The organism is Klebsiella terrigena (assembly GCF_006539725.1).
GTDB classification, from domain to species: domain Bacteria; phylum Pseudomonadota; class Gammaproteobacteria; order Enterobacterales; family Enterobacteriaceae; genus Klebsiella; species Klebsiella terrigena.
Genome location: NZ_BJNO01000004.1, coordinates 172438 through 228536, shown reverse-complemented (window position 1 = coordinate 228536; position 56099 = coordinate 172438). Strand labels below are relative to the sequence as shown.

Genomic DNA, 56099 nt, shown 5'->3' with positions numbered 1-56099 from the left:
GACCTTTGTGTTCCTGCAAAACTACAGCGCCCAGCAGCATAGCGTGACGCTCCCGCAGGGCTATCGCGACTGCCTCTCCGGCGCCGCGGCTGATGCGCCTCTGAGCCTGAGCGCCTGGGATTGCCGCATCCTCAGCCGCAAAGCGTAATTCCTCTCTGCTCATGCCTGCTCTCGCGAGCAGGCTTTTTTTTATCTGTTATCATCTGGAGCGTATTATGGTGAGTTTAAAATCCTTCCTGCACTATTTCTCCCAGCCCCGCCCGACGGTTCCGCTAAGCGATGTGGAAAAACAGCAGGTTCAGTCCCTCATTTCCGCCTTTGGCGGCGAGGAGAATATTGTTAACGTTGACGCCTGTATTACCCGCCTGCGGGTCACGGTAAATAATCTGGCGGTTGTTGACTCTCAGGCTTTACAGCAGCAGGGGGCGTTGGGCGTTATTATTCTTGGGCAGCAGGTGCATGCTATTTTTGGTAAGCAGTCGGATGCCCTGCGTCAATTATTAGACGGCCATTTTACCGCCCGTCGTTAAATAAAAAAGGGATAACTCAACGGTGAGTTATCCCTGATATACGCCGCATATTTCACGCCATAGGTGGGCAGCTGCTGTCGTTAAAAAACGCTTTCATGCCTGCCGCCGTCCTGCGACCAGAATTATTCAGGATATTAAAATAGCAATGGCAATACTCATTACCGGAGGGTAATTAACAACCTTACAGCTGGAGATAAAACGATATTACGCGATATTTATTACCACCAGGCTTCGACCTGGACACCAAAGTTCCACGTGTTGCTGGCAGTCTGATCTTCAAACGGCTTACCGTGCTCGGAATCATTCAGGTAGGAGGCAAAAATACGCAGCTCCGGGCGCGACATAAAGTCAGGACCGTCGGCGAGGCCTAGCGCAATGGTGTACTTCTCACCCGCCTGCTTGTAGTCGGTATTGTTCTTGTAGCTATCTTTCTGGTAGAACCCGCCCACCTCGCCGATCAGCCGTACGTACTCCGTAAATTGATACTGTCCGCGGGCGACGAGAGAAAGCATCCGCGTTTTATTGGTGTAGTCGGTGATGTCGTCGGCGGAACCCCAGGTCAGAACGTGGTTAATGGAGAACTTCTCGGTAATCGGGATCAGGCCGGTATTGATAACGCGATAGCCGCTGGCGTCGTTGACGTAGTTCCACATGTCGTACCAGCCGCCGCCCTGGGAGACCATATTTTGCGCCAGCCCTTTATTGGCGTACTGCAGCACCAGCTTGTTATAACCGCCCAGCATATCCTGGCTTATCTCACCGGTCAGCATGACGCCGTTTTCAGCATCGTAGAGTCCGCCGTAGCTGTCCTGCTTTTTGGTGGTGTTCGGCATGGCATAGTCGATACCGAATTCGGTCCACGAGCCGGACCACGGTTTCCAGCCGGCGTAGCGCAGATCGAGGTAGTTAATATTGACGTTGCTGTCGCCATCGACGCGGTAGTCGACGTCGTTAGCGTCGCCGCGGATCCATGCGAATGAGACCGCGCCCGGGCCCAGAGTGTAGTTTTCGAGCCCGGCACCGGAGCCGGAAATGTTCCAGTATTTGGTATCAATGATGTGCAGGTCGTGGCGCTGGTAATAGCGTTTACCGCCCCATATCACCGCATTCGGGTCGCCCGGGACCAGGCCTTTAATCTGCAGGTTGAGCTGGCGCAGGCCAAACTGCGCATCGTCGTTAAGCGTGGTTTCGTTATCGTTGGAGCCGTCTGACACCATGCTGACCATGCTATCAAGGTAGAAGCTGACGTCGTCCTTTTTATAGACTTCTGAGCCGAGCTCCAGCTCGCCGTAGGTATCGGATTCGTTGCCCAGGCGGCCAATCTTATTCTTTTGCCATTCGGCGAGGCTTCCATCACCGGAGACCCCAACCCCGGCGCGCATATAACCATGAAAATCGATACCCGGAACCGTAGCGGTGGCCGCGATTACGGTGGGTGAAATCAGCGCGGCGGTTAACGCAGCAGAAAGAGTGCGCAGCGTAGTGTTCATGTCTATCCTCTTATTGTTTTGTATTACGTTCACATTAACGATGTCATAAAATGCCTAAACGTAAGTTCAGGCAAATGAACGATCGCGATAGTGTGACTAACTGCAAATAAAACTGCGTATTTTGTTACGGTCGGTGAGTCCATTCACAATTTGATGTATTGTGAGCGTAATACTTTTTCTGACAGTTTTTCGCCGGGGAACGTCGCGGGGAGCGTTTTTTCAAAGAGCCCCTGTTACAATCCAGGGATAACAACATAAGGAACCGGACCATGAAGTCTAAAAGTGCAACCTTAGAAGATGTCGCTCGCCATGCGGGGGTCTCTTATCAGACGGTGTCCAGGGTACTGAATAAATCTGCCAATGTATCCGAAGCCACGCGTCACAAGGTGGAGAAATCTATTGAGCTGCTGCGCTACGTGCCAAATCGCCTGGCTCAGCAGCTGGTGGGTAAGCAAAGTCGGACCGTGGGTCTGGTGACCATTTCGCTCGCGCTGCACGCGCCTTCGCAGGTGGCGGCGGCGGTGAAACGCTACGCTAACGTTGAAGGGTATCAGGTGCTGATCTCAATGATTGATGAGAGCGTCAACCAAAGTATCCAGGATTCGCTCAACGAGCTGAAGTCTCAGCTGGTAGACAAGGTGATCATTAACGTCCCTCTGGATACCGAACAGGCGCAGAAAATCGCCGCTGACAATGATGACATCGTATGTTTGTTTTTAGACGTTGATCCCTACAGCTCGGTGTTTAACGTTTCGTTTAACCCGGCCGACGGCACCCGTGCGAGCGTGAAATATCTCTATGAGATGGGCCACCGTGAAATTGCGCTGCTGGCCGGCCCGGAAAGCTCCGTATCGGCCAGGCTGAGGCTGAAAAGCTGGCTTGAAACGCTGGAGGGCTATGGCCTGCAGCCGGTAACGGTGATCCGCGGCAACTGGGATGCGCAAAGCGGCTATGCCGGGGCTTTACAGATGCTGCGCGAGACGCCGAAATTTAGCGCGGTGCTGGTCGGCAACGACCAGATGGCGCTGGGGGTATTGAGCGCTTTCCATCAGCATCAGGTGCCGATCCCCGGTGAGAAGTCGGTCATTGGCTATGATGACACCTATGAAAGCTCCTTCTTCTATCCGGCGCTAACCACCGTTTCACTGGATCTCGATTTACAGGGGAAAGAGGCCGTGCGCCGCATCCTGGACAGCGGCGATAGCGAAAAGCTGAACACCTCCTCCATTCTTCCGGCGCGGCTGGTGGTACGTCACTCTACCGGGCCCAAAATGGAGCAGGGGAAGAACCTGCAGGCCATTGCCGAGCAGCTGCGCGCGCTTGCCCATCAGCTGAATCCCTGATAGCCAGCGGACGGGCGTCTCAGCCCGCCGCCTAAATCCCTTTGCTGTTCATGGTTGATCTTTGTTGTTTACCGGCGTAACCTTGTTGTTATGTTATAACGTATCGAATGAGGTCATCATGAAAGCGAATATTCATCCGCATTACCGCACCGTTGTGTTTCACGACACCAGCGCTAATGAATATTTTAAAGTGGGTTCGACGATAAAAACCGAGCGTGAGATCGATCTGGAAGGGGTGACCTATCCGTACGTGCCGGTTGACGTCTCCTCCAAATCGCACCCGTACTACACCGGTAAGCAGAAAACCTTCTCCAGTGAGGGGAGCACCGCCCGTTTCCGCCAGCGTTTCGGCGGCTTTATTGACGCGAAAAGGAGCTAGCCATGCAGGTGCTTAATTCGTTACGCAGCGCCAAACAGCGCCATCCGGACTGCCAGATAGTCAAACGCAAAGGGCGTCTGTACGTCATCTGCAAAAGTAACCCCCGCTTTAAGGCCGTGCAGGGGCGGAAAAAAAGGCGCTAGCCTGCCTGAGAGCGAAGGCTCTCCAGGGTACGGATCTGCTGGCCATCGGCGCTGAAGTTGTCGCTGGCCAGCCATCTCTGCATAGCGCTATCAATCTGCGGCCACTCCGCATCGATTATCGAAAACCAGTCGGTATCCCGGTTGTGGCCCTTTATCACCAGCGCCTGACGAAAGCGCCCCTCATAGTGAAAACCTAGTCGCCGCGCCGCCCGACGTGAAGGCTCGTTCAGACTGTTGCATTTCCATTCGTAGCGGCGATAGCCGAGGGTATCAAACGCGTAGCGCATCAGCAGCCAGTGCGCTTCGGTAGCCATTGCCGTTCGGCTAAGCAGCGGCGAAAAATGCACGTGCCCCACCTCGATAACGCCATTATTTGCATCAATTCTCATCAGCGCCAGCGAGCCGACGGGCAGTCGCGTCTGGCGGTCAATCACCGCAAAATGAAGCGGGTCGCTAAGCTCGGCTACGCTGGCTACCCATGCGCTAAACTCTTCGACGCTGCTATCAGGCTCACGCAGCAGCCAGGTCCAGCTGCGCGTATCCGGGGCCAGCTGATGGGCGGCGAAGAGCGCCTCAGCGTGCTTCCCGGCCAGCGGCTCCAGATAACAGAGGCGTCCTTGCAGGGTGTGCCGCTGCGGAGCGGGACGCGGCTGCCAGTCGGGCAGGGCATCGCCAATGGGTTGGCCGAAGTGGTTATGCTGACTCATTTTGCTTTCCTTATATGGACGTATGCGCTGAGACTAAGGCCTTGCTGGTTCCATAAAAAGTGCCATTGAACTATATTTTTATGGTGCCACGAGGAGCCGCAATGAATATCCCTGACGATGCCTTTTTCACTTTACTGGAACATGCCCTGCGCGACAGGGGCGATGAGACGCTGCAGCGGGCGCTGTACCACGCGCTGCGTGGCGCTATTTTGCAGGGCACTCTGGCAGGAGGCAGCCGTCTGCCTGGCTCACGCGCCATCGCCAGCTGGCTCAATCTGTCGCGCAACACGGTTAACGCGGCGCTGGAGCAGCTGGCGATGGAGGGCTACTTGCTGCGCAGCCGACAGGGGACGCACGTGGCGGCGCTGAGCTCTGCGCAGGAGAGCAAGGTTACGCTACCGGCGATTGCGCTGCCGGAACGGCTGCTGGCGCTCCCGGCGGGGGCCCGGCGCGACTCTCCTGCGCTGGCCTTTACTCCCGGTACGCCGGCGGTTAACTACTTTCCTCTCTCCATTTGGCGACGCCTGCTCGATCGCGTCCTGCGCGAAGAGGGCAGCACGCTGCTGGGCTACGGTGATGCGGCGGGGGAGCTGGCGCTGCGGGAGGCTATCGTGCGCCACCTGGCGCTATCGCGCGGTATTCGCTGCGATGCCCGGCAGATTGTTATTACCGAAGGCGCGCTCGAGGGAGTCAATCTGTGTACCCACCTGCTGAGCGTCGCTGGTGACACCGCCTGGGTAGAGGAGCCGGGCTATTTAGGCGCCAAAAGCGTGTTTCTGAAGGCCGGGCTGCGGGTGAAGGGGATGGCGGTCGACAGCGAAGGCATGCGTCCGGAGGTGGATGAGGGCGAAACGCCGAGGCTCATTTTCACTTCCCCTTCGCACCAGTATCCATGCGGAGCGGTGATGAGCGCCGGGCGACGTCTGGCGCTGCTGGAGTACGCGCGCCAGCATAATGCCTGGATCGTGGAAGATGACTACGATAGCGAGTTTCGCTACAGCGGTGAGCCGATCCCGGCGATGCTGGGAATGGTAAAAGACGCGCCGGTGGTCTATCTCGGTACGTTCAGCAAAACGCTGTTCCCGGCGCTGCGGATTGGTTTTGTGGTCATGCCGCCGGCGCTGGCCGCCGCGGCTCAGGGGGCGGTTAGCGCGCTGCTGCGGGGCGGCCATCGGGCTGAACAGCGGGCGCTGGCGCTCTTCATCGAAGAGGGCCACTATGCCCGTCATCTGGCCGCTATGCGCCGTTTGTATCGTAAGCGTCAGCTGCAGTTACGCGATGCCCTGGCCAGGGAGCTGACCCAGCCTTGTGACATTCTCGGCGGCGAGGGCGGGCTGCACCTGACGGTCGCCGTTGAGGGGATTGATGATGTGGCGGTGGTTGAGCAGGCCCGCCAGTTTCAGCAGGCCCCTGCGGCGTTAAGCCGCTTCTATCTGGACGCACGGCGCGCGCGAAGCGGGCTGGTGCTGGGATATGGCAATACGTCCGCTTCGCATTTTGCTCCGGCGCTGCGGACGTTAAATCGTCTTATCAGGCAGTGCCGCCGCGGGTCAGGCTGAAGACATCGTAGAACGACAGCTCGCCTTTGGTATCAATCATTTTTTGCAGCTGCGTTTTCTGCTCGCCCGCTACGCGCGGCGACTGCAGGATCCGTTCGATCAGCTGAGGCGGGACGAAGCGGGTATTGTACCATTCGCCGTTGTAGCAGACGCGAAAGTCCAGGACGTCGATATCTTCGTAGCGATAGCGCGGATAGACGTCAAAGAAAAAGAAGCCGTTCAGCAGGACAAACAGCACCACCAGTAGCCATACGGAATCTACCAGCGTCTCTGAGGTGAACATGACGACGAAGGTCGCAGCAAAGGCGGCGTACATCGCGACGAACAGCCACGGATGATTGCGAATAAAACTGATACTGAAGCGCGGACGGTTGTCGCGCTTCTCTTTCACATTGAGCTCATCAATGGTATTGGTCAGCAGTTGCTGTATTTCTGTCATTTTGTCCCCGAATTCTACTAAGGCCCAGCCTGAAGGCTATTTTATGTTGCGGGAATCAGATGGAAAAGTAACAGATCAGTTGCGGAAAAGCATAACAGTTACTCTTTTTCAGCTTCCAGCATCCTGATGATTTGCGCGGGATTACCGCCAACAACCGCATTCGGCGGAACGTCTTTGACGACCACGGCCCCGGAGGCGATGACGGCGTTATCGCCAATCGTCACGCCAGGGTTAATCACGGCGCGCCCGCCAATCCAGACGTTATTCCCGATGGTGACCGGTTTACCGTACTCTCTGCCGCTGTTGCGCTCGACCGCATCAAGAGGATGGGTGGCGGTATAGATATGTACGCCGGGTGCCAACATGCAGTTATCGCCGATCCTTATCGGGCAGACGTCGAGCATGACGCAGTCGAAATTAGCGTAGAAATTACTGCCGAGATAAATATTGTAACCATAGTCACAGCGGAAGGTGGGCTCAATCCAGGCATCACCCGCCTGACCAAATAACGCTGTCAGACAGTTTTTGCGGAGTTCACGTTCTTCCGGCGCCGAATGGTTGTAGCGATGCAGCTCCTGCCTGGCATGCAGGCGATCCGCGCGTAGCGTCGCATCTCCGGGCTGATACAGCTCTCCGGCGATCATCTTAAGCTTCTCTTCACTCATGGGGCTTTCCTCAAATAGCGGGTGGGCCACAGTATAAAAAAGAAACCGGTTTCAGATACGCCGTTTGGCTATTTATGCGAGTAATATCACAAATATACCCGAAGTGAGGGGAGGGGGCTGATTACCGCCTGGTCGTTACCTGAAATGAATTAGCGAATGAATTTCCATACCGACGTCGGGATTTTGTCGTAGAGCTTATTCATGGTCAATTCGGCAAGACGGTGATCGGCCGCTGAGTAAAATACAGCCAGTTCGTTGTCCGGAAGTTCGTATTTATTTTTTTCAATTACGCGTTCCAGCGTATCAATTGTCTGACAACGGCGTAAGCGCATCAAATAGTCTGTTTTGGTTAATGGTTCACCAGACATAAATTCACCTTTAGATTGTAATAATACTAACAAGAAAGACTTGCCGGATTTTCCCGGCTGGCGTTAACAAAACAACGGAATAACCGATTTCCCGATTTACGCCATTTCTGCAGGTCTACGCTGTTAATGCCGTAGCTGCTAAACAACATGAAAGTGTCATCAAGGTATTCATCGAGCTGAGCAATCAGTTTATTATCCTCAGCGTACTTAATTTTATAATTAAGCGCGAAGGTAGCAATGTGATCGATCAATTCATTAAGCTGAAGATTGACAGCCGACGTCGGGTCATTGACCCACCCGTGGTTGCTCTCTTCCAGGTTTGCAAGGCAATCATGATACAGGGTTTCGCAGAGAAATCGAAGCTGTGCGATATCATGTCTTTTTGGCGAGTATTCGTCCATAACACATCCCCTTTTGAGTGGTTTTAAACGACGACTAACAAGCACCGTTGTGGGATGAACACGACTAACAGACCTGGCACATACATTGTAATCCTGTTGATTTAACTATAATCCACTCTTAAACAGATTTCACCGTGCTATTACGAAAAATTACAATTATGACCCTTAATTTATCTTAACGCATCGGATTTTATTATACCGCAACATATCAAGGTGATGGCTATCGCAAAGCACACCTTATGGATCATTGGTTTAGCAGGTTATTTTGTCATGCGCCCGTCGGCAGCCACGGATAACGCTGGTATTAAGAATATTCTGAGTGAGACCGAAGGGTTAAACCGTGAAGAATAATCTGGTAAAAATAGGTTACGTCATATCTTTGCTGATTATATAGCAGAACATCCGCTAAACAATCACATTGTGTGCGCTTTCATCGATAAAAAAGGGCCGCAAATGCGGCCCTCAGTTTAGAGATTAATGATGCCCGGTCGGATGACTGTGCTCAATATCTTCCGTTTTCTTGCTGAAACGGCGACGAACGACCACGAAGAATACCGGCACGAAGAAGATTGCCAGAACCGTCGCGGTGACCATCCCGCCCATTACGCCGGTACCTACGGCGTTCTGCGCGCCGGAGCCTGCGCCGGAGCTGATAACCAGCGGCATAACCCCGAGGATAAAGGCCAGCGAGGTCATCAGGATTGGACGCAGACGCATACGTACCGCCTCCAGCGTCGCCTCAATCAGGCCCTTGCCTTCTTTATCCATCAGGTCTTTGGCGAACTCTACGATAAGTATCGCGTTCTTCGCCGACAGGCCGATGGTGGTCAGCAGACCCACCTGGAAGTAGACGTCGTTAGTCAGGCCGCGGAAGGTTGCGGCCAGCAGCGCGCCGATAACCCCGAGCGGTACAACCAGCATAACCGAGAACGGAATTGACCAGCTTTCATACAGCGCTGCCAGACACAGGAATACCACAATCAACGAGATGGCATACAGTGCAGGAGCCTGGTTACCGGACAGACGTTCCTGATAGGACATACCGGTCCAGTCGTAGCCAACGCCAGCCGGCAGCTTGCCCGCCAGTTCTTCCATCAGGTTCATGGCTTCACCGGTACTTCTACCCGGAGCCGCCTGACCGAGGATTTCCATCGACGGCAGACCGTTATAGCGTTCCAGACGCGGTGAACCGTACTCCCAGTGCGACGTTGAGAAGGCCGAGAACGGCACCATCTGCCCGTCGCTACCGCGAACGTACCAGTTGCCAATATCTTCTGGCAGCATGCGGTATTTCGCTTCGGACATCACGTACACTTTCTTCACGCGACCGCGGTCGATAAAGTCGTTGACGTAGCTACCGCCCCAGGCTGCGCCCAGCGTGGTATTGATGTCACTGATGGATACGCCCAGCGCCTGCGCTTTCTCCTGATCGATATCTACCTTGAACTGCGGAGTATCTTCCAGGCCGTTCGGACGCACGCCGACCAGCAGGTCAGGGTGTTTCGCCACTTCACCAAACAGCTGGTTACGCGCCTGGGTCAGTTTTTCGTGGCCTAAGCCACCCTGGTCGATCAGCTGGAAGTCAAAGCCGGTTGCGGTACCCAGCTCGACGATAGCCGGCAGGTTAAAGGCGAAGACCATCGCATCTTTAATCTGCGAGAAGCGCGCCATCGCACGACCGGTAATCGCTTCAACCTTGTTCTCGCTGCCCGGACGTTCGCTCCAGTCTTTCAGAGAAACGAACGCAATACCGGTGTTCTGACCACGACCCGCGAAGCCAAAGCCGTTAACCGCGAACACGGATTCAACGTTGGCTTTCTCTTTCGTGAGGTAGTAGTCCGTCATCTCATCCAGCACTTTCTGCGTACGCTCCTGGGTGGCACCAGCAGGCAGCTGCGCCATGCTCAGGAATACGCCCTGGTCTTCATCCGGCAGGAACGAGCTCGGCAGACGAACGAACAGGAATGCCATTCCGACAACGATGATCAGATACAGCACCAGATAACGACCGGTACTGCGCAGGATGTTGCCTACGCTATCGGTGTAGTGGTGGGTGCTCTTATCGAACATGCGGTTAAACCAGCCAAAGAAGCCTTTGTGCTCGCCGTGACCGCCTTTAGCGATAGGTTTCAGCATCGTGGCGCACAGCGCCGGAGTCAGAATCAATGCCACCAGTACCGACAGCGCCATCGCCGAAACGATAGTGATGGAGAACTGACGATAAATCGCCCCGGTTGAGCCGCCGAAGAAGGCCATCGGGATGAATACCGCCGACAGGACCATCGCGATACCGACCAGCGCGCCCTGGATCTGGCCCATGGATTTACGGGTTGCTTCCTTCGGCGGGAGCCCCTCCTCGGCCATGACGCGCTCGACGTTTTCTACCACCACGATGGCGTCATCCACCAACAGGCCTATCGCCAGCACCATACCAAACATGGTTAAGGTGTTTATCGAGAAGCCAAAGATGGCGAGGATGGCGAATGTCCCTAACAGGACCACCGGAACCGCGATGGTTGGAATCAGCGTGGCGCGGAAGTTCTGCAGGAACAGGTACATAACCAGGAAGACCAGGATAATTGCTTCAACCAGCGTTTTAACCACTTCATGAATGGAGATTTTCACGAACGGCGTGGTGTCATACGGGTAAACAATCTTCAGGCCTGACGGGAAGTACGGCTCCATTTTCGCCAGTTCAGCGCGAATGGCGTTTGCGGTATCCAGCGCGTTAGCGCCGGTCGCCAGTTTGATACCCAGACCGGAAGCTGGCTGGTTGTTAAACTTCGCGATGATGTCGTAGTTTTCGCCACCGAGCTCGACCTTCGCCACATCGCGCAGGCGAACCTGCGAACCGTCCTGGTTCACTTTCAGCAGGATGTTGCTAAATTCGTCCGCAGATTTCAGACGCGTTTGCGCAATGATCGAAGCGTTCAGCTGCTGGCCTTTCACCGGCGGCGTACCGCCTAACTGACCGGCTGCAACCTGGGCGTTCTGCGCTTTAATGGCGCTAATGACATCGACCGGCGTCAGCTGGAAGTTGTTCAGCTTGTTCGGATCCATCCAGATACGCATCGCGTACTGGGAACCAAACAGCTGAACGTCGCCCACGCCCGACGTACGGCTGATCGCATCCTTCATGTTGGCGCCAACGTAGTCGGAAATATCCTCCTGCGTCATGGTGCCGTTGGTGTTGATAACGCCGACAACCATCAGGAAGCTGCTGGAGGATTTCTCCACGCTCACGCCCTGTTGCTGTACTTCCTGCGGCAGCAGCGGCATAGCGAGCTGCAGTTTGTTCTGCACCTGCACCTGCGCGATATCCGCGTCGGTACCGGACTGGAAGGTCAGCGTGATCTGAACCGTACCGGTTGAGTCACTGTTGGAGGACATGTACATCAGGTTATCGATACCGTTCATGTTCTGTTCGATAACCTGCGTGACGGTATCCTGCACCGTTTTCGCATCAGCACCAGGGTAGGTTGCAGAAATTGTCACCGCCGGCGGCGCAATCGTTGGATATTGCGCGACAGGCAGCTTCAGGATCGCAAGTCCCCCAGCTAGCATGATTATTATGGCGATCACCCATGCGAATATGGGGCGATCGATAAAGAAATTAGGCATGTCTTAACGGCTCCTGTTTAAGTTAAGACCTGGTTTACTCTGACTGAGCGTTGCTTGCAGCTTGCTGCTTATCGTCAGAGGCTACTTCCTGCGCTTTCACCTGCACGCCTGGTTTTACTTTTTGCAGCCCGGTGACGATGACGCGATCGCCTGATTTCACCCCGGTAGTGACCAGCCATTTATCGCCAATCGCCTGCGTTGCAGTGACCTGACGAACCTCGACCTTATCGCCTTCGCCCACCACCATTACGCTGGCATCACCGCGCGGAGTGCGGGTTACACCCTGCTGTGGTACCAGCAGTGCGTCAGGGTTGGTGCCTTCTTGCAAACGCGCGCGGACGAACATACCTGGCAGCAGGGAGTTATCCGGGTTCGGGAAGATAGCGCGCAGAGTGATAGAACCGGTGGTCTGATCAACGGTCACATCAGAAAACTCCAGCGTGCCGCCCTGCGGATACTTCAGACCATCGCTGGTGACCAGCTCGACCTTAGCTTTACCGTTTTCCTGCTTCAGCTTACCGTTTGCCAGCTCCTGTTTCAGGCGCAGGAAATCGTTGCTCGACTGGGTCACGTCAACGTAGATCGGGTCCAGCTGCTGAACGGTGGCCAGCGCGGTGGTCTGGCCGTTCTGCACCAGCGCACCTTCCGTCACTGCCGATTTACCAATACGACCGCTGATAGGCGAAGTCACTTTGGTATACGCCAGGTTAATACGCGCGGTTTCCACGGCAGCTTTTGCCGCCACGACGGCAGCATTGCTCTGCTGAGCGTCAGCAACTGCGGTGTCGTAGTCTTGTTGACTGATATATTTGGTGCCTAACAGTTTCTGGTAACGCTTGACCGTCAGCTGGGCGATGTTTGCCGCCGCCTGTGCTTTGGCTAAGTCGCCTTTTGCGCTTTCGTAGCTGGCCTGATAGGTTGCCGGATCGATCTGATAAAGGGACACGCCTGCCTGGATATCGCTACCTTCAGTGAAGTTACGTTTCAGAATAATGCCACTCACCTGAGGGCGAACTTCAGCAACGCGGTATGCACTGGTGCGGCCAGGCAGCTCGGTGGTGATTTGTAGAGGTGCGGATTTGAGCGTCACAACGCCGACTTCCGGCATTTGCTGGGCCCCTTGTTGAGCCGGTTTGTCGTCACATCCTGTTAGCGCTAAGCTGCCTGAGAGCATCAGAACGACCGCCAGAGGCGTTAACCCTCTGTTTTTGTTCATATGTAAACCTCGAGTGTCCAATTTCAAATTGTTCAGTGGCTCAAACGACCACAAACCCACTACTGTGTTTCTATTATGGTCATGCTATGGTACATACATTCATAAATGTATGTAAACGTAACCTCTGTAAACTCATCGACCTATGGCACGAAAAACCAAACAACAGGCACTTGAAACCCGGCAACACATTCTGGACGTTGCTCTGCGTTTGTTTTCGCAGCAAGGCGTATCATCTACCTCGTTGGCAGCAATTGCAAAAGCTGCAGGAGTGACGAGGGGGGCTATCTACTGGCATTTCAAGAATAAATCAGATTTATTTAATGAAATATGGGTGCTTTCGGAGGCCAGCATTAGTGACCTCGAAGTTGAGTATCGGGCAAAATTCCCCAACGATCCACTGTCAGTTGTTCGTGAGATCTTAGTCTATGTTCTTGAAGCAACGGTGACAGAAGAGCGTCGGCGGCTGATGATGGAAATCATCTTCCATAAATGCGAGTTTGTGGGCGAGATGACGGCGGCCCAGGAGGCGCAGCGCAGCCTCTGTCTCGAGAGCTACGATCGCATCGAGCACACCCTTAACGAATGTATTGCGGCGAAGATGCTGCCGGCCAATTTATTAACCCGGCGGGCGGCGATTTTAATGCGCAGCTACCTTTCGGGCCTGATGGAAAACTGGCTATTTGCGCCGGACTCTTTCGATCTGCAAAAAGACGCGCGCGAATTTGTCGAGACGCTGCTCGAGATGTATCAGTTTTGCCCTTCACTGCGGGCTCCAGCCGAGGCCGCGCTCTAGCGCTTCGCTTAAGTTCCCGACCTGAACCGGCGCGAAAAAATGCCGCTATCCGCCGCTATTCGCGCGCGGGTAGAAGTGCTATTCTGCGCGCTGCGACGACCCCCGGTATTCTCCGGCTTCTGCAACCACTCATGTTAACACTATGCTGCATACTATTCGTTGGCGAAACGCCATTTCCGCTTTTGTAATTGTACTGATGTTTTTCGTTGGCAGCCTTGGCGCAACGCGGGCCTTTGCGGCCGATTTACCCGATCGCTCCGATGTGCAGAGCCAGCTCAATACGCTGAATAAGCAGAAAGAGCTCACTCCCCAGGACAAGCTGGTTCAGCAGGACCTGACGCAAACCCTCGAAACGCTCGATAAAATTGAGCGCATCAAGTCGGAGTCGGCCCAGCTGCGCCAGCAGGTCGATCAGGCCCCGGCGAAAATGCGCCAGGCGGTCGATGGCCTGAACGCGCTCGGCGATGTGCCTGACGATGAGGCCACGCGCAAAACGCTGGCCTCGCTGTCGCTCCGTCAGCTGGAAGCCCGCGTCACCCAGGCCCTCGACGAACTGCAAAATGCCCAGAACGATCTGGCGACGTACAACAGCCAGCTGGTTGCTTTGCAAACCCAGCCGGAGCGCGTGCAGAACGCGATGTACTCGGCGTCCCAGCAGTTGCAGCAGATCCGTAACCGGCTGAACGGCACCTCGGTGGGGGAAGAGGCCCTGCGTCCAACCCTGCAGGGGCTTCTGCTGACCCAGCAGGCGCTGCTGAACGCGCAGATCGACCAGCAGCGTAAAAGCCTGGAAGGGAATACCGTCCTGCAGGACACGCTGCAGAAGCAGCGGGACTACGTCAGCGCCAACAGCAACCGTCTGGAGCATCAGCTGCAGCTGCTGCAGGAAGCCGTTAACAGCAAGCGGCTGACGCTGACGGAAAAAACCGCGCAGGAAGCGGTGACGCCCGATGAAACCGCGCGCATTCAGGCCAATCCGCTGGTGAAGCAGGAGCTGGAGATTAACCACCAGCTCAGCCAGAGGCTGATATCGGCGACTGAAAACGGCAACCAGCTGGTGCAGCGCAATATTAAGGTCAAAAACTGGCTCGATCGCGCGCTGCAGTCGGAACGCGACATTAAAGAACAGATTTCGGTCCTCAAAGGCAGCCTGCTGCTGTCGCGTATCCTTTACCAGCAGCAGCAGACCCTGCCGTCTGCCGACGAGCTGGAGGATATGACCAACCGCATCGCCGACCTGCGCCTCGAACAATTTGAGGTTAACCAGCAGCGCGACGCCCTGTTCCAGAGCGACGCCTACGTCGCAAAACTGGAAGAAGGGCACAGCAGCGACGTGAATCAGGAAGTCCACGACGCCCTGCTGGACGTGGTAGATATGCGCCGCGAGCTGCTCGATCAGTTCAACAAACAGCTGGGTAATCAGCTGATGATGGCGATCAACCTGCAGATTAACCAGCAGCAGCTGATGAGCGTCTCCAGCACCCTGAAGGCCATCCTGACCCAGCAAATTTTCTGGGTTAACAGCAACAAGCCCATGGACTGGGAGTGGATCAAATCCTTCCCTGAAGCGCTGAAAGGGCAGTTTAAGGCGATGAAAATCACCGTAAACTGGGAAAAAGCCTGGCCCGCCGTCTTCGTGGCCTTCCTTGCCGGGCTGCCGCTGCTGCTGATTGCCGGCCTTATCCGCTGGCGCCTGCAGTGGCTGCGCAGCTACCAGGCAAAGCTGGCGTCGCAGGTCGGGCAGCTGCGTAACGATACCCAGCTGCATACGCCAAAAGCGATTTTGATCGATCTGATTAGGGCTCTGCCGGTGGTGCTGCTGATCCTCGCCGCGGGCCTGATTCTGCTGACGATGCAGCTCAATATCAGCGATCTGCTGTGGGCCTACAGCAAGAAGCTGGCGCTGTTCTGGCTGGTGTTTGGCCTGTGCTGGAAGGTTCTGGAAAAAGACGGCGTGGCGGTGAGCCACTTCAATATGCCGCCGCAGCTCACCAGCCACTGGCGTCGGCAGATTGTCCGCGTCAGCCTGGCGCTGCTGCCGCTGAACCTGTGGTCGGTTATCTCCGAACTCTCTCCGCTGCATCTGATGGATGATGTGTTGGGGCAGTTCGTTATCTTTATCAACCTGCTGCTGATTGCGGTGCTGGTGTGGCCGATGTGCCGCGAAAGCTGGCGCGACAAGGAGTCGCACAGCCTGCGCCTGGCGACCGTCACCGTGCTGTCGATCGTCCCCATTGCGCTGATGGCGCTGACTGCAACAGGCTACTTCTATACCACGCTGCGCCTTGCCGGCCGCTGGATTGAAACCGTCTATCTGGTGATGCTGTGGAATCTGCTGTATCAGACCGTGCTGCGCGGCCTGAGCGTGGCGGCCCGCCGCATCGCCTGGCGTCGCGCGCTGGCTCGCCGTCAGCACCTGGTCAAAGAGGGCGCCGAAGGCGCTGAGCCGCAGGAGGAGCCAACGATCGCGCTGGAGCAGGTCAACCAGCAAACGCTGCGCATCACCATGCTGGTGATGATCGCCCTGTTCGGCATTCTGTTCTGGGCTATTTGGTCGGATCTGATCACCGTCTTCGCCTATCTCGACAGCGTCACCCTGTGGCACTACAACGGCACCGAAGCCGGTGTCAACGTGGTAAAAAGCGTCACCATGGGCAGCCTGCTGTTTGCGATAGTGGCCTCGATGGTGGCCTGGGCGCTCATCCGCAACCTGCCGGGTCTGCTGGAAGTGCTGATCCTGTCGCGGCTCAACATGCGCCAGGGGACGTCGTATGCGATAACCTCGATTCTGAACTACGCCATTATCGCCATTGGCGCGATGACGGTGTTTGGCTCGCTGGGGGTATCGTGGGACAAACTGCAGTGGCTGGCGGCCGCGCTGTCGGTAGGTTTGGGCTTTGGCCTGCAGGAAATTTTCGGTAACTTCGTTTCCGGCCTGATTATCCTCTTTGAACGCCCGGTACGCATTGGCGATACGGTTACCATCGGGACCTTCTCCGGCACCGTCAGCAAGATCCGCATCCGCGCGACCACCATTACCGACTTTGACCGTAAAGAGGTGATCATTCCGAACAAAGCGTTCGTGACGGAGCGCCTGATCAACTGGTCGCTGTCTGACACCGTTACCCGCGTCGTCATCCGCCTCGGCGTGGCGTACGGCTCGGATCTGGATAAGGTGAAGGAAGTCCTGCTGCAGGCCGCGCATGAGCATCCGAAGGTGATGCCTGAACCAGCGCCGGCGGTCTTCTTCACGACCTTTGGTGCCAGCACGCTGGATCACGAACTGCGTCTCTACGTTCGCGAACTGCGCGATCGCAGCTACACCGTGGATGAGCTAAACCGCACCATCGATCGCCTGTGCCGTGAAAACGATATCAACATCGCCTTCAACCAGCTGGAAGTTCATCTGCGTAATGAAAAGGGTGATGAAGTGACGGAGCTGAAGCGTGAAGTTAAAGGGGACGATCCTTCCCCGGCGCTCGGCTAATTGACTCTCGGGGCGGCCGATGCGCCGCCCCGCAGCCCGCTACTGTTCCTTATTGTTCTGCGCCGATCCCGGCGCGTTCTTTAGCTTGCCTTCATAATCACGGCGAATGATTTCCAGCGCGCCGAGCACCGTGCGCGGGCTGACCTGGTTCTCTTCGAGCAGCATGATTAAATCGACGGCCAGTTTGACTTCATCCGGGGCATTTTCTAGCGACATTCTCATTCCTTCCGTTAGCGCGTCATGCGTGCCAGCACGCTCTCTATTTTTTCCAGCGCATCGCGGCAGCGGGCCAGGCGTCCGGCATAGGCCTCGACCTCTTTCGCCAGGCGCTGCTGCTCATCGAGCGTCGTCGCCTGCAGCCACTGCCGCTGGCGATCGTTGCGCATGGCCAGCAGGCGACGCTCATACTCCTGGTGCTTCAGCCGACGCCGCTGCCAGCGGCCCAGCCCCGATGCCGCGCTGTCCCAGCTGCGCAGCGACCAGGTTGCCGTCTCGCGGCTGATGGCGACAATTTGCGCGGTCAGACGCTCTGCCAGCCAGGCAACCTGCGGCAGCTGCTGGTGGGCGACAGCCTGCTGTAATTTGGCAAAATTATCCTGGGCTTCATCCAGATAGGCCTGCATCAGCGTGCTGCGGGTACGGAACAGCTGGCGATCGAAGCGGGCGCTCAGCGTTGCGTGGTTCGCCAGCGGCGCGACCTCTGCGGCCAGCCGGGCAAGCTGCTCTTCCAGCGAGTGTAAAAGCCGGGTTGTTTTCAAATAACTCCTCCCTACCCTGATAAGCAACTATGCTACAGTAGCCACATCTGCTTGATAACGATTCGCATTATGCCACGTATTATTTTAATCATCATTGGCTGGCTGGCGGTAGTTCTGGGAACGCTGGGCGTCTTCCTGCCTTTACTGCCGACGACGCCGTTTATTCTGCTGGCGGCCTGGTGCTTTGCCCGCTCATCGCCGCGTTTTCATCACTGGCTGCTGTATCGCTCGTGGTTTGGCGGCTACCTGCGCCACTGGCAGCAGCACCGTGCCATGCCGCCCGGCGCCAAGCCGCGGGCGATAGCGATGATTATACTGACCTTTGCCATTTCCCTGTGGCTGGTTAAGCTTACGTGGGTACGCATCATGCTGCTGGTGATTTTGGCCTGTCTGCTGATATTTATGTGGCGTATTCCGGTGGTTGATGCAAAGCAACAAAAGCACTGATGCGCCATAATGCCTGTTGCAATTGTCGCTGACAGTCAGTAAATTCGAGCGTTTTCGAGCGCGGGTACGCCTGGTCAAAGGTTAATCAAATGTTTCCCTGGCCCGTTTGGCGCGTCCGTGAGTAACACCGTTTTTATCAGGCATAAACTTATGACCGCAACTGCACAGCAGCTTGAATATCTGAAGAACAGCATCCAAAGCATTCAGGACTATCCGAAACCGGGTATCCTTTTCCGTGATGTCACCAGCTTGCTGGAAGACCCGCAGGCCTATGCCCTGAGCATCGAGCTGCTGACCGAGCGTTACAGAAATGCCGGCATCACCAAGGTGGTGGGTACCGAAGCGCGCGGTTTCCTGTTTGGCGCACCGGTTGCGCTGGCGCTGGGTGTTGGCTTCGTTCCGGTACGTAAACCGGGTAAGCTGCCGCGTGAAACTATCTCCGAGAGCTACGAGCTCGAGTACGGCACCGACAGCCTGGAAATCCACGTTGACGCCATCAAAGAAGGCGACAAGGTGCTGGTGGTTGACGATCTGCTGGCGACCGGCGGCACCATCGATGCGACCGTGAAGCTGATCCGCCGTCTGGGCGGTGAGGTGCAGGATGCTGCTTTCGTCATCAACCTGTTCGATCTGGGCGGCGAGCAGCGTCTGGATAAGCTGGGCATCAACAGCTACAGCCTGGTTCCGTTCCCGGGTCACTAAGCATTTCCCGATACATAGCCTCGCCGATCCGGCGGGGCTGTGATAGCATGGCCCCTTCGTGATTTCACCTTCCAGCGTTTCAGAGCCAGCCCATGAGTTATCAGGTCTTAGCCCGTAAATGGCGCCCACAAACCTTTGCTGACGTCGTCGGCCAGGAACATGTGCTGACCGCACTGGCGAACGGCTTGTCGTTAGGGCGCATCCATCACGCTTATCTCTTTTCCGGCACCCGCGGGGTAGGTAAAACCTCCATTGCGCGCCTGCTGGCAAAAGGGTTGAACTGTGAAACCGGCATTACCGCCACGCCGTGCGGCGTGTGCGACAACTGCCGTGAAATAGAGCAGGGGCGCTTCGTCGATTTGATAGAGATCGATGCCGCCTCGCGGACGAAAGTCGAAGATACCCGCGATCTGCTGGACAACGTTCAGTACGCGCCGGCCCGTGGTCGCTTCAAAGTCTACCTGATTGATGAAGTCCACATGCTGTCGCGCCACAGCTTCAACGCGTTGTTAAAGACGCTGGAGGAGCCGCCCGCGCACGTCAAATTCCTGCTGGCTACCACCGATCCGCAAAAGCTGCCGGTGACGATCCTGTCGCGCTGCCTTCAGTTCCATCTGAAGGCGCTGGACGTCGAGCAGATCCGCCATCAGCTTGAGCATATCCTCGGCGAAGAGCAGATTGCCTTTGAATCCCGCGCGCTGCAGCTGCTGTCGCGTGCGGCGGACGGCAGCCTGCGTGACGCCCTGAGCCTGACCGATCAGGCCATTGCCAGCGGCGATGGTCGCCTGACGACGGAGTCGGTCAGCGCGATGCTTGGCACCCTGGACGACGACCAGGCGCTCTCTTTAATTGAGGCGCTGGTAGCCGCCGACGGCGAGCGGGTCATGGCCGGCGTTAACGAGGCCGCGTCGCGCGGCGTTGAGTGGGAGGCGCTGCTGGTCGAAATGCAGAGCCTGCTGCACCGTATCGCGATGGTACAGCTGTCGCCCTCGGCGCTGGGCGCCGATATGGCCGCGATAGAGCAGCGCATGCGCGAGCTTGCGCGCACCGTCCCGCCTGCCGATGTACAGCTATACTATCAGACGCTGCTGATTGGCCGTAAAGAGCTGCCCTATGCCCCGGACCGGCGCATGGGCGTTGAGATGACCCTGCTGCGCGCGCTGGCTTTCCATCCGCATAAACCGCTGCCCGAGCCGGAGGTCCGGCCGGTGCAGACCATAGCCGCCGCACCGCCGCAGAATTTGCCGCAGAACACCAGTCAGGTACTGGCGGCGCGGAGCCATCTGCAGCGTAATCAGGGAGCACCCAGCCCAAAAAAGAGTGAACCGGCAGCCGCATCCCGCGCGCGGCCGGTGAATAACTCTGCGCTGGAGCGTCTGAGTTCGATTACCGAGCGCGTGCAGGCACGTCCTGCTGCAGCGGCGCTGGAGCAGGCCCCGGCGAAGAAAGAAGCCTATCGCTGGAAATCGACGACCGTCGTCGAAACGGTGAAGGAAGAAGTTGCCACGCCGAAGGCGCTGAAGAAAGCGCTGGAGCATGAGAAAACCCCGGAGCTGGCGGCAAAGCTCGCCGTTGAAGCGGTCGAACGCGATAGCTGGGCGGCGGAAGTTAACCAGCTTGCGGTACCGAAGCTGGTCGAGCAGGTGGCGCTCAACGCGTGGAAAGAGCAGGACGGTAACCGTATCTGCCTGCATCTACGGCCGAGCCAGCGGCATCTCAACTCCGCTGGCGCGCAGCAAAAGCTGGCGGAAGCGCTCGGCGTTTTATACGGCGCAGCGGTTGAACTGACCATCGTGGAAGACGATAATCCTGCGATGCGCACGCCGCTGGAGTGGCGGCAGGCAATTTATGAAGAGAAGCTCACGCAGGCGCGTGAAGCGATTATTGCGGATAACAACATCCAGACGCTGCGCCGGTTCTTCGATGCAGACCTGGATGAAGAGAGTATTCGCCCCATTTGATGACAAGTTCGACTTGCCATCATCATCCTTAACGATGACCTACTGAGAGAGAAGCCTATGTTTGGTGGAAAAGGCGGCCTGGGTAACCTGATGAAGCAGGCCCAGCAGATGCAGGACAAAATGCAGCAGATGCAGGAAGAGATTGCCCGGCTGGAAGTGACCGGTGAATCCGGCGCAGGACTGGTTAAAGTCACCATCAACGGCGCGCACAACTGCCGTCGCGTGGAGATCGATCCAAGCCTGCTGGAAGATGACAAAGATATGCTGGAAGACCTCGTGGCTGCGGCCTTCAACGATGCGGCGCGCCGCATTGAAGAGACCCAGAAAGAGAAGATGGCCTCCGTCTCTTCCGGTATGCAGCTGCCGCCTGGCTTTAAGATGCCGTTCTGATGCAAACCAGCCCGCTGTTAACTCAGCTTATGGAAGCACTGCGCTGCCTGCCGGGCGTTGGCCCAAAGTCGGCGCAGCGCATGGCGTTTACGCTACTTCAGCGCGATCGCAGCGGCGGGATGCGTCTGGCGCAGTCATTGACGCGCGCCATGTCGGAAATCGGCCACTGTGCCGATTGCCGCACCTTCACCGAGCAGGAGGTGTGCAATATTTGCAGCAATCCGCGCCGCCGGGAGAACGGGCAGATCTGCGTGGTGGAGAGTCCAGCGGACATCTATGCCATCGAGCAGACCGGGCAGTTTTCCGGCCGCTACTTCGTCCTGATGGGCCACCTGTCGCCGCTTGACGGGATTGGACCGGATGACATCGGGCTTGACCGCCTGGAGCAGCGGCTGCGTGACGAATCGATGCAGGAAGTGATCCTCGCCACCAACCCAACGGTAGAAGGCGAAGCGACCGCGAACTACATTGCCGAACTCTGCGCGCAGTACGGCGTCGAGGCCAGCCGCATCGCCCACGGCGTGCCGGTTGGCGGCGAGCTGGAGATGGTTGACGGCACCACGCTGTCACACTCCCTCGCCGGACGGCATAAGATCCGGCTTTAGTCCGACATTCAGGCTGCTGGCGCGCGTCGTCCGCAGCCTGAATTATTTCGCGCATTCGGCATTTTTCGCCGCCATTGCTTGAAAAATTTTCCTGCCGTCCCCATCTCACACTCAACGGTTTTTTTACCATTAAACATGGCATTGTTGAGGTTAAGCTAGATGAAAGGACAAGAAACTCGCGGTTTTCAGTCAGAGGTAAAACAGCTTCTGCACCTGATGATCCACTCTCTCTATTCCAATAAAGAAATCTTCCTGCGCGAGCTTATTTCCAACGCCTCCGATGCGGCCGACAAGCTGCGCTTTCGCGCGCTGTCGCAGCCGGATCTCTACGAGGGCGACGGTGAGCTGCGCGTGCGGGTCTCTTTTAACAAAGATGAGCGCACCCTGACCATCGCCGACAACGGCATCGGGATGAATCGCGACGAGGTTATCGATCATCTCGGGACGATTGCCAAATCCGGCACCAAATCGTTCCTCGAATCGATGGGCTCCGATCAGGCAAAAGACAGCCAGCTGATTGGCCAGTTTGGCGTCGGCTTCTACTCCGCGTTTATCGTGGCCGATAAGGTCACCGTACGTACGCGTGCCGCAGGCGACAGCGCCGAAAACGGCGTATTCTGGGAGTCCGCCGGCGAAGGCGACTACACCGTTGCCGATATCACCAAGGCCGATCGCGGAACTGAGATAACCCTGCATCTGCGCGAAGGCGAGGATGATTTCCTCAACGACTGGCGCGTGCGCTCGATCATCAGCAAATACTCCGACCATATCGCGCTGCCGGTAGAGATTGAAAAACAGGAAGAAGTTGACGGTGAAACCGTTATCTCCTGGGAGAAAATCAACAAGGCGCAGGCGCTGTGGACGCGCAATAAGTCGGAAATTAAAGACGACGAGTACCACGAGTTCTATAAGCACATTGCCCACGACTATAGCGACCCGCTGACCTGGAGCCACAACCGCGTTGAAGGGAAGCAGGAGTACACCAGCCTGCTGTATATCCCGTCCCAGGCGCCGTGGGATATGTGGAACCGCGATCATAAACATGGCCTGAAGCTGTACGTTCAGCGCGTCTTCATCATGGACGACGCCGAGCAGTTCATGCCTAACTACCTGCGCTTCGTCCGCGGCCTCGTTGATTCCAACGACCTGCCGCTGAACGTATCGCGCGAAATCCTGCAGGACAGCAGCGTCACCCGCAACCTGCGCAGCGCGCTGAGCAAGCGCGTGCTGCAGATGCTGGAAAAACTGGCGAAAGACGATGCCGAAAAATATCAGACCTTCTGGCAGCAGTTCGGCCTGGCGCTGAAAGAGGGCCCGGCGGAAGACAGCGCGAACCAGCAGACCATTGCTAAGCTGCTGCGCTTCGCCAGTACGCATACCGACTCCGCCGCGCAGACCGTGTCGCTGGAAGAGTACGTCTCCCGCATGAAAGAAGGGCAGGAGAAGATTTACTACATCACCGCCGACAGCTACGCCGCCGCGAAGAGCAGCCCGCACCTCGAGCTGCTGCGTAAGAAAGGCATCGAAGTGCTGCTGCTCTCTGACCGCATTGACGAGTGGATGATGAGCTATCTGACCGAGTTCGACGGCAAGGCGTTCCAGTCGGTAGCCAAAACCGACGAGTCGCTGGATAAGCTGGCGGATGAAGTTGATGAAAGCACCAAAGAGGCTGAAAAGGCGCTGGAGCCGTTCGTTGACCGCGTGAAAACGCTGCTGGGCGAGCGGGTGAAAGAGGTTCGTCTGACCCACCGTCTGACCGATACGCCGGCCATCGTCACTACCGATGCGGATGAGATGAGCACCCAGATGGCGAAGCTGTTCGCCGCTGCGGGCCAGGCTGCGCCGGAAGTGAAGTACATCTTTGAACTGAACCCGGCTCATCAGCTGGTTAAACGCGCCGCGGATACCCAGGATGATGCTCAGTTTGGCGAATGGGTTGAGCTGCTGCTCGATCAGGCGCTGCTGGCCGAGCGCGGTACGCTGGAAGATCCTAACCAGTTTATCCGCCGCATGAACCAGCTGCTGGCATCCTAACTCCTGCCCTCAATACCCTCTCCCGAAACGGGGGAGGGTATCTGCCTCAAACCTTCTGAAATACCCTCTTCAGCCAAAATAAACTGACCATTAACCGTTTCAGCCGCTCTGCCTTCCTTGAGCCATCTGCGTTCTGGTGGTATGGTTTAGCGTTTTTGAAAAATAGAATCGACTTTTGAGGGGATTTTCGTAATGCGTATTATTCTGCTTGGCGCTCCGGGCGCGGGTAAAGGAACTCAGGCTCAGTTCATCATGGAGAAATACGGTATTCCGCAAATCTCTACCGGTGATATGCTGCGCGCGGCTGTGAAATCTGGCTCTGAGCTGGGTAAGCAAGCCAAAGACATTATGGACGCCGGCAAGCTGGTGACCGATGAGCTGGTGATTGCGCTGGTGAAAGAGCGTATTACCCAGGAAGATTGCCGCAACGGCTTCCTGCTCGACGGCTTCCCGCGCACCATTCCTCAGGCTGACGCCATGAAAGAAGCGGGCATCGCCGTCGATTACGTCCTTGAGTTTGACGTACCGGACGAGCTGATCGTCGATCGCATCATCGGTCGCCGCGTCCACGCCGCTTCCGGCCGCGTTTACCACATCAAATTCAACCCGCCGAAGGTTGAAGGCAAAGATGACGTGACCGGCGAAGAGCTGAGCACCCGTAAAGACGATCAGGAAGAGACCGTGCGTAAGCGCCTGGTGGAATACCATCAGATGACCGCGCCGCTGATCGGCTACTACCAGAAAGAAGCGCAGGCGGGTAACACCCAATACGCCAAAGTCGACGGCACCAAAGCCGTGGCTGAAGTTCGCGCTGAGCTGGAAAAAATCCTCGGCTAATCCCGTGCGTTCTCATCCCGTCATTACGGGGTGAGAACACCTCTCATTCTACCTTTTTCTATGATTGGTTCCGTTTAGCGCCATTTCAGCTACAATTGGCTGCGATTCAAATGGTTAAGAGGCGGTAATGCATCAGACGAAAACAGGTATCTTGCTGGCCAATTTAGGCACTCCCGATGCGCCCACGCCCGACGCGGTGAAGCGCTATCTGCGACAATTTCTGAGCGACAAACGGGTCGTTGATACGCCTCGTCTGCTGTGGTGGCCGCTGCTGCGCGGTGCGATCCTCCCTCTGCGCTCCCCGAGGGTGGCGAAGCTTTACCAGTCGGTCTGGATGGAAGAGGGCTCGCCGCTGATGGTCTACAGCCGTCAGCAGCAGCAGGCGCTGGCCGCCCGACTGCCGGAGACGCCGGTGGCGCTGGGGATGAGCTACGGTTCCCCCTCGCTGGAAAGCGCGGTGGATGAGCTGCTGGCCCAGGGCGTTGACCATATCGTGGTGCTGCCGCTCTATCCCCAGTACTCCTGTTCCACCGTGGCGGCGGTATGGGACGAGCTGGCGCGGATCCTCGGCAAAAAGCGGGCGATCCCGGGCGTCTCCTTTATCCGTGATTACGCCGACGACGCGGACTATATTGCGGCGCTCGCCGCCAGCGTTCGCACTTCGTTTGCCGAACACGGCGAGCCGGACGTGCTGCTGCTCTCCTATCACGGTATTCCGCAGCGCTACGCTAGCGAAGGGGATGTCTACCCGCAGCGCTGCCGCGACACCACCCGTGAGCTGGTCTCCGCGCTGGATCTCTCGCCCGACCGGGTGATGATGACCTACCAGTCGCGCTTTGGCCGCGAGCCGTGGCTGACTCCGTATACCGACGAGACGCTGAAAATGCTGGGCGAGCAGGGCGTGAAGCACGTCCAGGTTATCTGTCCTGGATTTTCCGCCGACTGTCTGGAGACGCTGGAAGAGATTGCCGTGCAGAACCGCGAGTTCTTCCTCGAGGCCGGCGGACAGAAATATGAATATATTCCCGCACTCAACGCCGACGCGGCGCATATTGAAATGATGGTTAACCTGACGGCAGCGTATCGCTAATCGCGTGCGGCGCGGGGAATATGCTACTATTCCCCGCCTGTCCACTGCCACTAAACCACCACTATGAAATTTCCCGGTAAACGCAAATCTAAACACTACTTTCCCGTCAACGCCCGCGATCCGCTGCTGCAGCAAATTCAGCCGGAAAATGAATCCGCTATCTCCTGGGTGGTCGGCATTGACCAGACGCTGGTAGATATCGAAGCGAAAGTGGATGAGGCGTTTATCGAGCGCTACGGCCTGAGCGCCGGACATTCGCTGGTGATTGAAGATGATATCGCCGAGGCGCTTTATCAGGATCTGCTGCATAACGATCTTATCACCCACCAGTTTGCCGGTGGCACCATCGGCAATACCATGCACAACTATTCGGTGCTGGCGGACGATCGCTCGGTGCTGCTTGGCGTGATGTGCAGCAATATCGACATCGGCGGCTACGCCTATCGCTATCTTTGTAATACCTCCAGCCGCACCGATCTTAACTATCTTCAGGGCGTGGACGGGGCGATCGGCCGCTGCTTCACCCTGATCGGCGACTCCGGCGAGCGCACCTTCGCCATCAGCCCAGGGCACATGAATAAGCTGCGCCCGGAAAGTATCCCGGAAGCGGTGATTGCCGGCGCTTCAGCGCTGGTCCTGACCTCTTATCTGGTGCGCTGCAAGCCCGGCGAACCGATGCCGGACGCCACGATGAAAGCGATTGAGTATGCGAAAAAACACGACGTGCCGGTGGTGCTGACGCTGGGCACCAAATACGTCATTGCCGACAACCCGCAGTGGTGGCAGGACTTCCTGAAGGAAAATGTCTCGATTCTGGCGATGAACGAAGAAGAGGCCGAGGCGCTGACCGGGCTTGCCGATCCGCTGCTGGCCTCAGATAAGGCGCTGGAGTGGGTTGATCTGGTGCTATGCACCGCCGGGCCTGCGGGCCTGTATATGGCCAGCTTCACCGAAGACGAGGCGAAACGCAAAACCCAGCACCCGCTGCTGCCGGGGGCCATCGCCGAGTTTAATCAGTACGAGTTCAGCCGCGCGATGCGTCATCAGGATTGTCAAAACCCGCTGCGTATTTACTCCCACATCGCCCCGTACATGGGCGGGCCTGAGAAAATCATGAATACCAACGGTGCCGGCGACGGCGCGCTGGCGGCACTGCTGCACGATATCACGGCCAACAACTACCACCGCAATAATGTCCCCAACTCCAGCAAGCACAAGTGCAAGTGGCTGACCTACTCATCCCTGGCGCAGGTGTGCAAATACGCGAACCGCGTGAGCTATCAGGTATTGAATCAGCACTCGCCGCGTTTAACCCGCGGGCTGCCGGAGCGGGAAGACAGCCTCGAGGAGGCGTACTGGGAGCGTTAAGCGCGTTTCCCTCGCCGCAGGGGAGGGAAACCGTTAGACGGGACAGGTTCACGCCCTCAGCCGAGGCGAGAGGGCGTCAGAGCCTAGCCGGTGACCACTTCACCCGCCGGCGGCGTTTCCAGCAGCAGCAGCATGGCGCGGGCGATTTCGCGCTCGCCCATGACCACCTGGTTCGCGCCGCGTTCGACAATATAGTCCACTTCGTCATCATAGTGCGCGCGGGCGATAATCTCGATGTTCGGGCACTTCTCGCGCGCAGAGGCTACGATTTCTCCCGCCTCGTAGCCGTTAGGGATGGTCAGAAGCAGCCAGCGGGCGCAGTCCAGATGCGCCAGATTCATAATCTCTTCGTTTGCCGCATTGCCCAGCACCGCGCGGATGCCGCGTTCGCGCAGCTCGTCCACGCGGGTGCGTGACGTTTCGATAACCACCAGCGGAATACCCTGCGCCATCAGCTTCTCGCCGAGCAGGCTGCCGACGCGGCCAAAGCCGACCAGCAGCGCGTGATTGCAGATATCGACCGGAATTTGCTTCTCTTCTTCCAGCACCTCTTCGAGGGTTTGCTCGTCGAGGGTTTCGGTTTTAACGAGGTATTTCTCCAGCAGCGCGAACAGCACCGGGTTGAGCATAATGGAGATAATCGCCCCGGCAAGCACCAGGTTCTGCCCGGCCTGCGGCAGCAGATCCAGCGCCATGCCGAGCCCGGCGAGGATAAAGGCGAACTCGCCGATTTGCGCCAGGCTGGCGGCGATGGTCAGCGCGGTGCGCGTAGAGTGGCCGAACATCCGCACGAGGAAGTAGGCCACCAGCGATTTACCGAAGATGATAATCGCCAGCGTTGCCAGCACCGCCAGCGGCTGCTCCAGCAGGATCATCGGGTCGAACAGCATGCCGACGGAAACAAAGAACAGCACCGCGAACGCGTCGCGAAGCGGCAGCGTATCGTGGGCGGCGCGGTGGCTGAGCTCGGATTCGTTGAGCACCATGCCGGCGAAAAAGGCGCCGAGGGCAAAGGAGACGTCAAACAGTTCAACCGCGCCGAAGGCAATTCCGAGCGCCAGCGCCAGCACCGAAAGCGTAAACAGTTCGCGCGAGCCGGTTGCGGCGCTGCGCGATAAAATCCACGGCACCAGGCGGCGGCCAACCAGCATCATAATGGCGATAAAGGCGACGACTTTGCCGATAGTGATGCCCATATCCACGGCCAGCGACGCCAGGCCGACGTCGCCTTTTTCCGTCATTCCGGCGACGGCGGGCAGCAGGACCAGCGTCAGCACCATCACTAAATCTTCGACGATGAGCCAGCCGATGGCGATTTGCCCTCGCTGGCTATCAATAAGCTGGCGTTCTTCCAACGCGCGCAGCAGCACCACGGTACTGGCGGTAGAAAGACACAGGCCAAAAACGATACCGGTCATCAGCGACCAGCCCAGCATTGCTGAAAGCGCCATACCTAGCAGCGTTGCCACGCCTATCTGGGCAATCGCGCCGGGGATGGCTATCGACTTTACCGCCATTAAATCTTTTAAAGAGAAATGCAGACCGACGCCGAACATCAGCAAAATGACCCCAAGCTCGGCCAGCTCTGGCGCCAGCTTGGTATCAGCAACAAAACCCGGGGTAAAAGGGCCGGAGAGTACGCCCGCTAACAGGTAGCCCACCAGTGGAGAAATACGTAGCTTATTGGCGATCATGCCAAAAATAAAAGCGAGGACCAGCCCGCCGACAATGGTGGTGATAAGCGGTGTTGCGTGGTGCATTCCGTCTCCTTGCATGTGGTGAGCCAATCCATTTTCGGTATTAAGCACCTCATCCTTCAGGCTGCATCGGCGTTAGCTTCGCGCGTTCATCCTGCTCGCGGCCCTGATGCAACTCGAATGATAGGGTGCATAAACCTAAAAACCGATTAATAGTTTATGACACTTTTAGCCGTTTTGTTTATGAATAATTATTGAATTATGCAGAAAACTGGAATTAGCCCGCAAAAAAGCACAGATCGGAAAACAGGGGCAGGTAATGCTGGGGCGATCCTGATGGGGTAAGGGATGACGGCAGCCAAAGTTTCACTTTGACTGCCGTATAATCACGCTTTTTGATGATTGTTAGGGAGGAATATCGTCAATATGCCGAGCAGAGGCAGGAAAGCGCAGATTTTATAGACCAGCTCGATACTGGTGTGATCGGCTAACAGCCCCAGCACCGCGGCTCCCAGGCCGCCCATGCCGAATGCAAAGCCGAAGAACAGGCCGGAAACCATGCCAATTCGGCCCGGTAATAGCTCCTGGGCGTAAACCAGAATGGCAGAAAACGCCGATGCGAGGATAAAACCAATTATCATGGTCAAAATCCCCGTCCACTCGAGGGTGGCATAGGGTAAAATAAGGGTAAACGGCGCTACGCCGAGGATAGAACCCCAAATAACGTATTTCCGCCCAATTTTATCGCCGACAGGCCCGCCAATCACCGTTCCTGCGGCAACCGCGAACAGGAAGATAAACAGGTGAATCTGCGCGTTTTGGATCGATAAGCCAAACTTATCCATCAGATAAAAGGTGTAATAGCTACTAATACTCGCCATATAGAAGTATTTCGAGAAAATAAGCATCAGCAGGATGCTTACCGCCAGAATAACTTTATTTTTGGGCAGCGGATTAGCGATGACGGCCTTAGGTTTACCTTTGTTCATCCGATGCTGCGCGGCGTACCAGCGGCTGATTTGCGACAGCACAACGATAGCCAGCAGCGCGGCCAGCACGAACCAGGCAACGTTGCCTTTGCCGTAAGGGGCAATGATCACCGCCGCCAGCAGCGGGCCCAGCGAGCTGCCAAAGTTTCCGCCAACCTGGAACAGCGACTGCGCCAGGCCGTGGCGTCCGCCGGAGGCCATGCGCGCCACGCGAGAAGATTCCGGATGGAAGACCGAGGAGCCGGTACCGACCAGCGCGGCGGCCAGCAGCACCGTACCAAAGCTTCCCGCCAGCGCCAGCAGCACCAGCCCGCAGAGGGTAAAGCACATGCCAACGGGCAGCGACCACGGCATCGGGTGCTTATCGGTTATATAGCCCACCACCGGCTGCAGGAGCGAAGATGCGAGCTGGAAGGTGAGCGTGATCATGCCGATCTGCACAAAGGAGAGGGAAAACTCCGACTGTAGCAGCGGGTAGATCGCGAGGATCAGCGACTGGATCATATCGTTCAGCAGGTGGGAAAGGCTGATGGCCCCCAGAATGCGAAACGAGGTGCGTGCTTTTTGCGGCGGCGCAGCGGAGCCGGGTAAGGGTTGAGCAGTCTGATTCATTGCCATAGATTCGCTTAAAGGTTCTTATGAGAGGATGCAGGTGGAATTATTATCTGACTAACATACCCGCGCCTAAGGTTTGAAGGAAGCCGCAATTCTGAAAACCTATTTGTCTAATGGCTTAACTCGCTATACTTTCGGCACTTGTTATTAAATCAGGGAGTGAAAGATGCAATTTGTGAAACAGGGCGTGGCGCTGGCGTTATTGGCGGCGCTATCGCTGGGAAGCCTGTCAGCGCAGGCCTATGAGCAGGATAAAACCTATAAAATTACCATCCTGCATACCAACGATCACCACGGACATTTCTGGCGTAGCGATTACGGTGAATACGGTCTGTCGGCGCAAAAAACGCTGGTGGACGGTATTCGCAAAGAGGTTGCCGCCGAGGGTGGCAGCGTGCTGCTGCTGTCCGGCGGCGATATTAATACCGGGGTTCCGGAGTCTGATTTACAGGATGCGGAGCCTGACTTTCGCGGCATGAACCTGGTGGGCTACGACGCCATGGCGGTGGGCAACCACGAGTTCGATAATCCGCTCAGCGTGCTGCGCCAGCAGGAGAAGTGGGCTAAATTCCCGTTCCTGTCGGCCAATATTTACCAGAAAAGCACCGGTGAGCGCCTGTTTAAGCCCTGGGCCCTGTTTAAGCGCGGCGGGCTGAATATCGCGGTGATTGGCCTGACGACGGACGATACGGCGAAAATTGGCAACCCGGAGTACTTCACCGATATTGAATTCCGCAACCCGGCGGAAGAAGCGAAGCTGGTGATTCAGGAGCTGCAGCAGAATGAAAAGCCGGACGTCATTCTGGCGACGACCCATATGGGCCATTATGACAACGGTGCTCACGGTTCGAATGCCCCGGGCGACGTAGAGATGGCGCGCAGCCTCCCTGCCGGAGCGCTGGCGATGATTGTCGGCGGCCATTCGCAGGATCCGGTATGCATGGCGGCAGAGAATAAAAAGCAGGTGGATTATGTTCCCGGTACGCCGTGCGCGCCGGACAGGCAAAACGGTATCTGGATAGTCCAGGCGCACGAATGGGGTAAATACGTGGGCCGCGCGGATTTTGAATTCCGCAACGGTGAAATGAAGCTGGTGCACTATCAGCTGATCCCGGTCAACCTGAAGAAAAAGGTGACCTACGACAACGGCCAGAGCGAACGCGTGCTCTATACGCCGCAGATCCCGGAAAACGCGCAGATGCTATCGCTGCTGACGCCGTTCCAGAATAAGGGCAAAGCGCAGCTGCAGGTGAAAATCGGCAGCGTCAACGGCCATCTTGAGGGCGATCGTAGCAAGGTACGCTTCGTGCAGACCAATATGGGACAGCTTCTGCTGGCGGCGCAGATGGCGCGCAGCGGCGCCGATTTTGCGGTGATGAGCGGCGGCGGTATCCGCGACTCCATCGAAGCCGGGGATATTACCTATAAAGACGTGATGAAGGTGCAGCCGTTCGGCAACGTGCTGGTGTATGTCGATATGAACGGCCAGGAGGTGACGGAGTATCTCACCGCCGTGGCGCAGATGAAGCCCGATTCCGGGGCCTATCCGCAGTTCGCCAACGTCAGCTTTGTGGTGAAAGACGGCAAGCTGAATGATTTGAAAATCAAAGGCCAGCCGGTCGATCCGACGAAAACCTACCGCATGGCGACCCTGAGCTTTAACGGCACCGGCGGCGACGGCTATCCGCACATCGACGCTAAGCCAGGCTACGTCAACACCGGGTTCATCGACGCTGAAGTGCTGAAGGAGTATATCCAGAAGAACTCCCCGCTGGACGCGGCGGCGTTTGAGCCGAAAGGCGAGGTGAGCTGGCAGTAACGGGACCGCGTCGCTCGCCGGGTCGTGGGTTCAGCCCGGCGAAGCGCAGCGCGAGGTGGCTGGAAAGATTAATCGCGGCGGGCGATATCGGCGAACTTCGCATCCAGGATTTTCGCCAGATCGCTGGCCGCCAGCTCGATATCCAGCCCGCGTTTGCCGCCTGAGATATACACGCTGGCGAACTCCTGCGCCGGGGCGTCAATCACCGTCGGCAGGCGTTTTTTTTGGCCAAGCGGGCTGATGCCGCCGACCAGATAGCCGGTTACCCGCTGCGCCACCATCGGGTCGGCCATATCCACTTTCTTCGCGCCCAGGGCTTTGGCCACTTTTTTCAAATCCAGCTGACCGGCAACCGGGGTGACCGCGACGGCCAGATGCTTCATATCCCCGTTGAGCGCCACCAGCAGCGTTTTATACACCCGATCGGCGTTCAGGCCGAGCTTGCGCACCACTTCGTCGCCGAAATTGGTTTCGCCGGGATCGTGATCGTAGCTGTGGATCGTAAAAGCAATTTTGTTTTTTTCGAGTAACTTAACGGCGGGAGTCATCGCTATCCTTCTTACCAACCGATCTAATGTACGTTAAGCATACGCCTGATGATTGTGTAAAAAATAGTACCATCTTGCGCAATAGTATTGGCAGTGATGGTCACTTTGAGCGACAATCGAACGATCCGAGGTGCGAATCTCGGGATAATAATAATGATGAAATTCCTCTTTGACGGGCCAATAGAAATATTGGCCATTTTTTTACGTCAGCATATCAGGCAGGTTCCCTTCACCGTATAAATGCAGCGCGCCGACGGCGACAACGTAGCGCCCCGGAGGCAGAGCCAGCAGCGTCTCGCGCCAGGCGAGGTTGCGCTGATGCATCAGAACATCGTACAGCGACTGGCTAAAGGTTGTGGGTAGCGAGGTCGCCCCTGTTGCCGGCGGCTGCTCCAGCCACCAGCCGATCATCACCTGCAGAAGACGGGCGTTGGTTCGCCAGTGGGTCAGCGTGTCTTCCAGCAGCGCCAGCCCGCCGTCGGGCAAATCGCGCAGCAGCGCAATCTGGCTATCGGTCCCCTCCAGCTCCATCACCCGCACGCGGCTTTCGCGCGCCGCCATCAGCAGCTGATAATCAATCCCGTAATCCGGACGAAGCCCCAGCTTTTGCGCCTGGGTCGCCTGCAGCACCATGGCAACCTGCCACAGCGGCTGGCTGTCGAAGAGGGCGGTTGCCAGCCCCAGCTCCGCGGCGCGGGCTTCCAGCTCAACGAGCTGCTCGGGACTCAGGCGCTCGGCCAGCGGCGGATAAGAGGGGAGGTTGCTGAAGGGCGTTTCGTTCCCGGTAATATCGGCTTCCACAATCAGCGCATCGGCCTGGCGAATTTTTTTCAGCAGCCTGGCCGGGGGCGGCGCCATATCGCGGGTGCCCATATGAATGCTGCCGACGAGGTGCAGATAGCGCCCGCCGGGGAGGGTAACATCCAGTGCCGGCCAGGAATAAGACGAGCCAACGGCGGCTCGCCACAGCATTTTTATTCGGTTTAACAGGCCCATACGCGCTCCGCAAAGTGAAGAACTCATGCTAGCGCGCGCGGCCTGAGGGTGCAAGCGTGGGCGGGAGGATCGGCGTGCGATAGCCCGGACAGGGCGTGATGCCGCTGTCCGGGAAGGGGTCAGGTTCTGACCCGCGCGAGGGGCTACTCTTTTGGTTTAAAACGCAGCAGCCGGTTGGCGTTGCTCACCACGGTAATGGAAGAGAGCGCCATCGCCGCCCCGGCAACCACCGGGTTGAGCAGCGTGCCGGTCAGCGGCCAGAGGATCCCGGCGGCAATCGGAATACCCAGCGAGTTATAGACAAAGGCGCCCAGCAGGTTCTGCTTCATATTACGCAGCGTGGCCTTTGCAATCGCCAGCGCGTCGGCGACGCCGTTCAGGCTATGGCGCATCAGGGTAATTGCCGCCGTTTCAATGGCGACGTCGCTGCCGCCGCCCATCGCAATGCCGACATCGGCCTGCGCCAGCGCCGGGGCGTCGTTAATACCATCGCCGACCATCGCGACCTGGTGGCCCTGGCTTTGCAGACGCTTGATGGCATCGGCTTTACCGTCCGGCAGGACGCCGGCAATCACCTCATCAATACCCGCCTCTTTGGCGATGGCGTTGGCCGTAATCGGGTTATCCCCGGTGAGCATCACCAGACGGTAGCCCTGGCGATGCAGGCGGGCCAGCGCCGCCACGCTGTCGCTGCGCAGCGGATCGCGAATGGCGATCAGCGCGGCAACTTCACCGTCGACCGCCAGCAGCACCGGCGTGGCGCCCTGGGAAGCCTGAGCGTTGAGATCGCTCTCCGCCGCGTCGGTGGCAATATTCTGCTCGTTGAGCAGCGCCTGGTTACCGAGCAGGAGACGATGGCCGTCGGCTTCGCCGCTCACCCCCAGCCCGCGAAGGGTACGGAAGTTGCCGACCGTTGGCAGCGTGCTCTCCGCCGCTTTGTCGAGGATCGCCCGCGCCAGAGGGTGGCTGGAGCCCTGCTCCAGCGCGGCGGCCAGGCGTAAAGCGCTCGCCTCGTCGAGAGCAGTAAAGGTTTTCACCGCTACAACCTGCGGTTTCCCTTCGGTCAGGGTCCCGGTTTTATCGAATACGACGGTATCCAGCTGACTGGCGCGCTGCAGCGCATCGGCATCGCGCACCAGCACGCCGTACTCCGCCGCCCGCCCGACGCCGGAAATAATCGACATCGGCGTGGCCAGGCCCAAAGCGCAGGGACAGGCGATAATCAGCACCGTGGTGGCGATGATCAGGGTATAGACGATTTGCGGCGCCGGACCGAAGAAGTACCAGATTGCCGCGCTGAACAGCGCAATGACCACCACCGTCGGGACGAAGACGGCGGAAATTTTATCCGCCAGCTGGCCGATTTCGGGCTTACTGCTCTGCGCCTGGCGCACCATGCGGATAATACGCGCCAGCGTGGTCTGACTCCCCACGGCGCTGGCGGTAAACAGGACGCTGCCATCCTGCACAACCGTACCGGCGTGCAGGGGATCTCCGCCGCCTTTTTGCTGCGGGATCGGTTCGCCGGTGAGCATGGCTTCATCCATCCAGGCCTCGCCCTGCGAGATGATGCCGTCAACCGGCACCCGGTCGCCGGTGGTCAGACGCAGGGTCATGCCGGGCATAACGTCGGCCAGCGGTACGCTTTTTTCGCCCTCGGGCGTGACGACGCGTGCCGACGGCGGCGTCAGATCGAGCAGCTTTTCCAGCGCCCGCGAAGAGCGCTGCCGGGCGCGGGCTTCCAGCATATGGCCGAGGTTAATCAGGCCGATAATCATGGCGCTGGCTTCATAGTAGAGGTGGCGGGCTTCCATCGGGAACCACTGCGGCCACAGGTTGACGCTCATTGAGTAGAGCCAGGCGACCCCGGTGCCCAGCGCCACCAGTGTGTCCATAGTGGCGGTGGCGTTTCTCAGGCTTTTCCAGGCGCTGCGATAGAAGTGGCCGCCGGCAAAGACCATCACCGCCAGGGTGACAAGCCCGATAGCCAGCCACAGCGAGCGGTTGTCGTCGGTGACCATCATGTTGTCACCGAACATTCCCCACACCATCACCGGAACGCCCACCAGCAGGGCGACGATCGCCTGCCAGCGGAAGCGTTTCATGGTGGCGATGGCGGTTTCCTGCTGGCGTTCGCGGCGCTCCAGGTCATCTTCGATAGCCTCGGCACCGTAGCCTGCTTTCTCCACCGCCTGCACTAATTCTGCGGCGGACGCGCTGCCCATGACCAGCGCAGTGCGTTCCGCCAGGTTTACCCGCGCCTGTGCGACGCCCGGTACCGCGGCAAGCGCCTTCTGTACCCGGGAAACGCAGCTGGCGCAGCTCATGCCGTTGATCAGCAGCTGTTGACTGTCATCGGTATCATGGGCTGCCGGAAGCGCAGGAGAGGCCGCTGTCAGTGCTTCCGACGGGAGTGTTGATTCCGCCAGCGGTTTAGCCTTTGGGTGGCTGAGCTCCGCACCGTATCCGGCTTTCTGAATCGTGTCGATGAGCGCTTCAGCGCTGGCGCTACCGGTGACGTGGGCTTCGGTCGTGGTGACCTCCGCCAGCTCAACGTCAGGACGCTGCTCCAGGCTCTCTTTTACGCGTTTGACGCAGTGGCCGCAGGTGAGGCCATCGAGCGTCAGGTCGATGGTTTGTGACATAACAAACTCCTTTATTACGTGGATGAGCTGACTGTGATAAAGGTTAAACCTTCCAGCAAGGGGAAGGTCAAGGCGTTTTATCGTTTAGGATGATGTCCGTGTTCCGGAGCGACAGCGCCTGAATACCCGATCGCCGAAAAACGGTCGTAGACTTCAGTTCAGGTCATTCTGTTTTCGAGTACAACGTTAACATCGACGTCGATTTTTCTGTTTTAATCGTGAGTCGTTACGGCGTTGATTCTATTTTTTTGTGCTTAATATTGCGGGTATTGCTCCGCTAAAACGGATGCTGGAGTGACAGTCACACAATGTGCCTGGCGAATGGGTCGGCACGTAAGGACATCTAAAGTGGAATTCCAGATATTCTGAGCCAGCTGGCGTGATTGACTCTCCGCGCACGGGGCGTTATTTGCAGTAATGTATTATTCAGTCGTACAGCCATTTACCCGCTTTGGCTGATTCGGCAAACATTCTTATGGTTAAAGGCCTGCGGGTTCTCTCCACGTCCTCGCGCTTAGCCTTAAACCACCGCGTTAGCCGCGGCGTGTTTTCCCATGGAAAATAGGATGACCATTTGACAGCAGATAGATCGACATTAAACCGCGCCTCAAATTTATCCAAAGCGTCGTGCAGGTCGTCGCCGGGAGCATCAAACAAATCATCGTCGAGTTCCACAGGAATCTCGTTCCAGCAGCCGTCTAAGTTTCCTGGTATCTCTTTCCTGAAAAGCGCCAGCACCTCTTCCGATATGGGATCCATCAAAAGGATTTCCAGCGTATACGATGCTGCGGGCGGGCTATGAGGTTGTATTTGTCCTGAGTTTTTCTTGCTGTTTGGTAAATTGAATTTACAAGGCCTATCCAACCTAACCAGGGAATATAGCGAGCGATAACCGCAGCAAGGTTATTTGTTTTACGCATTCTCACGCCGACGGGTGTAGGAACTCTGATGCCAAATGGCGTTCGAGCATTTCTCAAAATTATTCTCCCGTATCTGGAAACAACACTCGTGCCTTTTATCGCTTCTCCGGGTTTAGTCCTGGTTTTTAACCACGGTTGACCAGCAAGAATAGCGGCACCTGACTCAATGGCGATCCCCAGTTCATCACAGAATTGTTCGAGGAAAATAACATCGAAAAGTTCACCTGGCGACAGGTTAGCTTGTCCGTGGTAGAAATAGGTTCCGTCCAGTTCTTCTGTAGTATCCATTCTATCACCTATTATGCCGTCTGCCGTTCGTTCCAGGAATCCGTGAATATTATGTTTCCATCACAATGCTTCCAGGTTATCTTTTCATATCGTAACTCAATAGATTCCAGGTGATTATTATTTTTATCTTCTGGAGATGCCATCGTCGGGGATATGGATACGATCCTTACGCCTTCGAGTAACATGTTGAAATATTCTACTTCCTGACCAGCATTGTCGATTTTATACCATTTTATCTCAGCGGATTTGAGGTTCTGACCTGTGGCAACAGCTTTATATAGGTATGGGCTTGAGTAGTCGAACTCTTTTACGATGATCATCGGTGAGTGTTGACGGGTGCCGGTAGGTTTTCCTGTGGCATTGTCAGTAGGAATTGAGAGGTTGTGGTGAAACCCTTTAAACTCGATGCTGGATTCCCTTTTCATGACATCACAACCGCCTTTGATTAATGCACCACCATCATCATAGAGCCACATATTACCTGGAATGGACATGTCCTTTCTCCCTTATGGTTTTGTAAAATCCTGCAAGGAGTATATATATTGAGCAGGGAGAGTAAATGGTTAATATGTGATTTTTTGGCTTTTTTTAGTTGAAACTCTTAATCCCTGTTTCAAACTATCCGTAATGTTTTGTTTTTCTCGGGATTATCACCGATTAATTAATGGGAATGATATTGGGTATTGTTTTATACATTGTATCGATGAATGAACTATTACAATTAAATACTAAATCATCATGACGGTGAAGAGCAATTTCAGCGCTGGGATATCCCATGAGCTTTCATTTGGGAACTTTTTGTTTTTTAATTTATTGTGATTCATTTGAGATTCCAGCAAAGGGAAGCGCATTTTTATAAAAGGGAAAACTGAGGACAAGAAGGGGAGTTCCACCGCCGGAATCCCCCTTTGCTTAATGGTCAAGAACGATAAGCGGCGTTTGATTTTCAGACTCTTTAATTACCGTGATATCCGCGCCGTAGAGGTCTTTCAGCGCCCGCTGCTGCATAACTGCCTGCGGGCTGCCGCTATCGACGACGGGCCCCTTAACCATCAGCACCACGCGGTCGGCATAGCGGGCTGCGAGATTAAGATCGTGCAGGACGCAGCACATGTTGAACTGCCGCTCGCGCACCAGGCGGAAAAGATGCTGCTGGTGGTGAATATCGAGTGCGGAAGTGGGCTCATCCAGAAACAGCCATTTGGGCGACGGGATCGGCTTCCAGAGCTGCACCAGCAGGCGCGCCAGCAGAATGGGGGGAAGGCGAATGTTCAGCCAGATATCGCGGTACTCTTTGTCAAACAGCGTGCTGAAGCTGATATTTAGCGCGCCAAGGCTGCGCCAAGCGGCACCAGCGAGGCCAGCACCAGCGAAAGGCCCGTCCGAACGTCGACGGAAGAAAGTGAATCCTTAAGCACGCAAAACTCCATTCCGTCTTTACGGTGAGGACGAGCCGCGCCGCGAGGGGATTACGCCGGCTTCAGGTCCGGGTCAATCAGGCTGTAGATCTGATTATTGAGCGCCGCGCGCAGGATGGCATAATCCAGGCCGCTGGTTTGCAGCTAGCGCCAATTCAAGCACCTTTGCGCCCGTGCCGCTGCCGCCGACGCGCTTAACCTGATAAAAAATATGGCTTATATTTTTTTCCCTGCGCACAGGGTTGGTTATTGTGCGAATGGTCCTACAATAGGGGCTGTGCGAGAAGCGATGAGGTGCAGAGGCGATGAATATCAGCGATGTGGCAAAAAAAACCGGCTTAACCAGTAAAGCGATCCGCTTCTACGAAGAGAAGGGGCTGGTGACGCCGCCGCTGCGCAGTGAAAACGGCTACCGCAGCTACAGCCAGCGGCATCTGGACGAGCTGACCCTGCTGCGCCAGGCGCGGCAGGTTGGCTTTAATCTGGAGGAGTGCCGCGAGCTGGTCGGCCTGTTTAACGATCCGTCGCGGCATAGCGCCGACGTCAAACGCAGAACGCTGGATAAAGTCGCTGATATCGAACGTCATATCAGCGAGCTGCAGAGCATGCGCAGCCACCTGCTGGCGCTGGCGGAGTCCTGTCCCGGCGATGACGGCGCGGACTGCCCGATTATCGACAATCTCTCCGGCTGCTGTCATCGCAAGGCCCAGAGTTAGCGCTGGGGAGGGGCGAGCCTGATCCGCAGCGTGATGCCCTCAACGGAGAGCACCTCTACACGACTGCCTGCTTCGAGGTCCTCGTCGGCGACCACCGGCCATGAGCTATCGCCAACGCGCACGTGGCCGCGGCCGTTAACCAGCGCTGTCTCCAGCGAGAAGATGCGCCCGATCAGCTGATTCCCGCGCTGGTTAAGCCTGGCGTCGGCCGGCTTCTGCCGCTTCACCTGGCCGCGCAGCCAGCGCGACCAGAGCCAGGCCGCCAGCAGGGTCAGCGCGGCAAACAGCGTGCCCTGCCACTCCCAGCCCAGCGGCAGCATCCAGGTCAGGACGCCGGTGATAACGCCAGCAACCCCGCTCCACAGCAGATAGCCGTTGCCGCCGAGCATCTCCGCCGCCAGCAGCAGCCCGCCGAGGCTGAGCCAGAAGAGATGCGGATGGACCAGTATCATCGCAATCATAGTTTTTTCCGTTCGCCGGCGCCTTCTTTAAGCAGTTCGCTAATCCCGGCGATGGAGCCCATCAGGCTGGTCGCGTCGAGCGGCATCAGCACAACTTTGCTGTTATTTGCTGCGCCGATCTGCTGCAGCGCGTCGGTATATTTCTGCGCGACGAAGTAGTTAATCGCCTGAATATCCCCGGAGGCAATAGCGGAAGAGACCATTTGGGTGGCGCGAGCCTCCGCTTCCGCTGAACGTTCACGCGCTTCTGCCTGCAGGAACGCCGACTGGCGCTCGCCTTCGGCTTTCAGAATTTGCGACTGCTTTTCGCCTTCGGCTTTGAGGATTTCCGCCTGACGTATCCCTTCGGCCTCCAGAATATAGGCGCGCTTGGTACGCTCGGCCTTCATCTGCGCGTTCATCGAGGAGATAAGCTCCGCCGGCGGGCGCACGTCGCGAATTTCCACGCGGGTGATTTTGATCCCCCACGGGTTAGTAGCCTCATCGACGATATGCAGCAGGCGGGTGTTGATGCTGTCACGCTGGGAGAGCATTTCGTCAAGTTCCATTGAGCCGAGCACGGTACGAATGTTGGTCATCGTCAGGTTGATGATCGCCAGCTCGAGGTTGCTGACCTCATAGGCCGCTTTCGGCGCATCAATAACCTGAATAAAGCACACCGCATCGATGGTGACGTTGGCGTTATCGCGTGAAATAACCTCCTGCGAGGGGATGTCCAGCACCTGCTCCATCATATTAATTTTCCGCCCGATGCGGTCCATAAACGGCACCACCAGGCTCAGGCCCGGCTGGAGGGTCATGGTATAGCGGCCAAAGCGCTCGACCGTCCACTGGTAACCCTGCGGGACAATTTTCACTCCGGCTATCACGATAACCAGGGCGACGAAAATGAGAACGGGGATAAAAATTAGCATCAAAAAACCTCCTGTTTAATTGCCTGCCAGGCGTCAGCAAAATGACGCATGTTTAAATCGAGTATATCTTTCTCCTCATCCTGGCGAAAGAAAAGTGGAGTAAACTAGTCGGGTTTTGGGAAATATATGGAACGATAATGAAGGAAAATAACGCTATCTTGCGCCTTGACGGCGTTGGCTTTCAGATCGATAAGTCGGTCATTTTGCATAATATTAATCTCGAGCTGGGCGCCGGGGAATTTAAGCTAATTACCGGACCCTCCGGCTGCGGTAAAAGTACGCTGCTAAAAATTATCGCCTCGCTGCTCAGCCCGACCAGCGGGCAGATTTTTTATTCCGGTAAGGATATCAATACGCTATCGCCGGAAACATACCGCCAGCAGGTCTCATACTGTGCACAAACCCCGGCGCTGTTCGGCGACTCGGTTTATGACAACCTCATCTTCCCGTGGCAAATTCGCAACCAGCAGCCGGACCCGCAGGCGCTGATTGCCGATTTACGCCGCTTCGGGCTGGCGGAAAATACGTTGGGCAAAGCGATCAACGAACTTTCGGGCGGAGAAAAGCAGCGCGTTTCGCTGATCCGCAATTTGCAGTTTTTGCCTCAGGTGCTGCTGCTCGATGAAATTACCAGCGCCCTGGATGAGAGCAATAAGCGCAACGTCAACGATATTATTCATCGCTATACGACGGAAAAGAATATTGCGGTGCTGTGGGTGACGCATGACCGGAATGAAATAGACCACGCTGATGAAGTGATTACGCTGCAGCCGGCGAGCGCAGAGGGACAGGAGGTTATCAATGAACGGGCATAATATCACGAACGAATCGCTGGCCCTGTCGATGGTGCTGGTGCTGGTGGCCATCGTGGTGAGCTATCGCGAAAAGCTGGCGCTGGAGAAAGATATCGTCTGGAGCATTTGCCGGGCGGTGGTGCAGCTGATTATCGTCGGCTACGTGCTGAAATATATCTTCAACGTCAATCACGTCCTGCTGACGCTGCTTATGGTGCTGTTTATCTGTTTTAACGCGGCGTGGAACGCGCAAAAGCGCAGCAAATATATCGATAAGGCCTTCATCTCATCGTTTATCGCCATTACTACCGGTGCGGGGCTGACCCTGGCGGTGCTGGTCTTCTCCGGCTCGATCTCTTTCGTGCCGATGCAGGTGATCCCGATTGCCGGCATGGTCGCCGGCAACGCGATGGTGGCGGTGGGGCTGTGCTACAACAATATGGGCCAGCGCTTCAGCAGCGAACAGCAGCAGATTCAGGAGAAGCTGAGCCTCGGCGCGACGCCGAAAATGGCCTCTGCCGGATTAATTCGCGAGAGCATTCGCGCCGCGCTTATTCCGACCATTGATTCGGCGAAAACGGTGGGGCTGGTGAGTCTACCGGGGATGATGTCGGGGCTGATTTTTGCCGGGATAGATCCGGTTAAAGCGATTAAGTATCAGATAATGGTCACGTTTATGCTGCTATCGACCGCCAGTCTCTCCACCATCATCGCCGGCTATCTGACCTACCGGAAATTCTTTAACCCGCGCCACCAGCTGGTGGTGACGCAGCTGAAAAAGAGCGCTTAGCCGCATTCCCCGGTCGGCGCAGCGCCGCCGGGGAGGGTTTTGTGGCGAAACGATCAATACAGCAGAGAGTAGAGCTGACGGCGATATTTCGCGGCCAGCGCATCGCCGGTGCCGAGGGCGGCCAGAATTTCCTGCAGCATCTTGCGCACCTGGCCGTCGCCGGCGTCTAAATCTTTCTGCAGATGGCTGAACAGCAGCGCCAGCGCCTCTTCGTTGCGGCCAACCTGATGCAGCTGCAGGGCCAGCTGGGCCGCCAGCGCTGCGTCCTGCGGGTTTTGCTCAACCTGCTGCTGGAGCAGCTGGATTTCCGGGGTATCGGCCGCCTGCTTGAGCAGTTCAATCTGCGCCACCAGCCCCTGGAAACGGGTATCCTGATCCTGCAGCGGAACGGTTTTCAGCACCGCTTCGGCCTCGTCGGAGCGCTGCAGGGCGATCAGGGTTTCCGCCAGCAGCAGGCCAATTTGGCTATCCTGCGCGGAGAGCTGCCACGCCTCTTTCAGCAGCGGCAGGGCTTCGGCGTACTTCTCTTCCTGCATCAGCGCCAGCGCCTGCTGGGCCTTTAGCTCTTCTTCGCGCGGCAGCACCTTATCAAGCAGCGCGCGCACGGCGGACTCAGGCTGCGGGCCTTCAAAGCCGTCCACCGGCTGACCGTTCTGGAACAGATAAACCGTTGGGATCGAGCGCAGGCCGAACTGTGAAGCCAGCATCTGCTCGGCGTCGCAGTCCACTTTCGCCAGGATAAACTGACCGTTGTACTGCGCCGCCAGGCTTTCCAGAACCGGCGTCAGCTGCTCGCAGTGCTGGCTGCGCGCGGACCAGAAATAAAACAGCACCGGCGCGGTAACGGATTGTTCCAGCGTCTGGTGCAGGTTAGCTTCGGTAATGTTGATAATATTCTGTACTGACATAAGCGCATCTCTTTAATCAATTTTTTGTATACATGGGGGCGACGGCCGGAGCTTCAACTCAGCCCTGGATAATTTTGTCCATCATCCGCGTGGGCAACAGGCGTTTGAGCAGGGCCACCGCGTGCGTGACCAGGGTCACCGGATAGCGCAGCTTCGGTTTATCGCTAACGAAAGCATGGCGCACTTTTTCCACCACCGCCTCCGGCCCGAGGGTAAAGCGCGCGGCGATGCCGGGGTTTTCCACCGGCTTATCGCTCTGGGTTTGGTTGACGTTGGTCGTAAAGCGGGTGCGAATCGGCCCCGGCTCAATCAGGCTGACCTTAATGCCGCTATAGCGCAGCTCCATGCGCAGGGCGTCGGACCAGGCCTCCAGCGCGTACTTGCTGGCGGCATAGGCGCCGCGCCCGGGGCTGGAGATGATCCCCATCACCGAGGAGGTCATCACGATGCGGCCCTCGCCGTGCGGCTCCATTGCCGGAAGCAGCAGCATGGTGAGCTGATGGGCGCCAAAAAAGTTGGCGCTAAACTGCTGCTCCATCTGCCGGCGGCTGATGGTGATAAGCGGGCCATACACGCCGTAGCCGGCGTTATTAAACAGGCCGTACAGGCGGTTATCGGTCAGAGCGATAACCTCTGCCGCCGCGCGCTCCACGCTCAGCGGATCGTCGAGATCCAGCAAAATACCGGTCAGTCCGAGTTCCTGCATCCGCGCCACGTCCTCGGCCTTGCGGCAGGCCGCCAGAACGTTAAAGCCCTGACGTTTCAGATCGAGCGCGCTTTCAAGGCCAATACCGCTGGAACATCCTGTAACTAAAACCGTTTTTTGCATAACTTTACCTGCAAACAACCCCTGTGGATCAGGAGTCATGATTAACTAAGGGAGCCAGTCGCGTCGCCATCCAGTCGGCAATAAACGGCTGGGCGTCGCGGTTGGGGTGGATTCCATCATCCTGCATCCACTGTGGCTTCAGGTAGACCTCTTCCATAAAAAAGGGTAACAGAGGAATATCAAACTCTTTGGCCAGTGCGGGATACATTGCGCTAAAGGCTTCATTATAACGACGCCCGTAGTTGGCGGGCAGGCGAATTTGCATCAGCAGCGGCTGGGCGTTTGCCGCTTTGATATCCTGCAAAACGGTGCGCAGCGTCTGCTCCGTTTGCTGAGGCGGGAAGCCGCGCAGTCCGTCATTACCGCCGAGCTCGACCAGCACCCAGCGCGGCTGATGCTGCTTAAGCAGCGCCGGCAGACGCGCCAGCCCCTGCTGCGACGTGTCGCCGCTGATGCTGGCGTTAACCACCGGCGTTTTTGCCTGCCACTTATCGTTAAGTAGCGCAGGCCACGCGGCGTTGGCCGCCATACGATAGCCGGCGCTCAGGCTATCGCCGAGAACTAACAGCGTGTCCGCCGCCATCGCGCGGCAGGTAAACAGGACCAGAAACAGGAAAGGCAAATGCCAGCGGAAAACATACTTGAAGTTCATCATCTTAAGAAGTCCGTCGGTCAGGGAGAGCATCAGCTTTCCATCCTTACCGGAGTTGAGCTGGTTGTCAAACCGGCGCAGACCATCGCCCTGATCGGCGAGTCGGGTTCCGGCAAATCCACGCTGCTGGCGATCCTTGCCGGACTGGACGACGGCAGCGGCGGGGAGGTCTCTCTGCTTGGGCAGCCGCTGCACCGTATGGACGAAGAGGCGAGGGCGCAGCTGCGTGCGAAGCACATCGGCTTTGTCTTTCAGTCCTTTATGCTGATCCCGACCCTGAACGCGCTGGAGAACGTCGAGCTTCCGGCGCTGCTGCGCGGCGAGAGCGACAGCCAAAGCCGGGGCAGCGCCAGAGCGCTGCTGGAGCAGCTGGGGCTGGGCAAGCGCCTGAACCATCTGCCGGCGCAGCTTTCCGGCGGCGAGCAGCAGCGGGTGGCGCTGGCCCGCGCCTTCAACGGGCGCCCGGAGCTGCTGTTTGCCGATGAGCCGACCGGCAACCTCGATCGGCAAACCGGAGATAAAATTGCCGACCTGCTGTTTTCGCTCAATCGCGAACACGGGACGACGCTTATCCTGGTGACGCACGATCCGCTGCTGGCGGCGCGCTGCGACCGGCGGCTGCGGCTGGTTGATGGTCAGCTGCGGGAGGAAGCATGATTGCCCGCTGGTTCTGGCGCGAATGGCGATCGCCGTCGCTGCTGATCGTCTGGCTGGCGCTGAGCCTGGCGGTGGCCTGCGTGCTGGCGCTGGGGTCGATAAGCGATCGCATGGAAAAGGGGCTCAGCCAGCAGAGCCGTGAGTTTATGGCCGGAGACCGGACGCTGCGCAGCTCGCGTGAGGTGCCCGCCGACTGGCTCGCGCAGGCGCGCCGGCTGGGATTAACGGTTGGCGAACAGCTCAGCTTCGCCACCATGACCTTCGCCGGCGATACGCCGCAGCTGGCCGACGTCAAGGCGGTTGATGATACCTATCCTCTTTACGGGCGCCTGGAAACCCAGCCGCCGGGCTTAAAACCGCAGGCGGGCAGCGTGCTGCTGGCTCCGCGGCTAATGGCGCTGCTGAATTTAAAAACCGGCGATACCATCGACGTCGGTGACGCCACGCTGCGCATTGCCGGGGAGGTGATTCAGGAGCCGGACGCCGGGTTCAATCCTTTCCAGATGGCGCCGCGGCTGATGATGAATACCGCCGATGTGGCAAAGACCGGGGCGGTGCAGCCCGGCAGCCGCGTCTCCTGGCGCTATAAGTTTGCCGGAACCGCGCCGCAGCTGGCGGAGTATGAGCAGTGGCTGCTGCCAAAGCTGGGGACGGAACACCGCTGGATTGGCCTGGAGCAGGATGACAGCGCGCTGGGTAAATCCCTCGAACGCTCGCAGCAGTTCCTGCTGCTCTCGGCGCTGCTCACCCTCCTGCTGGCGGTGGCTGCGGTAGCGGTGGCCATGAGCCACTACTGCCGCAGCCGTTACGATCTGGTGGCGATCCTTAAAACCCTCGGCGCCGGGCGGGCGCAGCTGCGCAAGCTGATCGTCGGGCAGTGGCTACTGCTGCTGGCGCTGGCGGTCATTACCGGCGGCGCGATGGGGATGGGGCTGGAGAAAGTCCTGCTGGTGATGCTGAAACCGGTTCTCCCGGGTGCGCTGCCGGCCGCCAGCCTCTGGCCGTGGCTGTGGGCGATTGGCGCGATGGTGGTGATTTCGCTGCTGGTGGGCCTGCGTCCCTATCGGCTGCTGCTGGCGACGCTGCCGCTGCGGGTGCTGCGTCAGGACGTGGTGGCTAACGTCTGGCCGCTGAAGGTCTATATTCCGCTGGTCTGCGCGGTGGTGGTAATTCTGCTGGCCTGGCTGATGGGCGGCAGCCCGCTGCTGTGGGCGGTTCTCGCCGGCGCGGTGGTGTTGGCGCTGCTGTGCGGCCTGCTGGGATGGGGGCTACTGTGGCTGCTGAAGCGCGTGACGCTGAAGGCGCTGCCGCTGCGCCTCGCGGTCAACCGGCTGCTGCGCCAGCCGTGGTCGACGCTTAGCCAACTGGCGGCGTTCTCGCTGTCGTTTATGCTGCTCGCTCTGCTGCTGGTGCTGCGCGGCGATCTGCTGGATCGCTGGCAGCAGCAGCTACCGCCGGAAAGCCCCAACTACTTCCTGATTAATATTGCCCCGGATCAGGTCGCGCCGGTCAAAGCTTTTCTTGCCGGGCACCAGACGGCGGCGACGGAGTTTTACCCCATCGTCCGCGCGCGCCTGACGCAGATTAACGGTCAGGCGACGGAGGGCAATAAGGACGAAGCGCTGAATCGCGAGCTCAACCTGACCTGGAGCAACGACCGGCCGGATCATAATCCGCTGGTGGCCGGCAGCTGGCCGCCAAAAGCCGGTGAGGTGTCGATCGAAGAGGGGCTGGCGCAGCGGCTGGGGGTTAAGCTCGGCGATAGCGTCACCTTTACCGGCGATACCCAGGACTTCAGCGCTAAGGTCACCAGCGTGCGTAAAGTTGACTGGGAGAGCCTGCGGCCTAACTTCTTCTTTATCTTCCCGCCGAACGCGCTCGCCGGACAGCCGCAGAGCTGGCTGACCAGCTTCCGCTGGGATAACGGCAGCGGCATGTTGACGCAGCTGAACCGCGAATTCCCGACCGTCAGCCTGCTGGATATTGGCGCCATTCTGCGTCAGGTGGGTCAGGTTCTGACGCAGGTCAGCCGCGCGCTGGAAGTGATGGTGGTGCTGGTGACCGCCTGCGGTATTTTACTGCTGCTGGCGCAGGTTCAGGTCGGGATGCGCCAGCGCTATCAGGAGCTGGTGGTCTGGCGCACGCTGGGGGCCGGAAAATCGCTGCTGCGTACCACGCTGTGGGCGGAGTTTGCCCTGCTGGGGGTGGTTTCCGGGATTGTGGCGGCGATAGGGGCTGAGGTGGCGCTGGCGATGCTGCAAACCAAAGTCTTTGATTTCCCGTGGTCGCCGGACTGGCGGCTGTGGGTGATGCTGCCGCTCTGCGGGGCGCTGCTGCTCTCCCTGTGCGGCGGCTGGCTGGGGCTGCGTTTGTTAAAAGGTAAGGCGCTGTTCCGCCAGTTTAGCCAGTAGTTCAGCGGGCGGATCGTCTGTAGGCCCGGGGTGGAGTATCAGCGCCCCGGGCTTTTTACTGCGTTGCGTATAAGCCTGGCGCCCGGCTAGCGGGCGTGGCCGTGGTTCAGCGCGGTCAGCGGTTCATTAATATCAAAAAGTTTGTACTCCACGCTTTCGACGCCCAGCGATTTCAGGCGCGCGGTATGCTTCGTGAGATAGGCGAGCGCCGTCTCCTCATCCGCAAAAAGATAGATGCCTCCCGCCTCGTAGTTTTTTTCGCTTTCGGTCCAAATCTTCCAGATAAAACCCGGCTCCTGGTTGATGGACTCGGCAAGCTCCACCAGCTGACGGGACATCTCGCTGCCAAACGGGCCGTTAAAGGCAAAGTGAAGCTGCAGCAGTTTATTCGACATAACTCCTCCATGGACTCGACGTAGGGTTTGCGTGCGCCGTCGGCAGAGCGGTACTCCCCGGGAGCGCCGTGCATCGGCAACTATACCCACAATCGCTCGGCGACGGCAAAGCGAGCCTCTGCGGGCGCGGGGAGATAGCGCAGGTTAATGACGGTTGAATGACATTCGCGGCGGCTTTTCGTTAACGGCACAAAATGGTAAGTCACTGATTTTTAAGAGCACGAAAGCGTAAAAAAGCGACAACACGGAGTTGGTAATCACGGTTAATATTCACCTTGCAAATATAAGGTTGCTTATTACTCAAGGAAAAAGCATGGCACATAAAATAAAAGCGCTGGCGATAACGATCGGCGCAGCGCTGGCAGTCACTTCTTTTGCTTCCCAGGCCGAGATAACGCTGCTGAAACAAGATCCGCAGGCCGGCGATCCGTTAAGCCGTCTGAACTTCACCGTCGGCGGGAGCATTCGTCCGCAGTTCAACATGATGTCCGGCGATGGTGACAAAGGCTCCTATAAACGTAACGGCTTCGACGGCGGCACCCGTTTCCGCTTCGCCGCTGATTATTATCTGTTCGACGATATTAGCTGGATCAGTTATTACGAACTGGGGGTCAATATTCCGGCGCTGTTCGACTGGGATAATCACTATGCGGAAGGCGCCAATAACACCTCCCGTCGTATGCTCTATACCGGGCTGAAGAGCGATACCTGGGGGACGTTAACCTACGGTCAGCAAAACAGTATTTATTACGATGTAGTGGGCGCCAAAACCGATATCTGGGATTACGACATGGTTGCCCAGGCGCCGGGTAACGGTATCAACGGCGATTACGACGGTTCTTACCGCTCGCGCAATATGCTCAAGTATAAAAAATCGGCCGGTGACGTCGATCTGTATGCTTCTTATCTGTTTGAAGATAATGAGTATTTGCCGGGGAATGGTCTGCGCTATAAGCGTAAAGGCGGGGGCTCCGTTGGCGTGGACTACCACATCATGAAGGACCTGACCTGGGGTACGGCGTGGAACTATACGCGTGCCGAAATGCGCGATCCGTCGAGCGCTGAGAACAAAACCTATAACCAGAATATCCTCGGTACCGCCCTAAGCTGGACGCCGGATAACTGGACCTTCTCCTTCGGCGGCGGCTGGTATCAGAACTTCCTGACCACCAAAAAAGCCGACGTGAATAACTACTTCGCCGGCGATGCCTGGGGTATTGAGTACTTCGCGGGGTATAAAATCCCGGTTGGCCAGTACGCGCTCAAATCCGTTCAGCCGTACTTTATGGGCGACCGCCTGCAATACGTGAACGGGCGTAACTATCAGCGTATTGATAACGGCCTCGGGATCAGCTTCCAGCTCGATTATGGCTTCCGCGTTGACTACGAACACGTCTTTACGTCGAGCACCGATAACCTGGGCGATATGAACCTGGTGCGTCTGCGCTACGATTTCTAAACCGCGACCTCCCGCGCAGCGCGATGCCGAAAATCCCGGCTTGCGCTGCGTTTACGCGGGCTACCGCGCCAGCCAGGAGGCAACGTCCTGCCAGGTTCCGCGAAAAATAATCTTCTCCGCTTTTTTACCCAACTGATAGCGATACATTGGGTCGTAGTACTCTTTCAATAGCGGAACGAGCCACGCAAAATGCGCGTCGGTGCTCGCCGTACGCAGCTGTTCCACCAGCGCGTCATCGAGCAGGGCGGTGAGCTGAGCAAAACGCTGGAGTCCCAGGCGACGGCGGATAGCAAACAGGCCGTGGTGCAGATAGGCGCTGTACTCCTGCCAACCCTGCTCTTCACCGTACGCGGCCATAAAGTCGCGGTGCATCCGGTCAAAATACTCCTCCCGCAGCCTCGCCAGGCGGACGTCAAACGGATCCTCCACCACCGCCAGCGGCGACTGCGCCATGCGATCGCGCAGGCATTCCGGCAGATGGTTGGCGCCTATCATATGCCCTTCATCTTCCAGCACCCAGCGGTGCTGGCTGGCCGCTTTTTTCAGCATGGCCACCGCGAGATGGTTTTCAAACGTCGCCTGTGCGTGCTGCTCGCGCAGCGTGCGTCCGAAGGAGGAGCCGCGATGGTGGGCGAGCCCTTCGAGGTCGATTCCGTCAGGCCGCGCGGCAACCAGCTGGGTTTTTCCGTTGCCGGTGCAGCCGCCGATCAGCACTATTGGGCGCTGAACCAGCTCCTGCGTCAGCTGGATGGCCGCCTGGCGCAGCGCCTTATAGCCGCCGACAATCAGCGGGTAATCGATGCCCGATTCGCGCAGCCACTGCTGAACAATGTGCGAGCGCTGGCCGCCGCGGGCGCAGCAAAGATAGCCCTGAGGCGCGCGCAGACAGGCTTCACGCCACGCCTGCAGGCGCCGGGCGCGAAGGTCGCCATTCACCAGGCGATGGCCTAGTGCCAGGGCGGCCTCTGCCCCCTGACGTTTGTAACAGGTGCCGACGGCGGCGCGTTGTTCATCGTCCATCAGCGGCAGGTTGACTGCTGCGGGGAGCGCGCTTTGGCTGAACTCAACCGGGGCGCGCACGTCAATAAGCGGGGTATCCGCGGCGAGAATGGCGCGGTAATCCGTCCCATTATTCATGGGTCTTCCTTCTGAAGTGAAACCGAGATTTTCTGTAAAGCGAAGGAGGGATTCTACGCGCCTGAAGGCGTGCCGGGGAAGGGGTAACGCGTTTTCCCCGGCACGAAAGGCTTAGCTGAGCTGCGACTGCGCCCAGAAAATACCGCTGGCGTACTCCGGCGGCAGCAGCGGCTTCAACGCTTCGAGCGTGGCGCTCAGGCGATCGGTATCGCTGTCGGTCAGGTTCAGGTGGCCCACTTTGCGGCCCGGACGAACCTCTTTGTCGTACCAGTGCAGGTGCACCAGCGGCAGCTTCAGCCAGTCGTAGTTAAGATCGGTGCCGATCAGGTTGATCATCACCGACGGGCTGTTGACCACCGGCGGCGGCAGCGGCAGGTCGGTAATGGCCCGCAGATGCAGCTCAAACTGGCTGATAGAGGCGCCGTTCTGCGTCCAGTGGCCGCTGTTGTGCACGCGCGGGGCCAGCTCGTTGATCAGCAGACCGTCGGCGGTGACGAAGCACTCCATCGCCATGACCCCGACGTACTGCAGCTCGTCCATAATGGCGGAGAGCATGCCTTCGGCCTGGTCCTGCTGGCGGGCGTTGGCCTGCGGGAAGGCGACGCTGGTGCGCAGAATTCCGTCCTGATGCAGGTTGCGGGTCAGCGGATAGAACACCGTGCTGCCATCCTCGGCGCGGGCACCAACCAGCGACACTTCGCCGGAGAAGTTAATTCCCCGTTCGACAATGCATTCGCCGTAGTTATCGTCGGGCAGCTGCGCGCAGTCGTCTTCACGCAGGCGCCACTGGCCGCGCCCGTCGTAGCCGCCCACGCGACGCTTAACGATAGCCAGCTCGCCGAGGGTCGCGAAAATCTCCGGCCACTGGTTTTTATCCGCCAGCAGCTGCCACGGCGCGGTGGCGAGGCCCAGCCTGTCGAAGAGCTGCTTTTGCGTCAGGCGATCGGCAATGATGGGAAACACGTCGCGGTTAACAAACGCCGGGTGGCGCGCCAGTTCGCGGGTGAGGGCCGTTTCCGGCCAGCGTTCGATTTCAGCGGTGATGACGCTTTGCTGAAACGGCACCGCTTCAGGGTCGGCCTCAAGGCCAACCGGCCACACCGCGATACCCAGCGGCTCTCCGGCCTGGCGCAGCATGCGGCCAAGCTGGCCGTTGCCGAGGATACAAACCTGCTTCATGCCGCACCCCGTGGGTCCGGATTCTCCAGCACTTCATCGGTTTGCGCCTGACGCCATGCGCTCAGGCGCTGGTGCAGTTCGGCGTCGTGCACCGCCAGAATCTGCGCCGCCAGCAGGGCGGCGTTGGCCGCGCCGGCTTTACCGATAGCCAGCGTGCCGACCGGGATCCCGCGCGGCATCTGGACGATAGAGTAGAGGCTGTCAACGCCGCTCAGCGCCGCGCTCTGCACCGGCACGCCGAGCACCGGGACCAGCGTTTTCGCCGCAATCATGCCCGGCAAATGCGCCGCGCCGCCAGCACCGGCAATAATCACCTGATAGCCGTTGCTCTCTGCGCCTTCGGCGAAGCTGAACAGCTTATCGGGAGTACGGTGCGCGGAGACCACTTCAACATGGTACGGAACGTTCAGGGCATCAAGGATTTCTGCGGTAAACTGCATGGTAGCCCAGTCGCTTTTGGACCCCATCACGATGGCGATACGCGCCGAATTATTGCGGGAAGACATGCGTCTTAAAACTCCTGTGGGTGTGCTTCACACTGCTTTAGAGGCCACAGAGAATAACACGATAAACGGGCGAGGAAAACGGTTGCGTAGGCCGATAGCGGCGGAAAATAGCGCGATAATTAAAACGGGAAAGGGATCAGTTCAACGTCGTCTTTGGTGACCTTCACCATCGAACCTTCGCTGTGCCACGCGCCGAGGACCACGCGAAAGGCCGGCATGCCGTTTGCTTCTATTTGGTGGATGGCCGGGCGATGGGTATGACCGTGGATCAGCCACTGAACGTGATGCTTTTCGAGGATTGCTGTAACCGCCTGCGGGTTAACGTCCATGATGTCCATCGACTTACTGCTGTTGGCCGCGGTGCTGTTGGCGCGCATTTTTGCGGCGATGCGGCGGCGTATAAACAGCGGCAGCGCGAGGAAAAGGCGCTGGATCCACGGCGTATGCACCTTGGCGCGAAACGCCAGGTAGCCGGCATCGTCGGTGCAGAGGGTGTCGCCATGCATAATTAAAACGCGGCGGCCGTAGAGATCGAGCACGTTTTCTTCCGTCAGCAGCGTCATACCGCAGGCGCGGGCAAAGCGCTGGCCGATAAGAAAATCGCGGTTGCCGTGGACGAAAAAGCAGGGGACGCCGGAGCGGGTCAATGCGTTGAGCGAGGCGGCGATTTGCTGGTGCAGCGGGTTAGGATCGTCATCGCCGATCCAGGCTTCGAACAGATCGCCAAGGATATAGAGCGCGTCCGCCTCGCGGGCCTCTTCGCGTAAAAAGCGGAGAAAACCGGCGACGGTCGCCGGTTCTTCGGTTTGCAGATGCAGGTCTGCAATAAAAAGTGTCGCCACGAATTATTCGCTGACGGTGACGCTTTTGATCACAACATCTTCTTTCGGCACATCCTGATGCATGCCGCTGCGGCCGGTAGAAACCGCTTTGATTTTGTCGACTACGTCCATGCCTTCAACGACTTCAGCAAATACGCAGTAGCCCCAACCCTGCAGGTTTTCACCAGAGAAGTTCAGGAAGTCGTTATCAGCAACGTTGATGAAGAACTGCGCGGTGGCGGAGTGAGGCGCCTGAGTACGGGCCATCGCCAGAGTACCGCGGGTGTTTTTCAGGCCGTTGTTGGCTTCGTTCTGGATCGGAGACTTGGTTGTTTTCTGCTCCATGCCCGGCTCAAAACCGCCGCCCTGGATCATAAAACCGTTGATAACACGGTGGAAAATGGTGTTGTTGTAGAAACCTTCGCGGCAGTAGTCCAGGAAGTTTTTAACTGTTTCCGGCGCTTTGTCGTCAAAGGTTTTGATTACGATATCGCCATGATTAGTGTGGAAAGTAACCATTTTTGCATCCTGTTCCGATGATTGTGGTGCTTGAACCCAATGTTGGGCGTGACATAGGGGGCTGTTATAGCATAACCGCGGGGTTGGATCACCTTGCATTGTGTGCTGCTTCGGGGTTGAATTCAGGTTAGAATATGCGGCTTATCACTACACACGTTTACACGGAATCTTCGATGTTAAAAATTTTTAATACACTGACGCGCCAAAAAGAAGAGTTTAAACCTATTCATGCCGGGGAAGTTGGCATGTACGTGTGTGGTATCACCGTTTACGATCTCTGTCACATCGGTCACGGCCGTACTTTTGTCTCTTTTGACGTGGTAGCCCGCTACCTGCGCTTTCTCGGCTATAAGCTGAAGTATGTACGCAACATCACCGATATTGACGACAAAATCATTAAGCGTGCTAATGAGAACGGCGAAAACTTCGTGGCGCTGGTCGATCGCATGATTGGCGAAATGCACAAAGATTTTGATGCGCTGAATATTTTGCGCCCGGACCTCGAGCCGCGCGCGACGCACCATATTCCGGAAATTATTGAAATCACCGAGCAGCTGATCGCCCGCGATCACGCCTACGTGGCGGACAACGGCGACGTGATGTTCTCGGTTCCGACCGATCCGAACTACGGCCAGCTGTCGCGCCAGGATCTGGAGCAGCTGCAGGCCGGCGCTCGCGTTGACGTGGTTGACGTTAAGCGCAACCCGATGGACTTCGTGCTGTGGAAGATGTCGAAAGAGGGCGAGCCGAGCTGGCCGTCGCCGTGGGGCGCCGGGCGTCCGGGCTGGCACATCGAATGTTCGGCGATGAACTGCAAGCAGCTGGGTAACCATTTTGATATTCACGGCGGCGGTTCGGATCTGATGTTCCCGCATCACGAAAACGAAATCGCGCAGTCCACCTGTGCGCACGACGGCGAATACGTGAACTACTGGATGCACTCCGGCATGGTAATGATTGACCGCGAAAAGATGTCGAAGTCGCTGGGCAACTTCTTTACCGTGCGCGACGTGCTGAAGTACTACGATGCCGAAACCATCCGCTACTTCCTGATGTCCGGCCACTATCGTAGCCAGCTGAACTACAGCGAAGAGAACCTGAAGCAGGCGCGTTCCGCTCTGGAGCGTCTGTACACCGCGCTGCGCGGTACCGATGACGGCGTAGCTCCGGCCGGCGGCGAGGCGTTTGAAGCGCGCTTTGTGGAAGCAATGGACGACGACTTCAACACCCCGGAAGCCTATTCGGTGCTGTTCGATATGGCGCGCGAAGTGAATCGGCTGAAAACCGAAGACGCGCAGGCGGCAAGCGCGCTGGCGGCGCATATGCGCAAGCTCTCCGGCGTGCTGGGCCTGCTGGAGCAGGAGCCGGACGCGTTCCTGCAGAGCGGGGCGCAGGCTGACGACGGCGAAGTGGCTGAAATTGAATCCCTGATCCAGCAGCGTCTCGACGCGCGTAAAGCCAGGGACTGGGCCGCTGCGGATGCCGCGCGTGACCGTCTCAACGAAATGGGCATCGTGCTGGAAGATGGCGCTCAGGGCACCACCTGGCGTCGCAAATAGCCTCAAGCCTGAACCCCGGGCGAGACGCCTGGGGCAGCGAAGCCTTTAGCGAAATAAAAATGCCGGACCTTAAGGGCCCGGCATTTTTTTATTCAGCGACGGCGGTCAGGCGGTCACGGTGATG

56 protein-coding genes, 1 pseudogene and 1 other annotated feature (2 of these 58 only partly in view) are annotated in these 56099 nt (G+C 57.6%); of the genes and pseudogenes, 26 read left to right on the top strand and 31 right to left on the bottom strand.

Features of this window, described 5'->3' with window-relative positions:
* Positions 1 to 148: the 3' portion of a beta-galactosidase gene (locus RTE01_RS07680; protein ID WP_041147536.1), read on the top strand. The gene continues 1910 nt to the left of window position 1, outside the view; only the last 148 of its 2058 coding nucleotides appear in the window; the start codon falls outside the window, past its left edge; its stop codon occupies positions 146 to 148.
* Between the two features lie 67 nt (positions 149 to 215).
* A complete protein-coding gene (locus RTE01_RS07675; RefSeq protein WP_041144347.1) occupies positions 216 to 530 on the top strand; it encodes a glucose PTS transporter subunit EIIB in 315 nt (104 codons plus the stop codon).
* Between the two features lie 218 nt (positions 531 to 748).
* Here the strand turns inward: RTE01_RS07675 and RTE01_RS07670 are convergent, their stop codons facing one another.
* Positions 749 to 2020, bottom strand: coding sequence for a maltoporin (locus tag RTE01_RS07670; RefSeq protein WP_041144348.1), 1272 nt, complete (start codon positions 2018 to 2020; stop codon positions 749 to 751).
* Positions 2021 to 2289: 269 nt separating this feature from the next.
* Between RTE01_RS07670 and RTE01_RS07665 the strand changes: the two genes are divergently transcribed.
* The 3 genes from RTE01_RS07665 to ykgO all read left to right on the top strand — a co-directional run bounded on the left by RTE01_RS07665 (position 2290) and on the right by ykgO (position 3885).
* On the top strand, positions 2290 to 3363 hold the full coding sequence (locus RTE01_RS07665) for a LacI family DNA-binding transcriptional regulator (protein WP_115193440.1): 1074 nt from the start codon (positions 2290 to 2292) through the stop codon (positions 3361 to 3363).
* Between the two features lie 118 nt (positions 3364 to 3481).
* The gene (locus tag RTE01_RS07660) at positions 3482 to 3742 is read left to right on the top strand and encodes a type B 50S ribosomal protein L31 (protein WP_041144350.1); all 261 of its coding nucleotides are present in this window, start codon (positions 3482 to 3484) and stop codon (positions 3740 to 3742) included.
* A 2-nt stretch (positions 3743 to 3744) separates the two neighbouring features.
* On the top strand, positions 3745 to 3885 hold the full coding sequence (gene ykgO / locus RTE01_RS07655; protein WP_003859006.1) for a type B 50S ribosomal protein L36: 141 nt from the start codon (positions 3745 to 3747) through the stop codon (positions 3883 to 3885).
* Here ykgO and RTE01_RS07650 read toward each other — a convergent pair.
* Positions 3882 to 4592 (bottom strand): GNAT family N-acetyltransferase, encoded by a 711-nt coding sequence (locus tag RTE01_RS07650; RefSeq protein ID WP_134525338.1) that lies wholly within the window; start codon positions 4590 to 4592, stop codon positions 3882 to 3884. The two genes, ykgO and RTE01_RS07650, sit on opposite strands and share 4 nt — an antisense overlap.
* Before the next feature lie 101 nt (positions 4593 to 4693).
* Here RTE01_RS07650 and pdxR point away from each other — a divergent pair, with 101 nt between their 5' ends.
* Positions 4694 to 6151, top strand: a complete 1458-nt coding sequence (gene pdxR / locus RTE01_RS07645) for a MocR-like pyridoxine biosynthesis transcription factor PdxR (protein ID WP_123551010.1) — start codon at positions 4694 to 4696, stop codon at positions 6149 to 6151.
* Here the strand turns inward: pdxR and RTE01_RS07640 are convergent.
* Complete coding sequence (locus tag RTE01_RS07640) at positions 6123 to 6590, bottom strand: YlaC family protein (RefSeq protein WP_041144353.1); 468 nt, start codon at positions 6588 to 6590, stop codon at positions 6123 to 6125. The two genes, pdxR and RTE01_RS07640, sit on opposite strands and share 29 nt — an antisense overlap.
* Between RTE01_RS07640 and RTE01_RS26585 the strand changes: the two genes are divergently transcribed.
* A complete protein-coding gene (locus tag RTE01_RS26585) occupies positions 6580 to 6717 on the top strand; it encodes a hypothetical protein (protein ID WP_370461147.1) in 138 nt (45 codons plus the stop codon). The two genes, RTE01_RS07640 and RTE01_RS26585, sit on opposite strands and share 11 nt — an antisense overlap.
* Here RTE01_RS26585 and maa read toward each other — a convergent pair.
* The 5 genes from maa to acrA all read right to left on the bottom strand — a co-directional run bounded on the left by maa (position 6689) and on the right by acrA (position 12861).
* On the bottom strand, positions 6689 to 7255 hold the full coding sequence (gene maa / locus RTE01_RS07635) for a maltose O-acetyltransferase (protein WP_041144354.1): 567 nt from the start codon (positions 7253 to 7255) through the stop codon (positions 6689 to 6691). The genes RTE01_RS26585 and maa overlap by 29 nt on opposite strands.
* Positions 7256 to 7404: 149 nt before the next feature.
* The gene (locus RTE01_RS07630; protein WP_041144355.1) at positions 7405 to 7623 is read right to left on the bottom strand and encodes an HHA domain-containing protein; all 219 of its coding nucleotides are present in this window, start codon (positions 7621 to 7623) and stop codon (positions 7405 to 7407) included.
* A 26-nt stretch (positions 7624 to 7649) separates the two neighbouring features.
* Positions 7650 to 8024, bottom strand: a complete 375-nt coding sequence (gene tomB / locus RTE01_RS07625; protein ID WP_041144356.1) for an Hha toxicity modulator TomB — start codon at positions 8022 to 8024, stop codon at positions 7650 to 7652.
* A 474-nt stretch (positions 8025 to 8498) separates the two neighbouring features.
* Positions 8499 to 11645: a multidrug efflux RND transporter permease subunit AcrB gene (acrB, locus tag RTE01_RS07620; protein WP_041144357.1), complete on the bottom strand. Its 3147-nt coding sequence runs from the start codon at positions 11643 to 11645 to the stop codon at positions 8499 to 8501.
* 34 nt (positions 11646 to 11679) lie between these two features.
* Positions 11680 to 12861, bottom strand: coding sequence for a multidrug efflux RND transporter periplasmic adaptor subunit AcrA (gene acrA, locus RTE01_RS07615; protein ID WP_041144358.1), 1182 nt, complete (start codon positions 12859 to 12861; stop codon positions 11680 to 11682).
* A 142-nt stretch (positions 12862 to 13003) separates the two neighbouring features.
* On the opposite strand from acrA, the gene acrR reads away from it, so the two are divergent.
* Both acrR and mscK read left to right on the top strand, forming a co-directional pair.
* Positions 13004 to 13654, top strand: coding sequence for a multidrug efflux transporter transcriptional repressor AcrR (gene acrR, locus RTE01_RS07610; RefSeq protein ID WP_041144359.1), 651 nt, complete (start codon positions 13004 to 13006; stop codon positions 13652 to 13654).
* A gap of 142 nt (positions 13655 to 13796) precedes the next feature.
* Entirely contained in the window at positions 13797 to 17141 is a 3345-nt protein-coding gene (gene mscK / locus RTE01_RS07605) for a mechanosensitive channel MscK (RefSeq protein ID WP_115193436.1), read from the top strand.
* Positions 17142 to 17180: 39 nt separating this feature from the next.
* Here the strand turns inward: mscK and rsmS are convergent, their stop codons facing one another.
* Entirely contained in the window at positions 17181 to 17357 is a 177-nt protein-coding gene (gene rsmS / locus RTE01_RS07600) for a pleiotropic regulatory protein RsmS (protein WP_134525339.1), read from the bottom strand.
* 14 nt (positions 17358 to 17371) lie between these two features.
* Positions 17372 to 17899, bottom strand: a complete 528-nt coding sequence (gene priC, locus RTE01_RS07595; RefSeq protein WP_041144361.1) for a primosomal replication protein N'' — start codon at positions 17897 to 17899, stop codon at positions 17372 to 17374.
* A gap of 69 nt (positions 17900 to 17968) precedes the next feature.
* Here priC and RTE01_RS07590 point away from each other — a divergent pair, with 69 nt between their 5' ends.
* From RTE01_RS07590 to RTE01_RS07550, 9 genes are all read left to right on the top strand, one after another.
* On the top strand, positions 17969 to 18346 hold the full coding sequence (locus RTE01_RS07590; protein WP_041147537.1) for a DUF454 family protein: 378 nt from the start codon (positions 17969 to 17971) through the stop codon (positions 18344 to 18346).
* A 150-nt stretch (positions 18347 to 18496) separates the two neighbouring features.
* Positions 18497 to 19048, top strand: coding sequence for an adenine phosphoribosyltransferase (gene apt, locus RTE01_RS07585; RefSeq protein ID WP_041144362.1), 552 nt, complete (start codon positions 18497 to 18499; stop codon positions 19046 to 19048).
* Positions 19049 to 19140: 92 nt separating this feature from the next.
* Positions 19141 to 21009 (top strand): DNA polymerase III subunit gamma/tau, encoded by a 1869-nt coding sequence (gene dnaX, locus RTE01_RS07580; RefSeq protein WP_134525340.1) that lies wholly within the window; start codon positions 19141 to 19143, stop codon positions 21007 to 21009.
* Positions 20342 to 20406 (top strand) — a sequence feature (DnaX frameshifting element). It overlaps the preceding gene by 65 nt.
* 57 nt (positions 21010 to 21066) lie before the next feature.
* Positions 21067 to 21399, top strand: a complete 333-nt coding sequence (locus tag RTE01_RS07575) for a YbaB/EbfC family nucleoid-associated protein (protein ID WP_041144364.1) — start codon at positions 21067 to 21069, stop codon at positions 21397 to 21399.
* Positions 21399 to 22004, top strand: coding sequence for a recombination mediator RecR (recR, locus tag RTE01_RS07570; RefSeq protein ID WP_041144365.1), 606 nt, complete (start codon positions 21399 to 21401; stop codon positions 22002 to 22004). The genes RTE01_RS07575 and recR overlap by 1 nt, the downstream gene beginning before the upstream one ends.
* Before the next feature lie 159 nt (positions 22005 to 22163).
* Positions 22164 to 24038, top strand: coding sequence for a molecular chaperone HtpG (gene htpG / locus RTE01_RS07565; protein ID WP_134525341.1), 1875 nt, complete (start codon positions 22164 to 22166; stop codon positions 24036 to 24038).
* 192 nt (positions 24039 to 24230) lie between these two features.
* Positions 24231 to 24875, top strand: a complete 645-nt coding sequence (gene adk / locus RTE01_RS07560) for an adenylate kinase (protein ID WP_041144367.1) — start codon at positions 24231 to 24233, stop codon at positions 24873 to 24875.
* Between the two features lie 127 nt (positions 24876 to 25002).
* On the top strand, positions 25003 to 25965 hold the full coding sequence (gene hemH, locus RTE01_RS07555) for a ferrochelatase (protein ID WP_134525342.1): 963 nt from the start codon (positions 25003 to 25005) through the stop codon (positions 25963 to 25965).
* A 63-nt stretch (positions 25966 to 26028) separates the two neighbouring features.
* Entirely contained in the window at positions 26029 to 27333 is a 1305-nt protein-coding gene (locus tag RTE01_RS07550; RefSeq protein WP_134525343.1) for an inosine/guanosine kinase, read from the top strand.
* An 83-nt stretch (positions 27334 to 27416) separates the two neighbouring features.
* Here RTE01_RS07550 and ybaL read toward each other — a convergent pair whose 3' ends face one another.
* Together ybaL and RTE01_RS07540 are read right to left on the bottom strand one after the other, a co-directional pair.
* The gene (gene ybaL / locus RTE01_RS07545; RefSeq protein WP_041144370.1) at positions 27417 to 29093 is read right to left on the bottom strand and encodes a YbaL family putative K(+) efflux transporter; all 1677 of its coding nucleotides are present in this window, start codon (positions 29091 to 29093) and stop codon (positions 27417 to 27419) included.
* A 323-nt stretch (positions 29094 to 29416) separates the two neighbouring features.
* Positions 29417 to 30637 carry an MFS transporter gene (locus RTE01_RS07540; protein WP_134525344.1) on the bottom strand — a complete coding sequence of 407 codons (1221 nt, stop codon included), beginning with the start codon at positions 30635 to 30637 and terminating at the stop codon, positions 29417 to 29419.
* A gap of 163 nt (positions 30638 to 30800) precedes the next feature.
* Between RTE01_RS07540 and ushA the strand changes: the two genes are divergently transcribed.
* Positions 30801 to 32453: a bifunctional UDP-sugar hydrolase/5'-nucleotidase UshA gene (gene ushA, locus RTE01_RS07535; protein WP_134525345.1), complete on the top strand. Its 1653-nt coding sequence runs from the start codon at positions 30801 to 30803 to the stop codon at positions 32451 to 32453.
* Between the two features lie 68 nt (positions 32454 to 32521).
* On the opposite strand, the gene ybaK is transcribed toward ushA, so the two are convergent.
* The 7 genes and pseudogenes from ybaK to hmuV all read right to left on the bottom strand — a co-directional run.
* Complete coding sequence (ybaK, locus tag RTE01_RS07530) at positions 32522 to 33001, bottom strand: Cys-tRNA(Pro)/Cys-tRNA(Cys) deacylase YbaK (RefSeq protein WP_076944707.1); 480 nt, start codon at positions 32999 to 33001, stop codon at positions 32522 to 32524.
* A gap of 201 nt (positions 33002 to 33202) precedes the next feature.
* Entirely contained in the window at positions 33203 to 33997 is a 795-nt protein-coding gene (locus RTE01_RS07525; RefSeq protein WP_115193430.1) for a TraB/GumN family protein, read from the bottom strand.
* 143 nt (positions 33998 to 34140) lie between these two features.
* A complete protein-coding gene (gene copA / locus RTE01_RS07520) occupies positions 34141 to 36642 on the bottom strand; it encodes a copper-exporting P-type ATPase CopA (RefSeq protein WP_041144375.1) in 2502 nt (833 codons plus the stop codon).
* Between the two features lie 426 nt (positions 36643 to 37068).
* Positions 37069 to 37416 carry a DUF1493 family protein gene (locus RTE01_RS07515; protein WP_134528411.1) on the bottom strand — a complete coding sequence of 116 codons (348 nt, stop codon included), beginning with the start codon at positions 37414 to 37416 and terminating at the stop codon, positions 37069 to 37071.
* Positions 37401 to 37850, bottom strand: a complete 450-nt coding sequence (locus RTE01_RS07510; RefSeq protein WP_134525347.1) for an STM2901 family protein — start codon at positions 37848 to 37850, stop codon at positions 37401 to 37403. The genes RTE01_RS07515 and RTE01_RS07510 overlap by 16 nt, the downstream gene beginning before the upstream one ends.
* A gap of 11 nt (positions 37851 to 37861) precedes the next feature.
* Positions 37862 to 38344 carry an Hcp family type VI secretion system effector gene (locus RTE01_RS07505; protein WP_041144378.1) on the bottom strand — a complete coding sequence of 161 codons (483 nt, stop codon included), beginning with the start codon at positions 38342 to 38344 and terminating at the stop codon, positions 37862 to 37864.
* Between the two features lie 418 nt (positions 38345 to 38762).
* Positions 38763 to 39104 (bottom strand): annotated as a pseudogene (gene hmuV / locus RTE01_RS07500) (heme ABC transporter ATP-binding protein); the annotation flags it as partial.
* Between the two features lie 469 nt (positions 39105 to 39573).
* Here hmuV and cueR point away from each other — a divergent pair.
* Positions 39574 to 39984, top strand: coding sequence for a Cu(I)-responsive transcriptional regulator (gene cueR / locus RTE01_RS07495; protein ID WP_041144379.1), 411 nt, complete (start codon positions 39574 to 39576; stop codon positions 39982 to 39984).
* On the opposite strand, the gene RTE01_RS07490 is transcribed toward cueR, so the two are convergent.
* A complete protein-coding gene (locus RTE01_RS07490) occupies positions 39981 to 40445 on the bottom strand; it encodes an NfeD family protein (RefSeq protein WP_134525348.1) in 465 nt (154 codons plus the stop codon). The genes cueR and RTE01_RS07490 overlap by 4 nt on opposite strands.
* Entirely contained in the window at positions 40442 to 41359 is a 918-nt protein-coding gene (locus RTE01_RS07485) for an SPFH domain-containing protein (protein ID WP_041144381.1), read from the bottom strand. The genes RTE01_RS07490 and RTE01_RS07485 overlap by 4 nt, the downstream gene beginning before the upstream one ends.
* A gap of 137 nt (positions 41360 to 41496) precedes the next feature.
* On the opposite strand from RTE01_RS07485, the gene fetA reads away from it, so the two are divergent.
* Together fetA and fetB are read left to right on the top strand one after the other, a co-directional pair.
* Entirely contained in the window at positions 41497 to 42174 is a 678-nt protein-coding gene (gene fetA / locus RTE01_RS07480) for an iron efflux ABC transporter ATP-binding subunit FetA (protein WP_076944718.1), read from the top strand.
* A complete protein-coding gene (gene fetB / locus RTE01_RS07475; protein ID WP_041144383.1) occupies positions 42161 to 42943 on the top strand; it encodes an iron efflux ABC transporter permease subunit FetB in 783 nt (260 codons plus the stop codon). Before fetA ends, fetB begins: the two co-directional genes overlap by 14 nt.
* Before the next feature lie 53 nt (positions 42944 to 42996).
* Here fetB and RTE01_RS07470 read toward each other — a convergent pair whose 3' ends face one another.
* The 3 genes from RTE01_RS07470 to tesA are packed head-to-tail and all read right to left on the bottom strand — an operon-like array spanning position 42997 to position 45335.
* Complete coding sequence (locus tag RTE01_RS07470) at positions 42997 to 43851, bottom strand: thioredoxin family protein (RefSeq protein WP_041144384.1); 855 nt, start codon at positions 43849 to 43851, stop codon at positions 42997 to 42999.
* A 58-nt stretch (positions 43852 to 43909) separates the two neighbouring features.
* Entirely contained in the window at positions 43910 to 44719 is an 810-nt protein-coding gene (locus tag RTE01_RS07465) for an SDR family oxidoreductase (protein WP_167692103.1), read from the bottom strand.
* Positions 44709 to 45335 carry a multifunctional acyl-CoA thioesterase I/protease I/lysophospholipase L1 gene (gene tesA, locus RTE01_RS07460; RefSeq protein ID WP_095094542.1) on the bottom strand — a complete coding sequence of 209 codons (627 nt, stop codon included), beginning with the start codon at positions 45333 to 45335 and terminating at the stop codon, positions 44709 to 44711. The genes RTE01_RS07465 and tesA overlap by 11 nt, the downstream gene beginning before the upstream one ends.
* Here tesA and ybbA point away from each other — a divergent pair.
* Positions 45303 to 45989, top strand: coding sequence for a putative ABC transporter ATP-binding protein YbbA (ybbA, locus tag RTE01_RS07455; protein ID WP_041144387.1), 687 nt, complete (start codon positions 45303 to 45305; stop codon positions 45987 to 45989). The genes tesA and ybbA overlap by 33 nt on opposite strands.
* Entirely contained in the window at positions 45986 to 48400 is a 2415-nt protein-coding gene (gene ybbP / locus RTE01_RS07450; protein WP_076944722.1) for a putative ABC transporter permease subunit YbbP, read from the top strand. Before ybbA ends, ybbP begins: the two co-directional genes overlap by 4 nt.
* Positions 48401 to 48486: 86 nt before the next feature.
* Here the strand turns inward: ybbP and RTE01_RS07445 are convergent, their stop codons facing one another.
* Positions 48487 to 48795 carry a monooxygenase gene (locus RTE01_RS07445; protein ID WP_041144389.1) on the bottom strand — a complete coding sequence of 103 codons (309 nt, stop codon included), beginning with the start codon at positions 48793 to 48795 and terminating at the stop codon, positions 48487 to 48489.
* A 313-nt stretch (positions 48796 to 49108) separates the two neighbouring features.
* Between RTE01_RS07445 and RTE01_RS07440 the strand changes: the two genes are divergently transcribed.
* The gene (locus RTE01_RS07440) at positions 49109 to 50254 is read left to right on the top strand and encodes a porin (protein WP_041144390.1); all 1146 of its coding nucleotides are present in this window, start codon (positions 49109 to 49111) and stop codon (positions 50252 to 50254) included.
* 60 nt (positions 50255 to 50314) lie between these two features.
* On the opposite strand, the gene mnmH is transcribed toward RTE01_RS07440, so the two are convergent.
* The 5 genes from mnmH to ppiB form a co-directional block, all read right to left on the bottom strand.
* Positions 50315 to 51391 carry a tRNA 2-selenouridine(34) synthase MnmH gene (gene mnmH, locus RTE01_RS07435; RefSeq protein WP_134525349.1) on the bottom strand — a complete coding sequence of 359 codons (1077 nt, stop codon included), beginning with the start codon at positions 51389 to 51391 and terminating at the stop codon, positions 50315 to 50317.
* A 111-nt stretch (positions 51392 to 51502) separates the two neighbouring features.
* On the bottom strand, positions 51503 to 52570 hold the full coding sequence (gene purK / locus RTE01_RS07430) for a 5-(carboxyamino)imidazole ribonucleotide synthase (protein WP_041144392.1): 1068 nt from the start codon (positions 52568 to 52570) through the stop codon (positions 51503 to 51505).
* Positions 52567 to 53076 carry a 5-(carboxyamino)imidazole ribonucleotide mutase gene (gene purE / locus RTE01_RS07425; RefSeq protein ID WP_045854285.1) on the bottom strand — a complete coding sequence of 170 codons (510 nt, stop codon included), beginning with the start codon at positions 53074 to 53076 and terminating at the stop codon, positions 52567 to 52569. The genes purK and purE overlap by 4 nt, the downstream gene beginning before the upstream one ends.
* Before the next feature lie 119 nt (positions 53077 to 53195).
* Positions 53196 to 53918: a UDP-2,3-diacylglucosamine diphosphatase gene (gene lpxH, locus RTE01_RS07420; protein WP_134525350.1), complete on the bottom strand. Its 723-nt coding sequence runs from the start codon at positions 53916 to 53918 to the stop codon at positions 53196 to 53198.
* 3 nt (positions 53919 to 53921) lie between these two features.
* The gene (gene ppiB / locus RTE01_RS07415; RefSeq protein ID WP_041144395.1) at positions 53922 to 54416 is read right to left on the bottom strand and encodes a peptidylprolyl isomerase B; all 495 of its coding nucleotides are present in this window, start codon (positions 54414 to 54416) and stop codon (positions 53922 to 53924) included.
* 173 nt (positions 54417 to 54589) lie between these two features.
* Between ppiB and cysS the strand changes: the two genes are divergently transcribed.
* Entirely contained in the window at positions 54590 to 55975 is a 1386-nt protein-coding gene (gene cysS, locus RTE01_RS07410; RefSeq protein ID WP_134525351.1) for a cysteine--tRNA ligase, read from the top strand.
* A gap of 105 nt (positions 55976 to 56080) precedes the next feature.
* Here cysS and ybcJ read toward each other — a convergent pair whose 3' ends face one another.
* A protein-coding gene (gene ybcJ, locus RTE01_RS07405; RefSeq protein ID WP_041144397.1) for a ribosome-associated protein YbcJ crosses the window boundary here: on the bottom strand, positions 56081 to 56099 show its 3' end. The gene runs 194 nt beyond the window's last position; only the last 19 of its 213 coding nucleotides appear in the window; the start codon falls outside the window, past its right edge; it ends in the stop codon at positions 56081 to 56083.

Excerpts from the sequence above, each read along its gene's own strand:
- RTE01_RS07675 (WP_041144347.1), top strand. The coding sequence starts at position 216 with ATGGTGAGTTTAAAATCCTTCCTGCACTATTTCTCCCAGCCCCGCCCG.
- RTE01_RS07670 (WP_041144348.1), bottom strand. The coding sequence starts at position 2,020 with ATGAACACTACGCTGCGCACTCTTTCTGCTGCGTTAACCGCCGCGCTG.
- RTE01_RS07665 (WP_115193440.1), top strand. The coding sequence starts at position 2,290 with ATGAAGTCTAAAAGTGCAACCTTAGAAGATGTCGCTCGCCATGCGGGG.
- RTE01_RS07660 (WP_041144350.1), top strand. The coding sequence starts at position 3,482 with ATGAAAGCGAATATTCATCCGCATTACCGCACCGTTGTGTTTCACGAC.
- ykgO (WP_003859006.1), top strand. The coding sequence starts at position 3,745 with ATGCAGGTGCTTAATTCGTTACGCAGCGCCAAACAGCGCCATCCGGAC.
- RTE01_RS07650 (WP_134525338.1), bottom strand. The coding sequence starts at position 4,592 with ATGAGTCAGCATAACCACTTCGGCCAACCCATTGGCGATGCCCTGCCC.
- pdxR (WP_123551010.1), top strand. The coding sequence starts at position 4,694 with ATGAATATCCCTGACGATGCCTTTTTCACTTTACTGGAACATGCCCTG.
- RTE01_RS07640 (WP_041144353.1), bottom strand. The coding sequence starts at position 6,590 with ATGACAGAAATACAGCAACTGCTGACCAATACCATTGATGAGCTCAAT.
- maa (WP_041144354.1), bottom strand. The coding sequence starts at position 7,255 with ATGAGTGAAGAGAAGCTTAAGATGATCGCCGGAGAGCTGTATCAGCCC.
- RTE01_RS07630 (WP_041144355.1), bottom strand. The coding sequence starts at position 7,623 with ATGTCTGGTGAACCATTAACCAAAACAGACTATTTGATGCGCTTACGC.
- tomB (WP_041144356.1), bottom strand. The coding sequence starts at position 8,024 with ATGGACGAATACTCGCCAAAAAGACATGATATCGCACAGCTTCGATTT.
- acrB (WP_041144357.1), bottom strand. The coding sequence starts at position 11,645 with ATGCCTAATTTCTTTATCGATCGCCCCATATTCGCATGGGTGATCGCC.
- acrA (WP_041144358.1), bottom strand. The coding sequence starts at position 12,861 with ATGAACAAAAACAGAGGGTTAACGCCTCTGGCGGTCGTTCTGATGCTC.
- acrR (WP_041144359.1), top strand. The coding sequence starts at position 13,004 with ATGGCACGAAAAACCAAACAACAGGCACTTGAAACCCGGCAACACATT.
- mscK (WP_115193436.1), top strand. The coding sequence starts at position 13,797 with ATGCTGCATACTATTCGTTGGCGAAACGCCATTTCCGCTTTTGTAATT.
- rsmS (WP_134525339.1), bottom strand. The coding sequence starts at position 17,357 with ATGTCGCTAGAAAATGCCCCGGATGAAGTCAAACTGGCCGTCGATTTA.
- RTE01_RS07590 (WP_041147537.1), top strand. The coding sequence starts at position 17,969 with ATGCCACGTATTATTTTAATCATCATTGGCTGGCTGGCGGTAGTTCTG.
- apt (WP_041144362.1), top strand. The coding sequence starts at position 18,497 with ATGACCGCAACTGCACAGCAGCTTGAATATCTGAAGAACAGCATCCAA.
- dnaX (WP_134525340.1), top strand. The coding sequence starts at position 19,141 with ATGAGTTATCAGGTCTTAGCCCGTAAATGGCGCCCACAAACCTTTGCT.
- RTE01_RS07575 (WP_041144364.1), top strand. The coding sequence starts at position 21,067 with ATGTTTGGTGGAAAAGGCGGCCTGGGTAACCTGATGAAGCAGGCCCAG.
- recR (WP_041144365.1), top strand. The coding sequence starts at position 21,399 with ATGCAAACCAGCCCGCTGTTAACTCAGCTTATGGAAGCACTGCGCTGC.
- htpG (WP_134525341.1), top strand. The coding sequence starts at position 22,164 with ATGAAAGGACAAGAAACTCGCGGTTTTCAGTCAGAGGTAAAACAGCTT.
- adk (WP_041144367.1), top strand. The coding sequence starts at position 24,231 with ATGCGTATTATTCTGCTTGGCGCTCCGGGCGCGGGTAAAGGAACTCAG.
- hemH (WP_134525342.1), top strand. The coding sequence starts at position 25,003 with ATGCATCAGACGAAAACAGGTATCTTGCTGGCCAATTTAGGCACTCCC.
- RTE01_RS07550 (WP_134525343.1), top strand. The coding sequence starts at position 26,029 with ATGAAATTTCCCGGTAAACGCAAATCTAAACACTACTTTCCCGTCAAC.
- ybaL (WP_041144370.1), bottom strand. The coding sequence starts at position 29,093 with ATGCACCACGCAACACCGCTTATCACCACCATTGTCGGCGGGCTGGTC.
- RTE01_RS07540 (WP_134525344.1), bottom strand. The coding sequence starts at position 30,637 with ATGGCAATGAATCAGACTGCTCAACCCTTACCCGGCTCCGCTGCGCCG.
- ushA (WP_134525345.1), top strand. The coding sequence starts at position 30,801 with ATGCAATTTGTGAAACAGGGCGTGGCGCTGGCGTTATTGGCGGCGCTA.
- ybaK (WP_076944707.1), bottom strand. The coding sequence starts at position 33,001 with ATGACTCCCGCCGTTAAGTTACTCGAAAAAAACAAAATTGCTTTTACG.
- RTE01_RS07525 (WP_115193430.1), bottom strand. The coding sequence starts at position 33,997 with ATGGGCCTGTTAAACCGAATAAAAATGCTGTGGCGAGCCGCCGTTGGC.
- copA (WP_041144375.1), bottom strand. The coding sequence starts at position 36,642 with ATGTCACAAACCATCGACCTGACGCTCGATGGCCTCACCTGCGGCCAC.
- RTE01_RS07510 (WP_134525347.1), bottom strand. The coding sequence starts at position 37,850 with ATGGATACTACAGAAGAACTGGACGGAACCTATTTCTACCACGGACAA.
- RTE01_RS07505 (WP_041144378.1), bottom strand. The coding sequence starts at position 38,344 with ATGTCCATTCCAGGTAATATGTGGCTCTATGATGATGGTGGTGCATTA.
- cueR (WP_041144379.1), top strand. The coding sequence starts at position 39,574 with ATGAATATCAGCGATGTGGCAAAAAAAACCGGCTTAACCAGTAAAGCG.
- RTE01_RS07490 (WP_134525348.1), bottom strand. The coding sequence starts at position 40,445 with ATGATTGCGATGATACTGGTCCATCCGCATCTCTTCTGGCTCAGCCTC.
- RTE01_RS07485 (WP_041144381.1), bottom strand. The coding sequence starts at position 41,359 with ATGCTAATTTTTATCCCCGTTCTCATTTTCGTCGCCCTGGTTATCGTG.
- fetA (WP_076944718.1), top strand. The coding sequence starts at position 41,497 with ATGAAGGAAAATAACGCTATCTTGCGCCTTGACGGCGTTGGCTTTCAG.
- fetB (WP_041144383.1), top strand. The coding sequence starts at position 42,161 with ATGAACGGGCATAATATCACGAACGAATCGCTGGCCCTGTCGATGGTG.
- RTE01_RS07470 (WP_041144384.1), bottom strand. The coding sequence starts at position 43,851 with ATGTCAGTACAGAATATTATCAACATTACCGAAGCTAACCTGCACCAG.
- RTE01_RS07465 (WP_167692103.1), bottom strand. The coding sequence starts at position 44,719 with ATGACTCCTGATCCACAGGGGTTGTTTGCAGGTAAAGTTATGCAAAAA.
- ybbA (WP_041144387.1), top strand. The coding sequence starts at position 45,303 with ATGCCAGCGGAAAACATACTTGAAGTTCATCATCTTAAGAAGTCCGTC.
- tesA (WP_095094542.1), bottom strand. The coding sequence starts at position 45,335 with ATGATGAACTTCAAGTATGTTTTCCGCTGGCATTTGCCTTTCCTGTTT.
- ybbP (WP_076944722.1), top strand. The coding sequence starts at position 45,986 with ATGATTGCCCGCTGGTTCTGGCGCGAATGGCGATCGCCGTCGCTGCTG.
- RTE01_RS07445 (WP_041144389.1), bottom strand. The coding sequence starts at position 48,795 with ATGTCGAATAAACTGCTGCAGCTTCACTTTGCCTTTAACGGCCCGTTT.
- RTE01_RS07440 (WP_041144390.1), top strand. The coding sequence starts at position 49,109 with ATGGCACATAAAATAAAAGCGCTGGCGATAACGATCGGCGCAGCGCTG.
- mnmH (WP_134525349.1), bottom strand. The coding sequence starts at position 51,391 with ATGAATAATGGGACGGATTACCGCGCCATTCTCGCCGCGGATACCCCG.
- purK (WP_041144392.1), bottom strand. The coding sequence starts at position 52,570 with ATGAAGCAGGTTTGTATCCTCGGCAACGGCCAGCTTGGCCGCATGCTG.
- purE (WP_045854285.1), bottom strand. The coding sequence starts at position 53,076 with ATGTCTTCCCGCAATAATTCGGCGCGTATCGCCATCGTGATGGGGTCC.
- ppiB (WP_041144395.1), bottom strand. The coding sequence starts at position 54,416 with ATGGTTACTTTCCACACTAATCATGGCGATATCGTAATCAAAACCTTT.
- cysS (WP_134525351.1), top strand. The coding sequence starts at position 54,590 with ATGTTAAAAATTTTTAATACACTGACGCGCCAAAAAGAAGAGTTTAAA.